The sequence below is a fragment of the Desulfacinum hydrothermale DSM 13146 genome (genome assembly GCF_900176285.1).
Taxonomy (GTDB): Bacteria; Desulfobacterota; Syntrophobacteria; order Syntrophobacterales; family DSM-9756; genus Desulfacinum; species Desulfacinum hydrothermale.
Map to the genome: position 1 here is coordinate 1 of NZ_FWXF01000012.1, position 57,112 is coordinate 57,112.

Annotated in this window: 50 protein-coding genes, 4 tRNA genes and 1 pseudogene (1 of these 55 cut by a window edge); 21 read left to right on the plus strand and 34 right to left on the minus strand. The window is 61.7% G+C overall.

The features are described from left to right. The first annotated feature begins 222 nt into the window (after positions 1-222). Complete coding sequence (locus B9A12_RS10920) at positions 223-423, plus strand: hypothetical protein (RefSeq protein ID WP_084057939.1); 201 nt, start codon at positions 223-225, stop codon at positions 421-423. A 233-nt stretch (positions 424-656) separates the two neighbouring features. Here the strand turns inward: B9A12_RS10920 and B9A12_RS10925 are convergent, their stop codons facing one another. The 6 genes from B9A12_RS10925 to B9A12_RS10950 form a co-directional block, all read right to left on the minus strand. Continuing rightward, entirely contained in the window at positions 657-1,025 is a 369-nt protein-coding gene (locus B9A12_RS10925) for a hypothetical protein (protein ID WP_084057940.1), read from the minus strand. A gap of 283 nt (positions 1,026-1,308) precedes the next feature. After that, entirely contained in the window at positions 1,309-2,430 is a 1,122-nt protein-coding gene (locus tag B9A12_RS10930) for a hypothetical protein (RefSeq protein ID WP_084057941.1), read from the minus strand. A gap of 348 nt (positions 2,431-2,778) precedes the next feature. Next, the gene (locus B9A12_RS10935) at positions 2,779-4,215 is read right to left on the minus strand and encodes a TIGR01777 family oxidoreductase (RefSeq protein ID WP_084057942.1); all 1,437 of its coding nucleotides are present in this window, start codon (positions 4,213-4,215) and stop codon (positions 2,779-2,781) included. 64 nt (positions 4,216-4,279) lie between these two features. Beyond that, positions 4,280-4,357, minus strand: a tRNA-Glu gene (locus B9A12_RS10940). Between the two features lie 177 nt (positions 4,358-4,534). After that, positions 4,535-5,155 carry a nitroreductase family protein gene (locus B9A12_RS10945; protein WP_084057943.1) on the minus strand — a complete coding sequence of 207 codons (621 nt, stop codon included), beginning with the start codon at positions 5,153-5,155 and terminating at the stop codon, positions 4,535-4,537. Between the two features lie 583 nt (positions 5,156-5,738). Next, on the minus strand, positions 5,739-6,521 hold the full coding sequence (locus B9A12_RS10950; protein WP_084057944.1) for a DUF4197 domain-containing protein: 783 nt from the start codon (positions 6,519-6,521) through the stop codon (positions 5,739-5,741). A 778-nt stretch (positions 6,522-7,299) separates the two neighbouring features. Here B9A12_RS10950 and B9A12_RS17955 point away from each other — a divergent pair. Then, positions 7,300-8,835 (plus strand): annotated as a pseudogene (locus B9A12_RS17955) (hybrid sensor histidine kinase/response regulator); the annotation flags it as partial. Positions 8,836-8,983: 148 nt separating this feature from the next. Here the strand turns inward: B9A12_RS17955 and B9A12_RS10970 are convergent. The 13 genes from B9A12_RS10970 to rpsB form a co-directional block, all read right to left on the minus strand. Further along, positions 8,984-9,059, minus strand: a tRNA-Lys gene (locus tag B9A12_RS10970). 110 nt (positions 9,060-9,169) lie between these two features. Then, positions 9,170-10,414, minus strand: a complete 1,245-nt coding sequence (locus tag B9A12_RS10975; RefSeq protein ID WP_084057945.1) for an ABC transporter substrate-binding protein — start codon at positions 10,412-10,414, stop codon at positions 9,170-9,172. Continuing rightward, the gene (gene der, locus B9A12_RS10980) at positions 10,411-11,745 is read right to left on the minus strand and encodes a ribosome biogenesis GTPase Der (protein ID WP_084057946.1); all 1,335 of its coding nucleotides are present in this window, start codon (positions 11,743-11,745) and stop codon (positions 10,411-10,413) included. The genes B9A12_RS10975 and der overlap by 4 nt, the downstream gene beginning before the upstream one ends. After that, positions 11,736-12,410, minus strand: a complete 675-nt coding sequence (locus B9A12_RS10985) for a YkgJ family cysteine cluster protein (protein WP_139796597.1) — start codon at positions 12,408-12,410, stop codon at positions 11,736-11,738. The genes der and B9A12_RS10985 overlap by 10 nt, the downstream gene beginning before the upstream one ends. A 40-nt stretch (positions 12,411-12,450) precedes the next feature. Next, the gene (gene tsaB / locus B9A12_RS10990; RefSeq protein ID WP_084057948.1) at positions 12,451-13,155 is read right to left on the minus strand and encodes a tRNA (adenosine(37)-N6)-threonylcarbamoyltransferase complex dimerization subunit type 1 TsaB; all 705 of its coding nucleotides are present in this window, start codon (positions 13,153-13,155) and stop codon (positions 12,451-12,453) included. Between the two features lie 84 nt (positions 13,156-13,239). Next, positions 13,240-14,334, minus strand: coding sequence for an RIP metalloprotease RseP (gene rseP / locus B9A12_RS10995; protein WP_212636913.1), 1,095 nt, complete (start codon positions 14,332-14,334; stop codon positions 13,240-13,242). A gap of 39 nt (positions 14,335-14,373) precedes the next feature. Then, positions 14,374-15,561 (minus strand): 1-deoxy-D-xylulose-5-phosphate reductoisomerase, encoded by a 1,188-nt coding sequence (locus B9A12_RS11000; protein WP_084057949.1) that lies wholly within the window; start codon positions 15,559-15,561, stop codon positions 14,374-14,376. Between the two features lie 132 nt (positions 15,562-15,693). Next, entirely contained in the window at positions 15,694-16,518 is an 825-nt protein-coding gene (locus B9A12_RS11005) for a phosphatidate cytidylyltransferase (RefSeq protein ID WP_084057950.1), read from the minus strand. A gap of 27 nt (positions 16,519-16,545) precedes the next feature. Further along, the gene (gene uppS, locus B9A12_RS11010; protein ID WP_084057951.1) at positions 16,546-17,283 is read right to left on the minus strand and encodes a polyprenyl diphosphate synthase; all 738 of its coding nucleotides are present in this window, start codon (positions 17,281-17,283) and stop codon (positions 16,546-16,548) included. A 9-nt stretch (positions 17,284-17,292) separates the two neighbouring features. After that, entirely contained in the window at positions 17,293-17,850 is a 558-nt protein-coding gene (frr, locus tag B9A12_RS11015) for a ribosome recycling factor (RefSeq protein WP_084057952.1), read from the minus strand. Further along, entirely contained in the window at positions 17,840-18,577 is a 738-nt protein-coding gene (gene pyrH / locus B9A12_RS11020; protein ID WP_084057953.1) for a UMP kinase, read from the minus strand. The genes frr and pyrH overlap by 11 nt, the downstream gene beginning before the upstream one ends. A gap of 69 nt (positions 18,578-18,646) precedes the next feature. Further along, on the minus strand, positions 18,647-19,240 hold the full coding sequence (gene tsf, locus B9A12_RS11025) for a translation elongation factor Ts (RefSeq protein ID WP_245802428.1): 594 nt from the start codon (positions 19,238-19,240) through the stop codon (positions 18,647-18,649). Between the two features lie 88 nt (positions 19,241-19,328). After that, positions 19,329-20,174, minus strand: coding sequence for a 30S ribosomal protein S2 (gene rpsB, locus B9A12_RS11030; RefSeq protein WP_084057954.1), 846 nt, complete (start codon positions 20,172-20,174; stop codon positions 19,329-19,331). A 165-nt stretch (positions 20,175-20,339) separates the two neighbouring features. Between rpsB and cysQ the strand changes: the two genes are divergently transcribed. The 4 genes from cysQ to B9A12_RS11050 all read left to right on the plus strand — a co-directional run bounded on the left by cysQ (position 20,340) and on the right by B9A12_RS11050 (position 24,374). After that, positions 20,340-21,155, plus strand: a complete 816-nt coding sequence (gene cysQ, locus B9A12_RS11035; RefSeq protein ID WP_084057955.1) for a 3'(2'),5'-bisphosphate nucleotidase CysQ — start codon at positions 20,340-20,342, stop codon at positions 21,153-21,155. A 407-nt stretch (positions 21,156-21,562) separates the two neighbouring features. Further along, positions 21,563-22,924 (plus strand): TrpB-like pyridoxal phosphate-dependent enzyme, encoded by a 1,362-nt coding sequence (locus tag B9A12_RS11040; RefSeq protein ID WP_084057956.1) that lies wholly within the window; start codon positions 21,563-21,565, stop codon positions 22,922-22,924. A gap of 155 nt (positions 22,925-23,079) precedes the next feature. Beyond that, a complete protein-coding gene (locus tag B9A12_RS11045; RefSeq protein WP_084057957.1) occupies positions 23,080-23,367 on the plus strand; it encodes a hypothetical protein in 288 nt (95 codons plus the stop codon). Between the two features lie 29 nt (positions 23,368-23,396). After that, positions 23,397-24,374: a SphA family protein gene (locus tag B9A12_RS11050; RefSeq protein ID WP_084057958.1), complete on the plus strand. Its 978-nt coding sequence runs from the start codon at positions 23,397-23,399 to the stop codon at positions 24,372-24,374. Positions 24,375-24,422: 48 nt separating this feature from the next. On the opposite strand, the gene B9A12_RS11055 is transcribed toward B9A12_RS11050, so the two are convergent. From B9A12_RS11055 to prmA, 5 genes are all read right to left on the minus strand, one after another. Then, complete coding sequence (locus tag B9A12_RS11055; RefSeq protein ID WP_084057959.1) at positions 24,423-25,280, minus strand: DMT family transporter; 858 nt, start codon at positions 25,278-25,280, stop codon at positions 24,423-24,425. 45 nt (positions 25,281-25,325) lie between these two features. Further along, complete coding sequence (locus B9A12_RS11060; protein WP_084057960.1) at positions 25,326-26,522, minus strand: citrate synthase; 1,197 nt, start codon at positions 26,520-26,522, stop codon at positions 25,326-25,328. Between the two features lie 68 nt (positions 26,523-26,590). Beyond that, entirely contained in the window at positions 26,591-27,352 is a 762-nt protein-coding gene (locus tag B9A12_RS11065) for an alpha/beta hydrolase family protein (protein WP_084057961.1), read from the minus strand. 16 nt (positions 27,353-27,368) lie between these two features. After that, positions 27,369-28,106, minus strand: a complete 738-nt coding sequence (locus B9A12_RS11070) for a ComF family protein (RefSeq protein WP_170920544.1) — start codon at positions 28,104-28,106, stop codon at positions 27,369-27,371. Positions 28,107-28,162: 56 nt separating this feature from the next. Next, positions 28,163-29,038, minus strand: a complete 876-nt coding sequence (gene prmA, locus B9A12_RS11075) for a 50S ribosomal protein L11 methyltransferase (RefSeq protein WP_170920545.1) — start codon at positions 29,036-29,038, stop codon at positions 28,163-28,165. A 123-nt stretch (positions 29,039-29,161) separates the two neighbouring features. On the opposite strand from prmA, the gene kdsB reads away from it, so the two are divergent. The 7 genes from kdsB to B9A12_RS11110 all read left to right on the plus strand — a co-directional run bounded on the left by kdsB (position 29,162) and on the right by B9A12_RS11110 (position 39,801). After that, complete coding sequence (gene kdsB, locus B9A12_RS11080; RefSeq protein WP_084057964.1) at positions 29,162-29,899, plus strand: 3-deoxy-manno-octulosonate cytidylyltransferase; 738 nt, start codon at positions 29,162-29,164, stop codon at positions 29,897-29,899. 203 nt (positions 29,900-30,102) lie between these two features. Next, on the plus strand, positions 30,103-31,254 hold the full coding sequence (gene carA / locus B9A12_RS11085; protein ID WP_084057965.1) for a glutamine-hydrolyzing carbamoyl-phosphate synthase small subunit: 1,152 nt from the start codon (positions 30,103-30,105) through the stop codon (positions 31,252-31,254). Positions 31,255-31,281: 27 nt separating this feature from the next. Then, entirely contained in the window at positions 31,282-34,503 is a 3,222-nt protein-coding gene (carB, locus tag B9A12_RS11090; protein ID WP_084057966.1) for a carbamoyl-phosphate synthase large subunit, read from the plus strand. Further along, positions 34,500-35,933, plus strand: coding sequence for an amidophosphoribosyltransferase (gene purF, locus B9A12_RS11095; RefSeq protein ID WP_084057967.1), 1,434 nt, complete (start codon positions 34,500-34,502; stop codon positions 35,931-35,933). Before carB ends, purF begins: the two co-directional genes overlap by 4 nt. 62 nt (positions 35,934-35,995) lie before the next feature. Next, the gene (locus tag B9A12_RS11100; protein ID WP_245802429.1) at positions 35,996-37,030 is read left to right on the plus strand and encodes a KpsF/GutQ family sugar-phosphate isomerase; all 1,035 of its coding nucleotides are present in this window, start codon (positions 35,996-35,998) and stop codon (positions 37,028-37,030) included. 9 nt (positions 37,031-37,039) lie between these two features. Continuing rightward, positions 37,040-37,966 carry a beta/alpha barrel domain-containing protein gene (locus B9A12_RS11105; protein ID WP_084057968.1) on the plus strand — a complete coding sequence of 309 codons (927 nt, stop codon included), beginning with the start codon at positions 37,040-37,042 and terminating at the stop codon, positions 37,964-37,966. Then, positions 37,948-39,801, plus strand: coding sequence for a M48 family metallopeptidase (locus B9A12_RS11110; protein WP_084057969.1), 1,854 nt, complete (start codon positions 37,948-37,950; stop codon positions 39,799-39,801). The genes B9A12_RS11105 and B9A12_RS11110 overlap by 19 nt, the downstream gene beginning before the upstream one ends. 285 nt (positions 39,802-40,086) lie before the next feature. Here B9A12_RS11110 and B9A12_RS11115 read toward each other — a convergent pair whose 3' ends face one another. Both B9A12_RS11115 and queD read right to left on the minus strand, forming a co-directional pair. Continuing rightward, a complete protein-coding gene (locus B9A12_RS11115; RefSeq protein ID WP_170920546.1) occupies positions 40,087-41,322 on the minus strand; it encodes a DUF2333 family protein in 1,236 nt (411 codons plus the stop codon). Positions 41,323-41,344: 22 nt separating this feature from the next. Continuing rightward, positions 41,345-41,722 (minus strand): 6-carboxytetrahydropterin synthase QueD, encoded by a 378-nt coding sequence (queD, locus tag B9A12_RS11120; RefSeq protein WP_084058022.1) that lies wholly within the window; start codon positions 41,720-41,722, stop codon positions 41,345-41,347. Between the two features lie 173 nt (positions 41,723-41,895). Here queD and B9A12_RS11125 point away from each other — a divergent pair. The 6 genes from B9A12_RS11125 to B9A12_RS17010 all read left to right on the plus strand — a co-directional run bounded on the left by B9A12_RS11125 (position 41,896) and on the right by B9A12_RS17010 (position 46,336). Next, positions 41,896-41,972: transfer RNA gene (locus tag B9A12_RS11125), tRNA-Met, on the plus strand. A 166-nt stretch (positions 41,973-42,138) separates the two neighbouring features. Further along, a complete protein-coding gene (locus B9A12_RS11130; RefSeq protein WP_084058023.1) occupies positions 42,139-42,426 on the plus strand; it encodes an integration host factor subunit alpha in 288 nt (95 codons plus the stop codon). Positions 42,427-42,560: 134 nt separating this feature from the next. Continuing rightward, a complete protein-coding gene (locus B9A12_RS11135) occupies positions 42,561-43,691 on the plus strand; it encodes an MlaE family lipid ABC transporter permease subunit (RefSeq protein WP_084057971.1) in 1,131 nt (376 codons plus the stop codon). Positions 43,692-43,801: 110 nt separating this feature from the next. Further along, a complete protein-coding gene (locus B9A12_RS11140) occupies positions 43,802-44,614 on the plus strand; it encodes an ABC transporter ATP-binding protein (protein ID WP_084057972.1) in 813 nt (270 codons plus the stop codon). A 16-nt stretch (positions 44,615-44,630) separates the two neighbouring features. Beyond that, complete coding sequence (locus tag B9A12_RS11145) at positions 44,631-45,689, plus strand: MlaD family protein (RefSeq protein WP_170920547.1); 1,059 nt, start codon at positions 44,631-44,633, stop codon at positions 45,687-45,689. Further along, on the plus strand, positions 45,686-46,336 hold the full coding sequence (locus B9A12_RS17010; RefSeq protein WP_170920548.1) for an ABC-type transport auxiliary lipoprotein family protein: 651 nt from the start codon (positions 45,686-45,688) through the stop codon (positions 46,334-46,336). Before B9A12_RS11145 ends, B9A12_RS17010 begins: the two co-directional genes overlap by 4 nt. A gap of 49 nt (positions 46,337-46,385) precedes the next feature. Here B9A12_RS17010 and dnaA read toward each other — a convergent pair whose 3' ends face one another. Further along, positions 46,386-47,786 (minus strand): chromosomal replication initiator protein DnaA, encoded by a 1,401-nt coding sequence (gene dnaA, locus B9A12_RS11155; RefSeq protein ID WP_084057974.1) that lies wholly within the window; start codon positions 47,784-47,786, stop codon positions 46,386-46,388. 565 nt (positions 47,787-48,351) lie between these two features. Here dnaA and B9A12_RS11160 point away from each other — a divergent pair. Together B9A12_RS11160 and B9A12_RS11165 are read left to right on the plus strand one after the other, a co-directional pair. Further along, the gene (locus B9A12_RS11160; protein ID WP_170920549.1) at positions 48,352-48,981 is read left to right on the plus strand and encodes an HD domain-containing protein; all 630 of its coding nucleotides are present in this window, start codon (positions 48,352-48,354) and stop codon (positions 48,979-48,981) included. A 329-nt stretch (positions 48,982-49,310) separates the two neighbouring features. Continuing rightward, positions 49,311-50,252, plus strand: a complete 942-nt coding sequence (locus tag B9A12_RS11165; protein ID WP_084057976.1) for a D-alanine--D-alanine ligase family protein — start codon at positions 49,311-49,313, stop codon at positions 50,250-50,252. A gap of 23 nt (positions 50,253-50,275) precedes the next feature. Here B9A12_RS11165 and B9A12_RS11170 read toward each other — a convergent pair whose 3' ends face one another. From B9A12_RS11170 to dprA, 7 genes are all read right to left on the minus strand, one after another. Then, the gene (locus tag B9A12_RS11170; RefSeq protein ID WP_084057977.1) at positions 50,276-50,899 is read right to left on the minus strand and encodes a hypothetical protein; all 624 of its coding nucleotides are present in this window, start codon (positions 50,897-50,899) and stop codon (positions 50,276-50,278) included. A gap of 91 nt (positions 50,900-50,990) precedes the next feature. Beyond that, a tRNA-Phe gene (locus tag B9A12_RS11175) sits at positions 50,991-51,066 on the minus strand. Between the two features lie 61 nt (positions 51,067-51,127). Beyond that, positions 51,128-52,048 (minus strand): hypothetical protein, encoded by a 921-nt coding sequence (locus tag B9A12_RS11180; protein WP_084057978.1) that lies wholly within the window; start codon positions 52,046-52,048, stop codon positions 51,128-51,130. Between the two features lie 99 nt (positions 52,049-52,147). Beyond that, positions 52,148-52,909: an RsmE family RNA methyltransferase gene (locus B9A12_RS11185; protein ID WP_084057979.1), complete on the minus strand. Its 762-nt coding sequence runs from the start codon at positions 52,907-52,909 to the stop codon at positions 52,148-52,150. A gap of 106 nt (positions 52,910-53,015) precedes the next feature. Beyond that, the gene (locus B9A12_RS11190) at positions 53,016-53,807 is read right to left on the minus strand and encodes a prepilin peptidase (protein ID WP_245802430.1); all 792 of its coding nucleotides are present in this window, start codon (positions 53,805-53,807) and stop codon (positions 53,016-53,018) included. A 25-nt stretch (positions 53,808-53,832) separates the two neighbouring features. Next, positions 53,833-56,151, minus strand: a complete 2,319-nt coding sequence (topA, locus tag B9A12_RS11195) for a type I DNA topoisomerase (RefSeq protein ID WP_084057981.1) — start codon at positions 56,149-56,151, stop codon at positions 53,833-53,835. Positions 56,152-56,217: 66 nt separating this feature from the next. Continuing rightward, positions 56,218-57,112, minus strand: the 3' portion of a protein-coding gene (gene dprA / locus B9A12_RS11200) for a DNA-processing protein DprA (RefSeq protein WP_212636914.1). 233 nt of this gene lie beyond the right edge of the window; the window shows 895 of its 1,128 coding nt (coding positions 234-1,128); its start codon lies off the right edge, out of view; the stop codon is at positions 56,218-56,220.

A 57,112-nucleotide genomic window follows, 5' to 3' on the forward strand; every position in this document is an offset into this window, starting at 1 on the left:
TGGTCGGCCGACAAGGCGATGCGCGGCATGCGCAAAGCCGCCGCCATGGCCAAGGCCGCGTAGAAACAGGTTGCGGGCGCTCCATGCCCCATTGGAGAAATCCTGACGCGCCGTGAAGGCCCGCAGGCATACTCGAGGTCCCGGACCGCCCGCTTCTCTAGGGTAGCACCCTACCAGCGGCGAGGCAACCTGGAGCCCGGAGCCCCCGCCGGAGGCACCCGTATGCCCATCGCCCGCGCTAATGGCGCCTCGTCGCGCGCAGATCGCGTCAAGGGCGGTAAAGCCGGCGAGCGCAGCGAGCGCACCCTTGACGCGGGCGAGCACGACGAGACGATCCGTACCGCGATGGGCCGGCGGCTCGCAGGCGCGGGCATTCGCCAGCGTAGGAGTCAGCCGACATGGGTGATGTCGCTTCAGGGTTGACATCCCTTATTGCATCTCCTTGGAAAATGAAAAAGGTGTCCGCACCCCCTCGGTGCAAGTCCCGCCCTGGATCGCAGGTGAACGGGGTTCAGTCAAGAACCGAACCCATCGTCTTCCTTTCCCAATCGCGCAGCTCCATGGCCTTCGCGATCCACGGGACAGCGGGGCCAAAGCAGGGAAAGGATCCGTTTTTCCGCAAGGGGCGGCCGAGCAGGCAAGGCGTCATGGAAAGATCAAGCGTCCCGGCGTCTCGAGCGGGTTCGGGCCGGCGGGTAGACGGACACAAGTTGGCGGCGCTCCAGGATCATCCAATCGCAGCGGATTTCGTTTTCGGCGCTCATCAGGTAGGCATCTTCCACGCGCAGCGATTCCTTGTCGAAACCGTCCAAAATCCCTTCCACTTCTTCCCCCGTGGTCAGGTGGAAGATGAGGCGGCGACCCAGCACGTCGTGCAGGAAGGTGCGACGGGATCGCCCGTCCTCGGGCGGATTCGCAGCCTCGGTGCGATCCGACTCCATGGTTTTCTCCTGGGGTTTCTCGTCCTTTTGCACCACGGTAATGACGGTCTTGCCGTCTTTCTTTTCCACAACGATTCCGGACATGATCCGCACCCTCCGCAAAAGGGGAGACGCCCCGGGAGCCCTTCATGAAACGTTTTTTTGACGTTTAGCACAGGTTCGGCTCGTGAGCCAAGGCGCCGCGGGGGCGGGTTTCGAACCCGCCCCTACAAAGTTCAACAAACGTCACATAGCACAGTGGAATTTCAACCACTTAGAAATCTCCCGAAAAGGCTGAAAGGCCATTGTCAGACAGCCTCCTGAGCATCACATCTTCTTATCGGTCGATGGCGGGAAAAACTTGAGATCGGGTCCCTGACACGGCCCTTCAGGCCGCCACGGGGTCGTCGTAACGCCCCGCACCCGGCTCACTGAAGAAGATGGCGTAGAGCACCGCCACGAAGCCGATCCAGGCCACGGGGGCCGCCATCGGCACCGTATAGCCCAGGGGCGCGGCGACCGCCACCGTCAGCCAGTGGCCCGCGATGAGCCGGCGGGAATGGAGGCGGATGGGAAAGTCATGGTAGCGGCACAGCACCGTCAGTCCGCTCAGGTTCCACCCATACAGGGAGACCAGGGCGTGGAGCCGAAGCAGAAAAGCGCCGGTTTCGGGATCGTAGCGGCCGGCATAGTGCAGGGCAATGTAGGCGATGCCCGTAACGGCCGTGAAGAGCAGAAAGCAGATCCCCGAAGTGAGAAAATTCTTTTGCTGTTCGGGAAGCCCCAAACGGGTGTAGAGGCCGAAAATGAGCAGCACGCACAGGGTGAGCACCGAGGAGACCACCAGCTGCAGGCCGAAATAATCGAAGATGATGAAGACGAAAAAGAGGATCACCCCCAGATTGACCGTCCAGAAGGCCACGTTTTTGAGAACGCGCACGGCCGAGGGAAACTGCTCGCGAATGAGGCGGAACATGACGGACATGGTGATGAGCGACAGGGGAAAGGAAAAACCCAGGAAGAAGGATCTCAGTTCCAACCGGGGCCAATGGACCCAGTGGAAAAAGTGGTTGTTCAAAATCACCACCCCCGAGAGGAAGAGGCCGATGGAAAGGCAGAGCAAAGAGGCCTGGTGAAACTTTCGGGCCACCCGAACCCGAAGATCGAAAAAGTCTCTGGGAAAGACCCCGAAGACCCGCCAGCGAAGGGTTTCCACGAGAGCGCTCAAGGCCCAGGCAAGGGGAACGCACAGAGCGTACAGGGAAAAGAAAGCGGCCAAGGCGTAGGCCATCGACATTACCAGAAAGACGGTGCCTCGCCATGTCAGGCGGTCCCGCCCTTCCGAGTGATAGACCAGGATCGTACCGCCCGCGCACAGATTGAAAAGGAAGATATGGAGACGCTCCAAGGGCATGGGAGCGGTCCCCCCGGCCCACCAGCGATCCAGGAATCCAAAGCCCAGAGCCAAGCTCATGAGCACGAAGAAGGTCCATCGAAGCGAACGGGACACGTTTTTTCCTTCTTTTCTTGCGGAAGTTTGCTTGCAGGAGACGGCCCGGTTGCCTGAAAGATTTTCAAAAACCCGCCTGAGAGCGCTTTTTCTCCCGTGGGAACATGCCTCCGCGATTCACGGGCGGTTCACGAACCCCGCCCCTCCAGATGACGCCGCCGCATGGCGAAAACGCCGCAGAACCTGACATAAGGCGAGAACATCTTGTGTCATGGCCGGGCCGGGGACATCCGGTGTTATGTGAACGAACCGTTCTTCGGACTCCTGGCGGAGTGGCCTCCTGGGCCGCAATCCGGATCGTCGGCCGGCCGGCCCTTGGGAAATCGGCCCGTCCCGGGTGCCATCTTTTCATTCCTGCTCTGTTACCGGATTTTTCCCGGCAGTGCGCCCCAAAAGCGCCGCCAGGGCCTGCCCCAGATCTGGATACCGGAAACGGTACCCGGTGGCAAGAAGCCGCCTGGGAAACACCCGAGCGCTCGAAAAGAGGATCTCCCGGCCCTTTTCGCCCATGGCAGTCCCCACGATCCTTTCCGGAATCCGCACCACGACGCAGCCGCCCAGGACCTGTCCCAGCGTCCGCACACATTCTTCCTGGCGCACCGGTTGCGGGGCCGTCACATTGACCGGCCCCTGGACCGATTCCGTGCACAGGGCATGATAGATTGCTCCGACCACGTCGTCCACATGGACCCAACTCCAGAATTGCCGGCCGGAACCGAAGACGGGGACCACTCGGCATCGCGCGGCGGGAAGAAGCTCCGCCAGGGCGCCGCCCCGGGGCGTGAGGGCGATGCCGATGCGCACCCGCACCAACCGGCCGGCTCCCTCAAAGGCTTGCGCCGCTTCTTCCCACCGACGGCAGACCTGGCTCAGAAAGCCCGTCCCCGGGGGATCCTCCTCCATGAGCAGCCGATCGCCTCGGCCACCGTAAATCCCCACCGCCGAAGCGCTCACCAACACCCGCGGCGGCTCTTTCATCCGCGCCATGGTCTCCGCCAGGAACCGGGTGGGACGAGTGCGGCTTTCCAGGATCCGACGCTTTTTCCCCTCCGACCATCGGCCTGAGCCGATGGGATCCCCGGCCAGGTGGATCACCGCATCCACGGAACCCAGGGCGTCCACGTCCAGAACCCCCGCGTAGGGATCCCAGAAAACCTCCCCTTGTCCGGGCTTGGGCCGGCGGCGCACCAGCCGGACCACTTCATGACCGGCTGCGGTAAGAAACGGCACCAGGTGGGATCCAATGACGCCGGCCGATCCCGTCACCACGACCCGAAGGGGCGGGACGCCGTACTGCCGAATGAGCCGTATGTCTTCCACGAGGGTTCGATAGCGATACCGGAAGGTGCCCTCCAGGCGGCGGCGAACGTGCATGTCCAGCCGGTCGCGCAGCCAGCGGGGGCCTCTCAGGCGGTACCGCACCTCATCCGTCAGGAGGGTTTCCCCCGGGTTCAGCGCCTCGAAATGGTGTTCGTGCCGCCAGGAGGCAAAAGGTCCCGACACCTGCTCGTCCACGAAAAGCCGCGGGGGATCGCACACGGTATGGCGCGCGTGCCAGCCCAGGGGAACCGGCCCCAGCCAGACCCGCAGGAAAGCCTCCGCTCCGGGCTCGATTCCCCCGGAGCGTTTCCGCACCTCCACCCTTTCCCACGGCGGCGTGAGCCGTTCCAGGGCGCCGGGCCGTGCGTGCCAGTGAAAGACCTCGTCCCGGGGCGCCGGCACCACGCAGGACGTTTTCAAAAGCCGAACGGACGCCCGCTTGCGCCTTCCAAAGTCCCCTTCCATGTTTCGTCCCTGTGTTCCCAACGAAAAAGGGCCCGGGATTTCTCCCGAGCCCTCGGATTGTCGGTGGCGTCCCCAGCCGGATTTGAACCGGCGTTGCCGGCGTGAAAGGCCGGTGTCCTGGACCGGGCTAGACGATGGGGACACGCAACGTTCGGCGTCTATACCAGGACCCCTCGGGCGTGTCAAGCCCTTTTTCTCGCTACGGTCCATCTCTTGGGCACCTTTGCCGCGGCATCGCAGGGAGCCTCGTATCCAGCATGAGCTGGATCATCGCCCTGGGGGATCCACCGGGCGGCCGAAGCAAGGCCGCACACGGTGCCTACAGGGTTTCAAAGGCTACCACCTGGTCGAAGCCGTAACGCTGCTGGCGGGGAAAGGAGGGCCAGCCGGGCGCCGGTGTGCCGATGGAGAGGAGGAAGGAGAGAATCCAGGGCGGTTTCACACCAATAAGTTCGCTCACGGCCTTTTTGTCGAAGCCGATCATGGGAGACGTGCCATAGCCCAGGCCCCAGGCGGCCAGCATCAGGGTCATGGCAGCGAAGCTGGAATTTCGGATGGCAAACTCGTGCTTTTCGTAGTCCGTGGGATAAACCTCGCCCACCGCTTTCATCCACCGCTCATGGGTGGCCCGATCAATGATCCCGTTGGCTTCCCACTGGTCGAAGACTTCCTTCTTGTTGGCGTGCGGATCGGTATTTCCCAGGACGCAGATCAAGGCCGACGCATCCGTGATCTTCGGCTGGTCCCACGCCAGTTTCCGGATGGCGGCCCGTTTCTCCTCATCTTCGATGACCAGAAACTTCCAGGGCTGCAGGTTCCAGGAGGACGGAGCCTGGACGGTCAAGGCGAAAATCTTTTCCCAATCGGCCCGGGGAATGCGCAGCCCGGGTTGGTACTCCTGTACACTCCGGCGGGTTTCGATCGCTTCGAACAAATCCATGTTTCCGACTCCTTTCCGTTGGCTGATGTTTCCACCTTGAACAAGGGGCCATGCATGCCGGCGTGGCGGCGTATGCCACCCTTCCGGCGCTCGGCTTCATGTCGCCTTCCCGCCGGCAGGGCTTTGGCCGCCGCCGTCCGCCGGACCAAGGAACTCAACGCCGGGCTTTCGGCCAGCGACACCCGGCGGCCGATTTTCCCGGCCTTCCGGCATCAGGCCCAGTCCCACCCAATCATTGACGATGGTAACCATCATGACCGATCAAGGACACAGCGCCCGATACAAAAAGGCAAATCCACCGCAACCTGGGATCCAATCCCCCGGCCGCCTGTCTGTTCAAAGAAGACGGCCCAGGTGACATGGGCAAGCGGTTTTTTCTCAAGAAGGTCGGAGGAAACAAGGAGGGGGAACTTGTGGCACAGCTTGGCCGGAAGGTCTAAGCGATCCGATGGGAAGAACCGGAAGCCAAGGAATAGGTGGTCTTTTTTGAAATGGAAAAAGAACCACCCCGGATCGGTTCGGGCACGAAAGAGTAGCAGCGCATGCTATCGGCTGGAGACCCCGGCGGGACGCCCCGGTCGCATCACGATCCGAAGAGTTCTTTCAGCAGATCCGTGGTGCGCTTGGCTGGGTTCCGGCGGATGGCCGCCTCTTCCTTTCCCATGTAGTAGAAGATCCCGTCCATGGCCTTTTCCGTCACGTATTCCGTGAGATTGGCCCGGGCGTCTGGAACGAACGGCACGGACTGATATTCCTTCATGACACGATCGTAGCTTTGGAGCGCATCCACCTCCAGCAGGCTTTCCGACACAATGGGGCTCATCTCCTGAGCCAGGGGCTTGGACATCTTGGAACGGAAATAGCGGGTGGCTGCATCGTCCGGCCCCTCGTAAATCTTTCTCACATCCTCCAGGGTCATCCCGCGAATGGCATCCAAGAAAAGGTCCTTGGCCTTGGGCGCGGCCGCTTCCGCCGCCCTGTTGAGGCGCAGTTCCAAATCGTCCAGCATCTGAGATTTGCCCACCTTGGAAAGCACCGAACGGACCGTGTCGAGCTGTCCGGGAAGGGGGATGTGTACGGCTGGATCCAGATTGAACCCGTCGGGGTGTCCCAGGCGCGCCACCACGTTCTCCGAGGCCACCCGCAGCAGATCTTTCAGACCCGAAGAGATTCTTCCATCCGAGAGCCCCGACGATCCAGGCGGGGTCACGGTCGCTGCGCCGCCGAGAAAGCTCTTGCCCTTTTCAAGCCAGTTGGTGCCGGCCTGGCAGGGACTTTGCCCTAAAGCCGCCAGCAGGACACCGGCCAGGAGACAAAGCCCCCAAAACCTTGCGCATCTGGTTAGAAAAAATGCTTTGTCCCGCATCCGTATCTCCTCTATAAAAAAGGTTACCGTGGTGGGCGGTGACGTCCGTCGATCTGGTTGATTATATGTTGGTATGGTGAGATGGCAATGGATAAATGACTTCGCCAGGCACCCCACGTGATCCCATTGAGCCGCCTGCCCCTGATGCCGCCCGAAAGTTCCCAGGTAAGATAGGCCACGACCTGGCCCCTTGGGATCATTTGGAACACAACCGCCGGCCAACGAGAAAGGAGCTCTCGCGTTGCACGCACCGAGCGGATTTCATACTTTAACCGGTCCCATTCCCCCGACTTACCTGGAGCGGCTCCTCACCGCTTTGCAGGCCGTCAACCAGGCCGTTGCCCTTGAAGACGATCCCCAGGTCCTGGCCCAGGCCGTCTGCCGATGCCTTCGCGAAAAGGGCGTTTTCTCCCGCTGCGCCTTGGTGTTTCTGGACGAGGAAAAGCGCCCCTCGGCCTTGGCGCGAGAGGGCTTCCCCGGTTCTCTGGATCCCCGGACCGAGACGCCGGACGCGCCTTTGGAGTGGCCACCCTGCTTTGTCCAAGCGCAGGAATCCCATCCCTGGAAAACCATCTGTCCCCCCAAAAAGCGCTGCAGCGCCTGCCCCTTTGCGGACGAGGAGTGTGATAGCTGCGATCTGGTCGTGAGCTTGGAACCGGAAGGAGGCGTCACGGGCTTCTTGGCAGCCAACTTCCTTCCGGAAACCCCTTGGGAAACCCCCTTGGCCATGCTTATCGGCGAGCTGGCCCGAAGTCGCCTGACCGCCTTTCATAGCCGGATGGAAAGAAGAAAATCCCAGAAGGCCTGGCAAGAGCTGGATGAGAAGGAGCGTTTCCTGAAGACCCTTTTCCGCGCCCTTCCCGTTGGGGTCGGCGTGATATCCGACCGGCGTTTCACGTTTGTGAACGAACGACTGTGCCGCATGCTCGGATACGGGAAAGAAGAGCTGGTGGGCCAAAGTTCGCTTTGCTGCTATGCGGACGAAGCGGAATTTGAAAGGGCCGGAAAGACCATCTACAAGCACATCCAAGAGAAGGGAACGGGCATGACCCGTACCCGTGGCAAGAGGCGCGACGGCACCATCTTCCACGCCCTGCTGGCCTACGCACCCATGGATAGGCAACATCCGCACCAAAATGTGGTTTTCTCCGTCCTGGACATCACCCGCTACACGGAGGCGCTGGAGAGGGCCCAACAGCTGGAACACAGCCTGCTCCGGGCCCAAAAGATGGAAGCTTTGGGAACCTTGGCGGGCGGCATCGCCCATGACTTCAACAACATCTTGTCCGCCATCATGGGCTATGCCGACCTGGTTCTCCTGGACTGTCCGCCGGAAGGAGAGCTTTGCCGGAACGCGGAACAGATCCGGAAGGCCGGCATGCGGGCCAAGGACCTGGTGCAACAGATTCTATCCATCAGCCGCCAGCACCCGGGAGAAACAGAACGGCTTTGGATCGTCCCTTTGGTGAAGGAAGTCATCAAATTCATGCGCGCGGCCCTTCCGCCCACGATCGCCATCGAGCAAGACCTGCAAGACAGGGACGCTTGCGTGGAAGCCGATCCCACCGAGATCCATCAGGTGCTCCTGAATCTGTGCACCAATGCGGGCCACGCCATGCGCAAAACGGGGGGAAGGCTGCGCCTTTCCGTCCGATCCACCCAGGTGGACCACCAAGTCCCTGTGGCCATCTCCACCTTGAATCCCGGCAGCTATGTGGAAATCCGAGTGGAAGACACCGGTGAAGGGATGACGAAACACGTCCTGGAACGGGCCTTCGATCCCTACTTCACCACCAAGTCCCCCGGAGAAGGAACGGGGCTGGGTCTGGCGAGCGTTCAGACCATCGTGCGAAAGCATGGAGGAGCCATCGACGTGGCCTCCCAGCCCGGAGAGGGAACGGTCTTTACCGTCTATCTGCCCCGAAAAGAAAAGGCGGAACTGGATCGGGACGAAGCGGAAAAACCGGTTCTACCGCACGGCAAGGAGCGGATTGTTTTGGTGGACGACGAGCCGGAGTTCCTGGACATGGCCAGGCAAGTTTTGGAGAAACTAGGCTACGCGGTTCGTGCTTTTGAACTCCCCGAACCTTGCCTCCAAGCGATCCTGGAAGGCCCGGACAACGTGGATCTCCTGGTGACGGACCTCCTGATGCCGGAGATGACGGGGGACCGCTTGGCCCTGGAAGTCAATCAACAATTTCCGGATCTTCCCATTCTTCTCATTACCGGCCATTTGGAGGAGATCAACATGCAGGAGATGCGAAGGATCGGTATTCACTCGGTTCTCAGAAAGCCCTTTACGACCGAAGAACTGGCTTTCGCCGTTCGCAAGACCCTGGACGCCTGCACCAAAGCGCAACTCAAACAAAAAGCTGAAGGGAATGGCCCGCCGGCGCTCTCTCAAAATGGTTCCAAACAAAAAGCCGACCCCAAAGGGATCGGCTTTTTGTTTGATCGTTTTTTGGTGGGCCGTGCAGGACTCGAACCTGCGACTCTCTGCTTAAAAGGCAGATACTCTACCAACTGAGTTAACGGCCCTTTGGTTGCTCTCGGCATCCCGCCTTGGCAAAGACGGGGTTTCCTAACACGATCCCCAGGGCCTGTCAAGGCGCAATTCCATGCCTTGCGGGCATCTCAAGCCCATGGAATCACTGGTCTATGGACACCCAAACACCCTTGGTCAAGGCAGCCAGGCTGTAGGTACGAATCACTTTTCCCGGCCCGTCCAGACGGAAGGGGCCGCCAACGCCCTCCCCGGAAGCGTTCTCCACTTCCCCGGAAAGAAGCCCGGCGCCAAAAGCCTCTCGAGATGCGCCGGCCGCGCCCACCTGGGCGGCGATCCACCGGGCGCAATCGTAGCCCGCGCGGGACAACCATCCGGGTTCCTTCCAGTAGCTGCGGCGATAGGCCTGGCGAAAGGCCGCATCGCTCTCCCCGTTGACCTTCACCGTCAGCGGAAGCACGAAACGGACGCGATCCATCACTCCCGAGAAAAGATCCGCCACGTAATCCATCCCGAAGGTGTGGGGCACGAAGTAGAGACCACGGTAGCCGGCCGATTCAAGGGCCGCCACCACATCCGCCGCCCAGGCGGGCGAACCGGCAAGAAGGATCTTCTGGGACTGTTTCGGCAGGTCTGGGGGCGGCAGCTCTCCCGGATTCAGGACCACGCGATGAACGGAAAGACCCCGCTCTTGCGCCTGCCGTCGAAAGTGGGAGGAAAAGAAGGTCCCATAGGCACTGGGTTCCTCGACGACGGTCATGTCCCCTTTCCCGTAGCGCTCCACGATCAGTCGAGCCGCCTCGCGGGCCTCCGCCTCGTCGGAGCCGAGAAAGGAGAGCAGGTGCTCATCGGCGGCGAGCCGCTGGTGGGTGTTCGCCACGGACACCACCACAACCCCGGCCGAGGCGGCCCGGCGGGTCAAGGCCTCCAGGCGTTCCACCGGCAGGTGCACCAGCAGGGCGTAAAGATCCGGTTCCTTCAGCCGCCGAGCCAGCTTTTCCTCCAAGACTTGGGGCTCCTGCCATCCGTCCAGAAAATCCAGCTGGGGGCCGTCCGGAAGCCATTCCTTCCGAGCCAGTTCCATCCCCTGGCGAATCCTTTCCCCTTGCCCGGCAAACGGCCCGCTCAAGGGCAAGACGGCAAGGATCCTTCTTCGCTCGGGCACGGGTGCGCGCTTTTGTTCCGGACCTTGGGAGCCCCCCGATCCAGAGTCCGGACCTTCACCGGGGATCGACTCCACCGACGCCGGCTTGGGGGACCCGTCCGGGGGCGGAGGGGCATGGGAACCCAGCCACCACCAGCCCAGGCCCACGACAAGGATCAGGAGCAGAACCCGGCGTCCCCAGCGCCGTTTCTTCGGCCGCCACAAAGGGGTGCCACGGCCCGTCATGAGCGGTTCTCCCCACGCCGGGCGCGCTCCCGGAAGAGAAGACGAATGGGGGTCTTGTCCATCCCGAAGGCCTCCCGAAACTGGTTGGTGAGAAATCTTTGGTAGGAAAAGTGGACCCGATCCGGGTAGTTGCAAAAGAGCACGAAGGTGGGCGGACGGGTGGAGGGCTGGGTGGCGTAATAGAACTTGAGGCGCCTGCCGGACACCAACGGCGGTTCATGCTTTTCCAGGGCGTCCGCAAGGACCCGATTGACCATTCCCGTGTTCACACGAAGGTTGTACTGGTCGAAGACTTCCAGGATCGAGGGAAGCACACGGGACACGCGTTTGCCCTTGAGAGCGCTGATGGTGAGGATAGGGGCAAAGGGCAGGAAGCGGAAGCGGTCCCGCAGATCCTGCATGAACATCCGGATGCGTTTGAGGTCCTTTTCAAAGGCGTCCCACTTGTTGACCGCGATGACGCACCCGCGCCCCCTTTCCTGAATGGTGCCGCCGATGTGCAGGTCCTGGTCGGTCACCCCCTCCACGGCGTCCACCATCAGCACCGCCACATGACTCCGATCGATACTATCCAACGCCTTGATGACACTCAGCTTTTCCAGCTTTTCCCGGGTTTTCCCCTTGCGTCGGATCCCCGCCGTGTCGATGAGCACGAAACGGCGCCCCTCCCACTCCAGAGGGGTATCCACGGCATCCCGGGTCGTTCCCGGCACGGGGCTGACGATCACCCGCTGTTCGCCCAAAAGGGCGTTCACCAGTGTGGATTTTCCCGCGTTGGGCCGCCCCACCACGGAAACCCGCACCGGCGGATCGGGGTCCTGGGGATCGTCGGCCCATTCTTCCGGCAGAGCCGCAATCACATCTTCCAGGAGCTCCCGAACTCCATAGCCATGGGCCGCGCTCACACTGTAGAGCCGATCGGTACCCAGGCCGAAGAATTCCGCGGCGTGGATCTCCTGTTCCCGCCCGTCCACCTTGTTGACGGCGTAGAAGACCGGCTTATCAGAGCGGCGAAGGATGTTCACCAGTTCTTCGTCTCCAGGATGCAGCCCCGCTTTGGCATCGGCCAAAAAGATAATCGCGTCCGCCTCGTCCAGGGCCAGCAGCACCTGGCGGCGGGTTTGCTCAGCAAAGTCGGTGGGATCTCCGCTCAAGAACCCCCCCGTGTCCATGAGCACAAAGCGGCGCCCTTCCACTTCCACGGAAGTGGTCAGGCGGTCCCGGGTCACACCGGGGAAGTCGTCCACCAGGGCCTGGCGTCTCCGGCAGATTCTATTGAAAAGAGTGGATTTGCCCACGTTGGGGCGTCCCACGATGGCCACTACGGACATGGTCTGATTCTCCGTATCCACCGGGACATGACCGCATCTCGGTGTCGTTTCGGTCTTATGAAAGCCGGCATGGTTTCCACCAGCCGGCGGATCGTTCGTCGGGTCACGGGCGGAACCGCGCGGTTCGAAGCCCGTTCCACTGCCACCTCGGCCTTGAGCGCCCGGCATTCGTCGGCCTCGAAGATACGGCAGGGATTGGGGCGCCTGGGATGAATGGCGCAGGCGCTCCGCCCTCGAGCCCTGTCCTCCAGGAGGAACGGGCAGAAACGGTGTCCCGGCCCCAGCCCCTCCCGAAAAAGTCTTTTCCAGGCATCCGAAAGGCCGGGAGCGCTGGAAAAATCCGGATATCCGCTGGCGATCTCGCAACACATGCCGCAACGATCGCAATAGGCTTCGATCGGTTCCTCGCGGGCGCCGGCACGGCCGGCAGCGTCGTTTCCCTCGCCGTTCTGCCCCTCGGCGTTCACATCCTGCGTCAACTCCACGAACCAGCACGCCCTCTGCCCCACCACGCTCGCCCAAAGGGCCCGCCGGTATCGCACCGGTCGTCGGGCGTCCTGGCCTTCCTGGATCAGCCGGGCCAGGTTCCTTTCCAGATAGGTGAGGGGAAAGGCGCGGTGGCGCAGAATACGGTGCCATCCCCGCGCCGACCTTCGCGTTTTCATGCCTGGACGTGGTCTGGAATGCATGAAAGGCACCGATCTGTCAAGCAAGGGAGCGGGCCAGATGGGGGTGGTTGATTTCCGCTTCGGACGGACGGATGTAGGTGGGCACAATTTCCGCTGGATTCGTTGGAACCCCCGCCGCCAGTTTTTTCAAGGCGATCCGACCCACATGGGCCGCCCGAATCCCGTGGTAGGCGGGCCCGGGATCCAGCAGTCGATCGCCCAGGCGCTTTCGCAACATCGATCCATATTCCAGCCACCCGTCCCCGCAGACCCAGACGGGTTCCTGCACCCATTCGAGCACCGCCTCCGGAGACAGCGCCGACGGGGGGCGTTCCTCGATCAGCTCCTCCGGAGCCTTGGGCCGATACAAGGCTGCGTAGATTTCCTTTTTCCGGGCGTCCACCATGGGACAGACCGGGAGCGAGGACACCGCCAACGGAGCGGCCAGCGCTTCCAAGGTGGTAACACCGCAAAGGGGCTTACCCAGGGCCCACGCCATGGCCTTCAGGGTGCTCAACCCGATGCGTATGCCGGTGAAGCTTCCCGGGCCCACCGTGACGGCGAAGGCGTCCACCTCCTCCAGATCCCAGCCGGCATCGCCCAGGATGCGATCCACGCCGGCAAGCAGTCGCCGGTTGTGGGTTTGGGCCGACACCAGCGACCACTCGGCCACCACGCGTTCTTCCGTGCAGAGGGCCACGCTGCCCGAAAGGGTTGAAGTGTCCACCGCTAGAATCTTCATCTGTCCATATTCCGTCGTATCTCGCCGGCCCAAAGGTGTTTTCGGTACGCTTCGGCTAGGAGCTTGTCCGAGAAGGCCCAGCTCCTAAGGAGCCGGAACACCGGGGCCTTTGGGCAGCAGCCGCATGATGTCGTTGTAGAAGACGAACACCATGAGCACGATGAGCACGAAGAGCCCCACTTTTTGAGCCAACTCCACCTTGCGCACGCTGATGGGGCGGCCCAGCATCGCTTCCAACAAGAAGAAGAAGATGTGTCCTCCGTCCAGAACCGGGATGGGAAGCAGGTTCAGGATCGCCAGGTTGATGCTGATGAGCCCCATGAAGTGCAGGAAGTTCATGAGCCCTTCCTGGGCCTGCTGTCCCGCCATCTGGGCGATCAGGATGGGCCCGCCCAGCGTTTCCATGGGCAACACCCGCTCAATCAGCTTCACGATGGTCAGGAAGAAGAGCTTGCTCAAGGTCCAGGTCTGTTCCAGGCTGTAGTAGAGGGCCTTGAAGGGATTGATCCGTTCCACTCGGTAAGATCCCGCCGCCGTGATCCCGATGACGGGCCTTTGAATCGGCTCTCCGAAGATGTTTTTCACTTCCTGGACCTGGGGAGTGACCCTAAAGTGCAACACCTCGCCGTTTCGTTCCACCATCACGTCCAGAGGCCGGGTGCCCTCCTGCTGGATCGTTTCGGACAGGGCGTCCCAGTCCTCCAGCTCCTTTCCGTTGATGGAAAGGACCTTATCGCCGGGCTGCAGCCCGGCCTGGGCGGCGGGAGAGGCTTTCGTCACGGTACCGATTTCCGTGGTCAGATGCGGCAGGCCGAAGACGCCGAAAACCACGGCAAAGAGGACAATCGCCAGGACCACGTTGGAAAGGGGACCGGCCAAAACGATGGCCAATCGCTTCTTGACCGGCTGATGGGAAAAGCTCCGTTCCCTATCGGCCTCCTCCACTTCTTCTTCCGGATCCTCGCCCAGCATCTTCACATAGCCGCCCAGGGGCACCGCAGACACGCAGTAGTCCGTCTCTCCCCGTTGAATGCCGAAGACCCTGGGCCCGAAACCAAGGGAGAAGCGGAGCACGGTCACGCCGGCCCAGCGCGCCACCAGAAAGTGCCCCAATTCATGCACGAAGATCAAAACCCCCAGCACCACGGCTGTGGATAGGATCGTTGTCAGCAATTCCATGTCCTCCTTCCCGCGTGAGTCCGTCGCCCTCCCGGGCTCTTAGAGCGCCTGGGCGCTTGGGGCATAGCCCCTGTGGAGCACGAAATCCCGCGCCTTTTCCCGCGCCCACCGATCGGCATCCAGGATCCGCTCCACGCTGTCGGCCGGCTCCACCGGATGGGCGGCCATCACTTCTTCAATGAGACGCGGGATGTCCATGAATCCCAGAGCCCCGTCCAGAAAGGCCTGAACGGCCACCTCGTTGGCTGCATTGAGCACGGCCGGCAGGGTTCCGCCCGCCTCGGCCGCTTCATAGGCCAAGCGAAGACAAGGAAAGGCCTCCATATCCGGTGGATGAAAGGTCAGGGTCCCCAGGTCGAAGAGATCCAGGGTGGGAGCCGACACCGGCAGGCGATCGGGATAAGACAGGGCGTAAGCGATGGGAATCTTCATGTCCGGCACGCCCATCTGGGCGATGACCGATCCGTCCACATATTCCACCATGGAATGGATGATGCTCTCCGGGTGAATGTGCACGTGGATGGTCTCCACAGGCACCTGGAACAGCCAGTGCGCCTCGATGACCTCCAGGCCCTTGTTCATGAGGGTGGCCGAATCGATGGTGATCTTGGGGCCCATGGCCCAGTTGGGATGACGCAGCGCCGCTTGGGGGGTCACCGATTCCAGCCGCTCCGCCGTGCTGCCGAAAAAGGGACCTCCGGAGGCTGTGAGCAGGATCCGCTTGAGCGCTTTTTTGGGATTTCCCTGCAGGGCCTGGAAGATGGCACTGTGCTCGCTGTCCACGGGAAAAAGCCGCACGCCCCGGCGCCCCACCCGCTCCATGACCACCTGACCGGCGATGACCAGGGTTTCCTTGTTGGCCAGGGCGATATCCTTGCCCGCGTCGATGGCCGCCAGGGTGGGCAACAAGCCGGCCGCCCCCACGATCGCGGACACCACCATGTGAGCGGAGTCCAGGGTGGCCACACGCCGGTAACCTTCCGGGCCCCACAGGATCTCCGGGTGCGGATCGTCGGGCCCCAAAAGCCCGGCCAGCTCGCCGGCCGCCGTTTCATCCAGAACGGCCACACACAGGGGGCGAACGGCGCGGATTTGGTCCGCCAGGAGGCGCACATTGCGCCCGGCGCCCAAGCCCACCACCTGGAACGCGTCCGGAAACTGGCCGACCACCTCCAGGGTACTGACCCCGATGGAGCCGGTGCTGCCAAGGATTGTGAGTCGTTTCATGTCACCCGTATCTTCAAAAGATGTTCGCGGCGCCCAGACCGCCGCGTTCTGGCTGAACCCATCCGCTCTCCGGCCCGCCCAGCAGAACCTCAAGGCCGCCGCAACGGCCCCTGGAGTGCAGATCGTTTCACGCTAATGATAAAGCCTTTCGGCGAAAAACCAAGTGAGCGGGAAGGCAAAAAGCAGGCTGTCCAAGCGGTCAAGCAGCCCTCCATGACCGGGCAGCAGGTTGCTGGAATCCTTGGCACCCGCCATGCGCTTGAGAAGGGACTCCATCAGGTCCCCAACCTGACCCACCAGTTCCACCACCGCTGAGAGAAGCAGGAAATGGAGCGCACCGGCCCCGCTTTCGTGCAGGAACGCCAGGCCAAAGGCGGTTCCCACCGCCATGCTGGCCGCCAGCCCTCCCGCGGACCCTTCCATGGTCTTCTTCGGGCTCACCGCCTCGTAGAGCTTGCGCCGGCCGAACCGTCGCCCGGTATAGAAGGCCCCCGTATCTCCGGCCACGATAATAACCAACACATAAAAGACCCAGGCCCGGCCGTGGGGCAGCGTTCCCAGGAGCAGAACGAAACTCAAGGGGAGACAGACGTACATCCACCCGCCCAGGCTGGACAGGCCCCGGGCCAAAGCGGGACGGGTCAGGGGAGCTTGGGCCAGTTGGACCAGGAGCATGACAAAGACCGACCCCACCGCCGCGGCCAGGAGCCCCACGGGCCCCAGGAAATAGGCCGCCGGGGGAAAGAGAGCTCCCGTGCCCAGGCAGAAAATCCACCACGGCCTGGGCGGCACCCGCTCCTGAACCATGTTTTCATATTCCCAAAGGCCCATACAGGCTGCCGCCGTCACCACCGCGGCCCACAGCCACAAGGGTCCCCACGCCAGCAAGGCGATGAGCGGCAACGCCAATCCCAGCCCCGTCACCCATCGCTTGGCATGTGAACTCCACCGTTCCATCCTCACCCCAATGCGGTGTTCAGGGGGTCAGCCCCGGCTCACTTGTTCGCTGATCTTGCCGAAACGCCGTTCCCGCCTTTGGTAATCGATCAGGGCTTCCACAAATTGCGGTTCCCGAAAATCCGGCCACAGGGTTTCGGTGATGTGGATTTCCGCATAGGCCAGTTGCCACAGCAGGAAGTTACTCACCCGGCACTCTCCGCTGGTGCGGATGAGCAGATCCAATTCCGGGGTGTCCGCCGTAAAGAGATAGCCCTGGAACACCTCCTGGGACAGCTCGGATGCCTTTCGCCGGCCGGAACGCACGTCTTCGGCAAAGAGGGCGGCGGCCCGCAGGATTTCCTGCCGCCCTCCGTAGTTCAGGGCCAGATTGACGGTGAGTTTGTCGAATCCGGCCGTTTCCTGGATCAGGGACGAAAACTCCGCATACACCTCTTCCGGGATCCCTTCCGGGTCACCGAAATGGCGGACGCGGATTTGCTTTTCCAGCAACTGGGGCCGTTCGGAACGGATGAACCGGTGCAGCAGCCGCCATAGCGCCTGCACTTCGTGCGCGGGCCGCTGCCAGTTCTCCTTGGAAAAGGCATAGAGGGTCAGGTAGGGGATGCCCACTCGGCGGGCGGTTTCGATGACAGCCCGGACGGACTCCGTCCCTTCTTCATGGCCCGCCACTCGGTTGAGCAACCGTTTCTTGGCCCAGCGGCCGTTGCCATCCATGATGATGGCCACGTGGCGCGGCAGTCGGTTCGGGTCCAGACGATCCATGACGCCTTCTTAGATCTCCAGGATCTCTTTTTCCTTGGCCGCGCTCAGCTCATCGATCTTCTTGATGAACTCGTCTGTGATCTTCTGAACTTCCTCTTGGCCCTTGAACTGATCGTCCTCGGAGATCTCTTTTTCCTTCTTCAGGTCCTTGATCATTTCGTTGGCGTCGCGGCGGATGTTGCGCACGGCCACCTTGGCCTCTTCGGCCATTCTTTTGACCAGCTTGACCAGCTCCTTGCGACGCTCCTCGGTCAGCGGCGGCACGTTGATGCGGATCACCTTGCCGTCGTTCATGGGAGTCAGGCCCAATTCCGACTTGAGGATGGCCTTTTCCACGTCCCCAATGCAACTCTGGTCCCACGGCTGGACCATGATGGTGCGCGGCTCAGGGATGGTGAGCGTGGCCAGTTGGTTCAGGGGCGTGGGTGTGCCGTAGTATTCCACCTTGATACCATCCACCAAGGCCACGGAGGCCCGCCCTGTGCGCAGGCGCTTGTATTCCCGATCCAGGTTGCCGAGGGCTTTCTGCATCCGGTCTCTTGCGTCGGCATAGACATCATTCAGCATCGGCACCTCCCTCCACCAACGTTCCAACGGTTTGTCCCACAACCACCTTGTGGATATTGCCCCTCTTTCTCAAACTGAAAACGATCACCGGCAGATTGTGATCCCGGGCCATGGAGATGGCGGTGGCGTCCATGACCTTGAGATTTTTCTGCAGCACCTCGCTGAAGGTCACCCGATCGTACTTACGAGCGCCGGCATCCTTCATGGGGTCCGAGTCGTAGACCCCGTCCACCTTGGTGGCTTTGAGCAGCACCGACGCCCCAATCTCCACCGCCCGGAGCGCGGCCGCCGTATCCGTGGTGAAAAACGGCAGGCCGGTCCCTGCAGCGAAGATGACGATCCGCCCCTTTTCCAGATGGCGGATGGCGCGACGCCGGATGTAGGGTTCAGCCACCTCCTTCATATCGATGGCCGACTGGACGCGGGTGGTCACACCGCGCCTTTCCAGGGCCTGCTGCAGGGCCAGGGCGTTCATCACCGTGGCCAGCATCCCCATGTAGTCGGCGGTGGCCCGATCCATGCCCTGGGAAGCGGCGGACACTCCGCGAAAGATGTTACCGCCCCCGATCACCAGGGCCATCTCCACACCCAGACGGTGTACCTGGGCGATCTCTTCCGCAATCTCTTCGATGACGCGGGGTTCGATCCCGTAGTTGCCGTCGCCCATGAGGGCCTCGCCGCTCAACTTGAGCAACACTCGGCGATAAATCGGGGCATCCTTGGCCACAGCGAAACATCCTTCCTTCAAACAGGATCGGGGGGCATCTCCGGCCCCCCGATGGCATGTCTTGTCGTCTCAGGCTCCCAGCTGATACCGGGTGAAACGGCGGATCACAATGCGCTCTCCCGTCTTGGCCACCAGCTCGTTCAGGTATTCTTCGATGGTCTTGTCGGGATCCTTGACGAAGGCCTGCTCCATCAGCACGTTCTCTTCATAGAACTTGCGCATGCGGCCTTCCACCATCTTCTCCACGATGTTCTCCGGCTTGCCCGACTCCTTGGCCTGCTCCACCAGGATGGCCCGCTCGCGCTCCACCACATCCTGGGGCACGTCCTCGCGCGTGACCCCCAGTGGGCTGGTGGCGGCGATTTGCATGGCCACGTCCTTGACAAAGGTCTGGAAGTCCTCGCTTCGGGCTGCAAAGTCCGTTTCGCAATTCACTTCCACCAGCACACCGATCTTGCCGCCCGCGTGGATGTAAGCCTGGACGGCCCCCTCGGTGGCTTCCTTACCGGCACGCTTCATGGCCGTGGCCAGTCCCTTCTTGCGAAGCAGATCGACGGCCTTTTCCAGATCCCCGCCGGTTTCCTGCAAGGCCTTCTTGCAGTCCATCATGCCGGAGTTGGTCTTTTCACGCAGTTCCCGAACCATGGCAGCTGTGATTTCCAACGGTCTCCTCCTTGTCCCTTTTCACACCAACGGCGGATGGTCCATCCGCCGTTGGGCATGTTCCTTCGCTTGTTGTCTGTGTCGAAGATTACTCGGTTGCCTGGGGGGCCGGCGCCGCGGCCGGAGTCTCCTCCGCCGGATTGACGATCTCCACCTCGGGACCGCCTTCTTCTTCCTGGAGCAGCTTGCCCGCAGGCACCTCTTGCTGATCTTTCTCTTCCTTGTCGCCTTCGGCCTGGCGGGATTCTTCGAACTGCTGACGCCCTTCCGCGCACGCATCGGCGATGCGCGTGGTGATGAGCTTGATGGCCCGAATGGCGTCGTCATTACCGGGAATGAGATAGTCGATCACGTCCGGATCGCAGTTGGTATCCACAATGGCCACCACGGGGATGCCCAGCCGATTGGCCTCGGCCACGGCGATCTTCTCTTTGTGCGGGTCCACCACGTAGACCGCCCCGGGAAGCCGGGTCATGTTCTTGATGCCGCCCAGATTCCTTTCCAGCTTTTCCCGTTCGCGGGCCAGGCGGAGCACTTCCTTTTTGGGAAAACGGTTGACACTTCCGTCTTCAAACATGGCGTCCAGCTCTTTGAGCCGGTCGATACGCAGCTTGATGGTCTTGAAGTTGGTGAGCATGCCGCCCAGCCAGCGGTGATTGACGTAGAACATGCCGCACCGCTGGGCCTGCTCCCGGATCGTGTCCTGGGCCTGGCGCTTGGTGCCCACGAAAAGCACGTTTTCACCGGCTGCGGTCACATCCACCATAAACTTGTAGGCCGTGCGGAAAAGCTTGACCGTGCGCTGCAGGTCGATAATGTAGATACCGTTGCGGGCCCCGAAGATGTAGGGTTTCATCTTGGGGTTCCAGCGGCGGGTCTGGTGCCCGAAATGGACACCCGATTCGAGAAGCTGCTTCATGGTAACGACCGACATTCACAAACCTCCTTCTGGTTGGGCCTCCATCCCGCGACGGACCCGGCCCCACCGGCTCAGGCACCAAAAGGCTCGCGGGATGTGCGTTTTGTGTTGAACCGAGGTTCCATATCATAGGGCACCGCACCAGTGCAACAGGGAAATGAGAAAGAGAGGAAATCTGGAATGCAGCCATTTGCCACCGAGTTGGAAGCCCTGGTCAGGGAAGCCGGACGGGCCATCCTGGACGTGTACCGATCGGATTTCGCCGTCACCACCAAAGAAGACCGCACGCCCCTGACCCTGGCGGACCGCAAGTCCCACGAGATTCTCAGCGCAGGCCTGGGCCGGATCACGCCCCACATCCCCGTACTCTCCGAAGAGGGCAAAACCATCGACTACCAGGTTCGGAGCCGGTGGCAGCGGTTCTGGCTGGTGGACCCCTTGGACGGCACCAAGGAATTCATCAAGCGCAATGGAGAGTTCACCATCAACGTGGCCTTGATCGAGGAAGGGGCCCCCCGATTCGGCATGGTCTACGTGCCGGAGGCGGACCGGCTCTTCGTGGGAGACGTGCAAGACGGTGCCTGGGAAAAGACAGCCCACGGAACCCGTCCCTTGAAGATCGCCCCACCCAAGGCGGGCGACAAGCTGGTCATCGTGGCCACCCGGTCCCATCCCACTCCAGCCATGGAGACTTTTTTCAGCCTCTTACCGCCCCATGAGCGCCTGCCCCGGGGAAGCGCCCTCAAGTTCTGCGCCGTGGCGGCCGGCGAAGCGGACTTCTACCCCCGATTCGGTCCCACCTGGGAATGGGACACGGGGGCCGGCCATGCCGTGGTGCTGGCGGCGGGCGGCGTGGTGGTGGACCCGTTGGGCAAGCCGCTGGCCTACAACAAGAAGGATCTCATCAATGGCTACTTTCTGGTGGCGCCCAGCCTGGAATGGCTGGCCGAAACGGGAATCCTGGAAGCGGCAGGCCGTGTGGCCCGGGAAGGGTAAGGAATCCCAGGCATCTAAACCCATTGGAGACCCGGGGTAAGACCCCGGCCGGAATCGGCGGGCCGCCCAGGAAGAAACGCCGACCGTGTCCCCGTGGAATTGCATTTGACAGGCTGCTGCCGGGCGTGGTACCAGGGTTGCGTTGGCGTGCGAAACGGCTCTAGAGAGGTCACGATGATTTTGCATTTCGACAGGACAAACGCAAGGCGCATCCCGCACGGGATGTGGTGGTGGCAGGCTTGGACATGAGCCTGCCCACCGGTCGGTCCTTTCCATAAGGCATGGAAACCGTGGGTGAGGCCACTCCCCCACGGTTTGTTTTTTTTAAGAAGACAAGGCCGCGGGGTGAAAGCCCCGCGGCCTTCTTCGTTGGGGCGAATCAACACCAATGAATCCAAGGAGGAGACATGGAACAGATCAAAGTTTTTCTGGACGAATCGGAGATGCCCCGCCAGTGGTATAACATTCTGGCCGATCTTCCCACCCCCATGCGCCCGCCGCTTCATCCGGCCACGGGACAACCCGTGAAGCCCGAAGATCTGGCGCCGGTCTTTCCCATGAATCTCATCGAACAGGAAATGGCCACGGAGCGCTGGATTCAAATCCCCGAACCCGTGTTGGAAAAGTACGCCATTTGGCGGCCCACGCCGCTCTATCGAGCCCGAAACCTGGAGAAGGCGCTGGGAACCCCCGCCAAGATCTTCTACAAGAACGAGGGCGTGAGCCCACCGGGTTCCCACAAGCCCAACACCGCCGTGGCTCAGGCCTACTACAACAAGGAGTTTGGCATCAAACGGCTGGCCACGGAAACCGGCGCCGGCCAGTGGGGTAGCGCTCTCAGCATGGCCTGCCAGATGTTCGGTCTGGAATGCCGCGTGTACATGGTGAAGGTGAGCTACAATCAGAAGCCCTACCGTCGTCTGATGATGCAGACCTGGGGCGCCGAGTGCATCCCCAGCCCCAGCGACCGAACGGAAGCGGGCCGAAAGATCCTGGCCCAAAATCCCGATTCCCCCGGCAGCCTGGGAATCGCCATCAGCGAAGCCATCGAAGACGCGGTGGGCGACCCGAAGGCCCGTTATTCGCTGGGAAGCGTACTGAACCACGTGCTGCTCCACCAGACCATCATCGGCCTGGAAACTCAGAAACAGATGGAAAAGCTGGGACTTTACCCGGACGTGGTCCTGGGATGCGCCGGGGGCGGGTCCAACTTCGCCGGCCTCTGCCTGCCCTTCGTTCGCGACAAGATCCACGGCAAGGACGTGACCGTGGTGGCCGCTGAACCCACCAGCTGCCCCACGCTCACTCGGGGGCCCTTCCGCTACGACTTCGGCGACACCGCCATGACCACCCCCCTGTTGCCCATGCACACCCTGGGCCACGATTTCATACCGGCCCCCATCCACGCCGGCGGCCTCCGCTACCACGGCATGGCCCCCATCGTGAGCCATCTCCTGGAAGAAAAGCTCATCGAAGCCCGGGCGTTCGACCAGATCGAAACCTTCACCTCGGGAATCCAGTGGGCTCGAACGGAAGGCTTCATCCCGGCACCCGAAACGACCCACGCCATCGCCGCCGTGGTGCAGGAAGCTCTACGGGCCAAAGAAGAAGGAAAGGAAAAGGTGATCCTCTTCAATTGGAGCGGTCATGGGTTTGTGGATATGGCCAGTTACGACGCCTTCTTGTCGGGGAAGCTCACCCGCTATGAGCTCCCGGACGAGGAGATCCAGCGGGCCCTGGCCACCACGGATGCCTTCCCCAAGCCGTAACCACCATGCGTGAGGAGCCGTGGGGGCGGACGGCCAGCCCCCTCTGATCGCCCCCCACGGCCCCACCGGCACAAGACGGACAGGCGCTTGAACGGGGCCGGCGCCCCTCAGCCCGCAGGGGACAGACTCCGCGCCACCTCCCATGGGAGCATAAGATGACATTGGATCAACTCCTGGAAAAGATAGACGCATTGGAAGGGCGATGCCCCAAGCTGGGACATCAGGTTGCCTTCGGCTACTGCCGCCGGGAGACCGGAACGCTTCCCTGCCCCCGAACCCTGGCCTGCTGGCAGCATCGATTCAATGCCGAATTGATTCTGCGCCACCTCCTCACCCCGGAACAGTGGGATGCCGTCTTTTCCACGGCGCCCAAGACCCGGGTGGATTCTCTTCTGGAAGCCATCGAGGCGGCCAAAACACGCCGTGAGCCCTCCGCCCAGTGACCTCCATCCCATTGAAGGAGCCTTCGACCATGAAGACAACGAAAGCCAAATCCTTTCAGGTCCCTTGGGTAGGCCTCGTGGTGTTGCTGACCCTCCTGGCGGGACTTTTCCCGCAGGCGGCACGCGCCTATGATCTTCCGCCGGTCAACTTGGGCTTTACTACCTTTCTGGACGGCGGCCCACCGGCGGGCCCCGGTTTCTACTTCACCCAATACCTCCAGTACTGGACAGCCGACACGCTCACCGACCGGGACGGCAAAAGGATTCTTCCCGCCGCCGCAGGTGAAGATCTGAGCGTGTGGATCAGCCTCAGCCAATTCATCTACCAGAGCGATCAACCCGTCGTGTTGGGCGGCAAGTGGGGTCTGGACGTGATCGTTCCCTATGTTTCCCCCGACCTGGAATACGATGTGGCAGGCCCCTTCCCCCGGGCCAACAGCGCCGGGCTGGGGGACATCCTGGTGGGTCCCTTCCTCCAGTGGGATCCGATCATGGGCCCCAACGGACCCCGTTTCATGCACCGGATCGAATTGCAGCTCATCTTCCCCACCGGCAAGTACGACTCGGACCGGCAGATCAACCCGGGCAGCAACTTCTTCAGCTTCGATCCCTATTGGGCGGGAACCCTTTTCATCACGCCGCGCTGGACCGTCAGCACCCGCATCCACTACCTGTGGAACGCCACCAACCACGACCCCAGCGTACCGGGGGCGGACGACACCCAGGCCGGGCAGGCGGTGCATCTGAACTTCGCATCGGCCTACGAGGTTCTGCCGGGAAAGCTCCGTGTGGGGATCAACGGTTACTTCCTGAAGCAAACGACGGACAGTGAAATCGACGGCCGAGACCAGCCCGGAAGCAAGGAACGGGTCTTTGCCGTCGGCCCCGGCCTGTTGTGCCACTTTTCCCGGAACACGCACCTGTTCGTGAACGCCTATTTTGAAAGCGGAGCGGAAAACAGACCGGAAGGCGAGCGGTTCAACTTCCGAATCGTTCACCATTTCTAGCGGAAGGCAGGTGGGGAGAACCGGGGAAGGTGCCGGCGCGCTCCCCCATCACGACGCGATGAGCGAGACGGCCCCCAGGCACAGCACCACCCCCAGCCACTGGAACCCGGCCACCCGCTCCTTGAGGATCACGGCGGCCAGCACCACCGTGGCCGCCGGGTACATGGACGTGAGCACGGCCGCCACATCCATACGGGCATTTTGCTGGGCCAGCATGTAGAAGACGTTGCCGCCCGCATCCAGAACTCCCGCCAGGAGGGCGGCCGGGCTTTGGGCCGGCGACGGAACACCCTGACGGAGCAGCGCCACCATTCCAAGGGCCACCACGAAAGAGGCGGCCTTGGCCACCACCAGGGGGGCAAAGATTCCCGAGGAAGCCGCCTGGGCGATACACACGAAGTAGCTTCCAAATCCCAGCCCGGCGGTGAGCCCGGCCCCCAGGCCCTTCAGACCCAGCCCCCGGCCGTTGGCGGCCGATCGGGCCACCAGCCAGATCCCCAGCCCTCCCAACACAAAACCCGCATAGGTTCTACCGCCAGGCGGTCCCTCCAAAAAGGTCCCGACCACGACCGGAAAAAGGGCCCCGACCACGGCGCTGCTGGGAGCCACCACGGCGGCACTGCCCACGGCCAGACCGTGGTAGAGGGCGGCGATGCCGAGGGCTCCCAGGGAACCGGCGGCAAGGGCCCACAGGGTATCCTCGACTTGGGGAAAGGATTCCCGGTAGAACCAGGCACACAACGTGAGGACGGCCACAGCCGTCAGGCTTCCCAGAATCAGGGCCTGAAAGGAGCTGATCCTTTTGGAAGCCACCCCGCCGCTGAAATCCGAACTTCCCCAGCTCAAGGCCGCCAGTAATCCGCATCCCACTCCCAAAGACGAAAAGGCTTCCAACGAGTCCTTCACTCCTTCCGGGGCATCAGGCCCCGGCGCCCCCCAGACCGGAACGCCTCAATCTCGGCCCCGCTTTTCCGGCGGGACGTATTCGCAGTCCATGCGTCCGCAATAGTCACCCACGTATTCGGCCTTGGGCCGGTAGAGGGCCGGCTTCCCCTGCGCCTCTGCGAACTTTTCCTCGATGATGTGCGCGCACCAACCGGCGATGCGCGATACCGCGAAGATGCAGGTCATGAGATCGCCCGGAAAGCCCAGAATGTGATACACGGAGGCGCTGTAAAAGTCCACATTGGGCTGGATGCCCTTCTTGCCCCGCTTTTCCAATTCCGCCATGGCCGCCTCTTCAATGGCCGCCGTCATCTCAGGCCACTTTGTCTGGCCCGTCTTTTCGCCCAACTGAAACGCCAGTTCCTTCAGGATCCGGGCGCGGGGATCCAGCGTTTTGTAGACGGCATGGCCCATGCCCATGATCCGTTCCTTCCGGTCCAGCCGGTCCCGCACCCAGGCGGCGATGTCCGTCACGCCGTCGCGGTCGATCTTTTGAAGCATCTCCATGACCCGGGCATTGGCCCCGCCGTGCAATTCCCCGGAAAGCGCCCCCACGCCTGCCGCCACCCCGGCATACATGTGCGCCCGGGTGGACACCACTTCCCGGCACGCGAAAGTGGAGGCATTGAAGGTGTGGTCCGCATGGAGGATGAGACACACGTCCATGATGCGGGCTGTTTCCTCATCGGGCTTCTTGCCCAACACCTGCCACAGGAAGTTACCGGCATGGCTCAAGGCATCGTCGGGCGGCAGCACGTCCAAGCCCTGGCGAATCCGGTGCCAGGCGCCCACCACGGCGGGAAGGCGGGCGATCAGGCGCAGGGCCATGGTCACGTTGGCCTCTCGGCTTTCGTCCCCCAGATCCGGGTCGTCCATGGCCAAAAGGGGTATGGAGGCCTGCAGGGCATCCATGGGATGGGCGCCCCGGGGCCATGCCTTCATGGCCTCGATCACGAAGCCGGGAAGCGCTCGAAACTCCCGGAGCTTTGCCTCGAAGGCTTGCAGCTCCTCCGGGCTGGGCAGAAATTCGTGGAGCAAGAGATAGGCCGTCTCGGGAAAGGTGGATCGGAGGGCCAGATCCTCGATCCGGTATCCCCGGTAGATGAGAACCCCCCGCTCTCCATCGATATAGCTGATCTTGGTGTCGGCCACCGTGATGCCTCGAAGGCCCACATTTTTCGTCCGAACCGTCTGTTCCGCCATCCTAGGCCTCCTTTTTTTAAGGAATGGGGAGTCGATGCCATGCGATCGGGACCCTATGGACTCACCCCTCACTTCACATAACGCTGGGCCCAGGCGGCGATCACCCGCCCCGCATACTGGGCGTCTTCCTTGCTGGAAAGAAGATGATCGGCCGCATCCAGCGAGATGAAGCTCTTGGGGTGCCTTGCCGCCTTGAAGATCCTTTCAGCGTTTGCCATACCCACCACCTGGTCCGCGGGCGAATGAAGGATCAGCAGGGCTCTGCCCAGCCGCGCCAGGTTCGTCGGCATCTCCTCCTCGTTGAATCGTTCGAGAAACGGCCTGCCGATGCGTATCCGCCGGCCGCCCAGGTCGATTTCGGCCACTCCGTTTCGCTCGATGGCCTTCCAAGCCCCGGCGAACAGCCGGGTCACGTGATGGGGGCTGTAGGGCGCGCCGATGACGGCCACTGCCCGGCAGGATGCCACGGACCTGGCCGCCTGAAGCACAGCCGCCCCACCCAGGGAATGCCCCACGAGCAGAGCGGGGGCGTGGCCCTCCCCTTCCATGAAGCGGGCGGCGTCCAGCACGTCCTCCACGTGGGAGATGAAACCGGTGCCCGCGAAATCCCCCCCGCTCTCCCCCAACCCGGTGAAGTCGAAGCGGAACACGCCGTATCCAGCATCCGTCAGGGCCTTGGAAAGATGGACCGCAATGCCCAGGTTCTTGGAACAGGTAAAGCAGTGGGCGAAAAGCACCGCGGCCACCGGCTTTCCCTGGGACGGCAGATCCATGCGTGCCGAAAGCGGCACGCCGTTTCGGTTTTGAAATGTCCGGGGCTCCGTTTTCATGGCTCTTCCCTCCGCGTCACGGCGGGGTGGCCCGGGCCACCGTCACCACTCCCACGCAAGCGGCCCGCGCCGTCTTGAGTGCCCGCGCACATTCGCTCAAGGTGGTCCCCGTGGTAAAAACGTCGTCAATCACCACGATCTTCCTTCCCTTCACGCGGTGGGGGTTCAGAACCTGAAAAGCCCCCCGCACATTCTCCAATCGCTCCCGTCGCGACAGCCGGGTCTGGGGCATGGTCTTGCGCCGCCTTTCCAGCACCTTCTCCACCCTGTGTCCGGTCCGGCGCGCCAGTCTATGGGCCAGCACCGAGGCCTGGTTGAACCCGCGCTGGCGGATCCGGTGCGGATGCAAGGGCACGGGCACCAGAAAATCCGCCGCCGACAGCATGTCCCGGGTGTGGGGATTGCGCAGGATCAGAGCCGCCAACGCCTCGGCCCAATGCAGGCTTCCGTGGAACTTGAGTTCCAGGATTCCTTTTTGAACCGCCTCTTCGTACACGGCCGCCGAACGGGCCCGATCGAAACGAAAGCGTCCCTCCAGGCATTCCCCGCAGCGGTGGTCCGGCATGGCTTCCGTGGCCGGGTAGGGCCTGCCGCACAGGGGGCACAAGGGAGACCCCACGAGCCGGACGCGATCCAGGCATCCGCAGCACCATCCGCTCACGGGTAGATCCAAGCCGGCGGCCCCGCACGCGGCGCACACCGGTGGAAGGATCCAGTCCGAAAGACGTCTGAGAAGATCTCGGACCCTTTCCATCAAGCCAGTCCGCCGTGTCCCCCGAGGAGCAGGCGATCCAGAAAGTGACCGCCGCTTCACGCTTCGGGGGTAAAGTCCAGCAGGCACCATTGCCCATCCTGGTGGCCGTTCAGACACCGCATTCCCAAGGATTCGTAGGCGTCCCGCACCCTGCGTGCATGCTCGATCAGAACCCCGCTCAAGGCCAGACGGCCGCCCTTTTTCACCTTGGGCACCAGTTGGGCTGCCATTTGAAGCAGGGGCTCCGCCTGGATGTTGGCCACCACCCGGTGGAAGTCTCCTTCCACGTTGTCCACCGAGCCGTGCACAAAAACGAGGCTTCCCGCCTCGGGATTGGCCTGCAGGTTTTCCCGGGCCACCTCGATGGCTTCCGGGTCGTTGTCCACGCCCACCACCGGGGTGCATCCCAGAAGCGAGGCCGCGATGGCCAGGATCCCCGAACCGGTGCCCACGTCCAAAAGGCTCAAAGATTCCTCGGCGTCTTGCCCAGGGCACACATCTTCCAACCACCGAAGGCAAAGACGTGTGGTTTCGTGATGGCCCGTGCCGAACGCCCGCCCTGGATCGATCCAAAGGACCCGATCTCCGGGTTCGGGATCGTAGGCTTCCCAGGTAGGGGCCACCACGAACCGGCGCCCCACACGAAGCGGCTTGAAGCCTTCTTTCCATCGGGCATTCCAATCCTGGTCGGGGCAAAAGGAAATCGTGAGAGTCGGCTTTGCAGGAAGCTTCAGGGTGTGGGCCCAGGTGGAAAGGAACCCTTCCAGGTCCCCTTGCCAGCCGGCATCGGGGACCTCCGATGGTACATAGAGAAGGATCCCGTCTTCCTGGATTTCAGCGCCCATGGCATAGCGCTGGGTCAGGGCCCCCGCCAGCTCCTCTGCCCACGACGGATCGGCGGAAATCCGCACGACCCACCAACCCTTTTCCATCGATCGCTCTCCTTTGTCTTCCAATCTCTTCAGGCTCTTTCCAAGCATGTTCCATAATGATAAGGTCCCATCCCGGTGCCTGCAGCACCCTATCAAAAGGAACGGTTTTCGGGGAGGATTTCAATGGCCGTTGTGGCAATTATTCCCGCCCGCTACGCGTCCACGCGCTTTCCAGGCAAGCCCTTGGCTCCGATCCTGGGGCAACCCATGATCCAGTGGGTTTACGAACGGGCCCGGCAATGCCGCCGGTTGGATCGAGTGGTGGTGGCCACCGACGACGGGCGCATCCTGGAAGCGGTCCGATCCTTCGGCGGAGAAGCGGTGATGACCCGCACGGATCACTCCAGCGGCACGGACCGCCTGGCGGAAGCCGCCCACATCCTGGGCCTTCAGGCACACGACCTGGTGGTCAACATCCAGGGGGACGAACCGGGTGTGTCCCCGGAGATGATCGAAGCCCTCATTGCCGAGGCCCTGCGCCCCCCTCTCCTTGCCATGGCCACCTTGGCCTTTCCGTGCCAGTCCGCCGGTGATTACACCGATCCCAACGTGGTCAAGGTGGTTCGGAACGCCCAGGGAAACGCCCTCTACTTTTCCCGATCCCCCATTCCCTGCCGGCGGGACGCCCAGGACGAACCCATGACCTTTCTCAAGCATCTGGGCCTGTACGCCTACCGCAAAGAATTTCTTTGCCGCTTCACCCGACTGGCCCCCACACCCTTGGAACGCATGGAAAGGCTGGAGCAACTGAGAGCCCTGGAGCACGGATACACGATTCGCGTCGGCTTGTCCCCCAGCGAGACGGTGGGGGTGGACACTCCCGAGGATCTGCGGCATGCGGAAAGGCGTCTGAAAAGCTGAGGCACCGCCCCCCTTGGAGAGATCCGTTTCCGGCCCGCCGGATCCCGCCACGCCCGAGTGCCGGCCGTCTTTCATCCCAGCGGAACAGGACCGGGCAACGGCGAAGCGATGGGCGAACCGGCTTGCACTGAAACCAAATATGGGTAGAATTGTTTGATTTTGAAAAGATCAAGGATCGCACCCCTAGAAACCGAGAGGTTCGCATGACAGCTCCTTGGAAACGCCCCCGGGCCCTTCTCGTCCTGGAAGACGGTACGGTTTTCAAAGGCTATGCCTTTGCATCGGCCGAACAGGGCCGCGCCCTGGGAGAGGTGGTCTTCAACACGGCCATGACCGGCTACCAGGAAGTGTTGACCGATCCGTCCTACAAGGGACAGATCGTCACCATGACCTACCCCCTCACGGGCAACTACGGGATCAACGACGAGGACATGGAATCGGCCGCCATCCAGGTGGAGGCCTTCATCATCAAGGAGTACCAGGATTTTCCAAGCAACTGGCGGAGCCGAAAGTCGTTGGCCCAGTTCCTGGAAGAGCACCGCGTCCTGGGCATCGAAGGCATCGACACCCGGCGCCTGACTCGACACATCCGTCTGGCGGGAGCCCTGCGGGGCGTGATCGCCACAGACACGGACGACGTGGGGGCACTCTTGGATCAGGTGCGGGACTTCCCGGGCCTCAAAGGCGTGGACATGGTCCGACGGGTCACCTGCTCGCGGCCCTATCGCTGGGAGAAGGGGCCGCAGCCGGATGCCGCCTGGCGCGAAGACAAGCCCGACTTTCGGGTGGCGGCCCTGGACTTCGGCGTCAAATACAACATCCTTCGCAACCTGGAACGCTGCGGCTGCCAGGTGCTGGTCTTTCCCGCTACGGCGAGCCCGGAGGAGATCCTGGCCACGCAGCCGGACGGCATCTTCCTTTCCAACGGTCCGGGGGACCCGGCTGCGGTGACTTATGGCATCGAAACGGTGCGCAAACTTCTGGGAACGAAGCCCATGTTCGGCATCTGCCTGGGACACCAGCTCATGGGCCTGGCCCTGGGAGGCCGCACCTTCAAGCTCAAATTCGGTCACCGCGGGGCCAATCAGCCGGTCAAGGACCTGAGCACGGGACGCGTGGAGGTCACCTCCCAGAACCACGGGTTCTGCGTGGACCTGGAATCCATGCAAGACATCCCGGTTCGCCTCACCCACATCAACCTGAACGACAACACCCTGGAAGGCATGGAGCATCTGGAGATGCCCGCCTTCAGTGTCCAGTACCATCCGGAAGCGGCGCCCGGTCCCCACGACGCCACCTACCTCTTTGAGCGTTTTGTGAACCTGATCCGAAAGGACAAGGGACTTCAGGACTAGGATCCAACCCAGCGGAGCGAACACTTCATGCCCAAACGCACGGACATCAAGAAAATCCTCGTGATCGGTTCCGGTCCCATCGTGATCGGTCAGGCGTGCGAGTTCGACTATTCCGGCACCCAAGCGTGCAAGGCCCTGCGCGAGGAAGGCTACCAGATCGTTTTGATCAACAGCAACCCGGCCACCATCATGACCGATCCGGAAACGGCGGATCGCACCTACATCGAACCCATCACGGCGGAGGCGGTGGCCAAGGTGATTCGCCGGGAGCGGCCCGACGCGCTGCTTCCCACCCTGGGGGGACAGACGGGGCTGAACACGGCCGTCAAGGTGGCCGAGATGGGGGTGCTGGAAGAATACGGCGTGGAAATGATCGGAGCCCGGGTGGACACCATCCGCAAGGCCGAAGATCGGGCCCTCTTTCGCCAGGCCATGGAACGCATCGGGCTGAAGGTCCCCCGAAGCGGCATCGCCCACAGTGAACAGGAAGCCCTGGCCATCGCCCACGAGATCGGATTTCCCATCATCTCGCGTCCCGCCTTCACCCTGGGCGGCACGGGCGGAGGGGTCGCCTACAACCTGGAGGAACTGGTGGAGCTGGCCCGGACGGGCCTGGACGCCAGCCTGATCGGTCAGGTCATGCTGGAAGAGTCCGTGCTGGGCTGGAAGGAATTCGAACTGGAAGTGATGCGCGACCACATGGACAACGTGGTGATCATCTGTTCCATCGAGAACATGGATCCCATGGGCGTGCATACGGGCGATTCCATCACGGTGGCTCCCGCCCAGACCCTGACCGACGCGGAATACCAGAAGATGCGCGACGCCGCCATAGCGATCCTGAGGGAGATCGGGGTGGAAACGGGAGGCTCCAACGTCCAGTTCGCCATCAACCCGGAAGACGGGGACATGGTGGTGATCGAGATGAATCCCCGGGTGTCGCGATCTTCGGCCCTGGCCTCCAAGGCCACGGGATTTCCCATCGCCAAGATCGCCGCCAAGCTGGCCGTGGGCTTTTCCCTGGACGAGCTGGCCAACGACATCACCCGGGAAACCAAGGCGTCCTTTGAGCCCACCATCGACTACGTGGTGACCAAGGTGCCGCGGTTCACCTTCGAAAAGTTTCCCAACACGGACGATCTGCTCACCACGTCCATGAAGTCGGTGGGCGAGACCATGGCCATCGGCCGCACTTTCAAGGAATCGCTTCAGAAGGCCGTCCGGTCCCTGGAAGTCGGCCGGTACGGCTTCACGGATCCCGATCCGGTGGTCTCCCCGGACCGGATCGAAGAATTGAAGCAGAGCCTGCGGCGCCCCCATTCCAAGCGCCTGTTCCAGATCGCCGAGGCCCTGAAGCTGGGCCTGGATCTGGACGAAATCCACCGGCTCACCTGGATCGACCCCTGGTTTCTCCACCACATTCGGGAAATCGTGCAGATGGAGCAGGCCATCCGGGAAGAAGACTTCCTGAGTGATCCCGAAAAGCTGCGCCTGGCCAAGTCCTGGGGTTTTTCGGACGTGCGCCTGGGCCGGCTGACGGGAACCGACGAGGAGACCATCAGCCGAAAACGGCGCCAATTGGGCATCCGGCCCGTCTACAAGCTGGTGGACACCTGTGCGGCCGAGTTTGAAGCCTACACGCCCTACTTCTATTCCACCTACGAAGAGGAAGACGAGGCGCGCCCGACGGAGCACACCAAGGTGGCCATTCTGGGCGGCGGTCCCAACCGGATCGGGCAGGGCATCGAATTCGACTACTGCTGTGTCCATGCGAGTTTCGCGCTGCGCGAAATGGGCGTCGAATCCATCATGGTCAATTCCAACCCGGAGACGGTTTCCACGGACTACGACACCTCCGACAAGCTCTACTTCGAGCCGCTCACGCGCGAAGACGTGCTGCACATCCTGGAAACCGAAAAACCCCATGGGCTGATTGTCCAGTTTGGAGGCCAGACCCCTCTCAACCTGGCGGTTCCGCTGGAAAAGGCGGGAGCAAGAATCATCGGCACGAGCCCGGACGCCATCGATCTGGCCGAAGACCGCAAGCGTTTCCAGAAGCTCATCCAGAAACTGGGCCTGAAACAGCCTCGAAACGCCACGGCCTTCACAGCCGATGAAGCCGCCCGGGCGGCACGTGAGATCGGATACCCGGTGGTGGTCCGTCCTTCCTACGTGCTGGGAGGCCGGGCCATGGAAATCGTCTACGACGAACACATGCTGCGCGAATTCATGGAGACGGCCGTAAAGGTCTCCCCGGGGCATCCCATCCTGATCGACCACTTCCTGGAGGACGCCATCGAATTGGACGTGGACGCGGTCTGTGACGGGGAACGCACCGTCATCGGTGGGATCATGGAGCACATCGAAGCCGCGGGCATCCACTCCGGAGACAGCGCCTGTGTGCTTCCGCCCATCAGCCTGTCCCGGGAGGTCCAGGAAGAGATCAAGCGCCAGACCCGCCTTCTGGCCCACGGCCTCAACGTGGTGGGCCTGATGAACGTCCAGTTCGCCATCCAGAAGGGCGAAATCTATATCCTGGAGGTCAATCCCCGGGCGTCCCGAACCGTTCCGTTCGTGAGCAAGGCCGTCGGCGTACCGCTGGCCAAGATCGCCACCAAGGTCATGATGGGGCGTAAGTTGAGCGAACTGGGGTTCACCGAGGAGGTGGAACCGAAGCATCTTTCGGTCAAGGAGGCGGTCTTTCCCTTTTCGCGCTTTCCCAACGTGGATATCCTGCTGGGGCCGGAAATGAAATCCACCGGGGAAGTGATGGGCATCGGCCCCACTTTCGGAATCGCCTACGCCAAGGCCCAGGCGGCTTCCGGCTTCGATCTGCCCCGATCGGGAACGGTCTTCGTGAGCGTGCACGACCGGGACAAGCTCAAGGTGGTGAAGGTGGCCCGCAAGTTTTCGGACTTGGGTTTCAAGATCATCGCCACCGCCGGAACGCGACGTTTTTTGGAAGAAAACGGGATCGACGCCACCCTGGTCCATAAGCTCAGCGAGGGACGGCCTCACGTGGTGGATCACATCAAGAACAACCAGGTGCAGATGGTGATCAATACGTCCCTGGGAAAGCGGACCTTTTCGGATGCCTACCTCATCCGACGTGCCACACTGCTGTACAACATCCCTTATGCCACCACCATCGCGGGAGCCATGGCCATGGCCGAAGCCGTGGAGCAGTTGCAACGCGGCGACTGGAACGTGAAGACGATCCAGGAATACCACAAGGAATCCCAAAAATGAGATGCTCCCTTTCCGTTCCACATGCCGGTTACTCACCCAGTAAGCGCGAAGAATGCGGCGTCTTCGGCGTGTACGGACACCCGGAAGCGGCCAAGCTCGCCTACTTCGGCCTGTATGCCCTGCAGCACCGCGGTCAGGAAAGCGCCGGCATCACCAGCTCCGACGGCTGCCAAATCTATGACTACAAGCACATGGGCCTGGTGTACGAGGTCTTCAAGGAAGAAACCCTCAAGGGGCTCAAGGGCGACCTGGCCATCGGCCACGTTCGCTATTCCACCACCGGCGCCTCGCGGCTGGCCAACGCCCAGCCTTTCGTGGTCCTGCACAAGGGCGAATACTATTGCGTCGCCCACAACGGGAACCTGGTCAACGCCACCGCCCTTCGGCGCGAGCTGGAGCGGGAAGGGACCATCTTTCAGTCCACCATGGACACGGAAGTGATCGTCCACCTACTGGCCCGAAACCTGGGGCTGGGCCTGGAGGAAGCCCTGGCCCGGGCCCTGGGCCGCGTGCAGGGGGCCTATTCCATCATTTTGTGCACCCGGGACAAGCTCATCGGCACCCGGGACCCCCGGGGGTTCCGTCCTCTGTGTCTGGGGGAACTGAACGGCGCCTACGTGCTGTCCTCGGAAACCTGCGCCCTGGACCTGATTGAAGCCACCTACATCCGCGACGTGGAACCGGGGGAGATCGTCATCATCGACAAGAACGGCCTGCGTTCCTTCAAGCCCTTCGCGCCTGTCCGCCCGGCCCACTGCATCTTCGAATTCATCTATTTCGCCCGTCCGGACAGCCTCATCTTCGGGCAAAACGTCTACGCGTTCCGAAAGCGCCTGGGCCACCTCATGGCCCGGGAAAACCGGCTGCAGGCCGACCTGGTCATGCCCTTCCCCGATTCCGGCAACTACGCGGCGCTTGGTTTTGCCGAAGAGTCCCGCATTCCGTTGGAGATGGGTGTGATTCGCAACCACTACGTGGGGCGCACCTTCATCCAACCGTCCCAGACCATGCGGGACTTCGGGGTGCGAATCAAACTGAACCCGGTCCGCCAGATCCTCAAAGACAAGCGGGTCATCATCGTCGAGGATTCCATCATTCGGGGGACCACCACCCGCACTCGAATCAAGACACTGCGGGAAGCCGGCGCCCGGGAAGTGCACATGGTGGTGAGCTGCCCGCCCCACAAGCATCCGTGCCCCTACGGTATCGACTTTTCCACCAAGGGCGAGCTGATCGCAGCGCAGCATACGGTGGAGGAAATCCGCGATTTCATCGGCCTGGACTCCCTGTCGTACCTCTCCCTGGAAGGCCTGCTCCAAGGCGCCCAGGCTCCCATGGACGACCATCCTTATTGCCTGGCCTGCTTCACCGGACAGTATCCCGTGACCTTCACGGAAGAGTTTCGAAAAGACTGCTTCGAAAGAACCTAAGTCACCAACCCATCACGATCACCACTGACGGTACCCTTCGAATCAATGGAAGAAATGAAGGAATGATGGATACACAAACCGCTCACAAACAGCGCCCCCGTTGCGACGCCACGCTGAACCGAAAGGACCTGATCCGGATCGCCAAGGACGTGCTCCGGATCGAGGCCGAAGGGGTCCTCACCCTGATGGAACATGTGGACGAATCCTTTGCGCTCGCCGTGGAGATGATCCTGGAGTCCAAGGGGCGGGTGATTGTCACCGGGGTGGGCAAATCGGGAATCGTGGGCCGCAAGATCGTGGCCACCTTGAGCAGCACCGGCACCCCGGCCCTTTTCCTGCACCCGGTGGAAGCCATGCACGGAGACCTGGGTATGGTGCGCCCGGAGGACATCGTGCTGGCCCTTTCCAACAGCGGGGAAACGGACGAGATCAACTTCATCCTGCCCAGTCTGCGGTCCCTGGGCACTCGGATCCTGGCCTTCACGGGCAACCTGCAGTCCACGCTGGCAACCCACAGCGATCTGGCCATCTATACCGGTGTGCCGCGGGAAGCCTGCCCCTTGGGGCTGGCCCCCACCGCCAGCTCCACGGCCATGCTGGCCATGGGCGACGCCCTGGCCGTGGCGCTCATCAAGGTGCGGGACTTCAAGGCCCGGGACTTTCGCCGCTTTCATCCCGGCGGCCAACTGGGCCAGCAGCTGCAGGCGAAGGTCTCGGAACTGATGCGCCGCGGGGAGGCCGTTCCCGTGGTCGCTCCCGACCTGTCGCTCGTGGAGGCGATACGCTATATTTCCCAAAAGGGCCTGGGGGCCACGCTGGTGGCCGACGCATCGGAAACCCTGCTGGGCATCCTCACGGATGGGGACCTGCGGCGGGCCATCGAAAGATGGGGCACCCTGGACGACCGGTCGGTGGCGGATGTGATGACACGATCGCCGCGAACCATCCCGCCCCACAAGAAGGTGGGCGAAGCCATCGAGATCATGGAAAAGCACCTGGTCACCGTCCTGCCGGTCACCGACGCCCGGAACCGCATCCTGGGAATCCTGCACCTGCACGATCTGTTGGGCATGGGCCGCATCCGCTTCGCCATATGAGGGATCGCCATGGCTGGCTGCCGAATACGGGGACTCCTGTGCCGACTCTTCATCCCGCAAGATTGGGAGACGTTCCCCTGGAGCGCCTTTTTGGGCTCTTTGCTTCCGCACGCACAGGGGCTTGTGATCGACCCGCCCTACTGGGACCCCATGCGCCGAGGCCCTTATCTGCAGCCCATGGACCTGAAAGTCATCCAGAAGATCCTGGGGCTGCTCCCGGCGGACCGCCCGCTGCTGGTGCGCATTACGGGCAAGGATCGCCGGAAAACCGCGTCCCATCTGCAGCATCTGGACGAAGCCCTGCGGCCCACCGCCCACTATGGGCAGGTGGTCTGGCTGGACACCCCCCTGATGTACCACAGCAATCGAGGCCTTCCGGACCTGCTCCTCCAACTGGCCACCCTCACCCAACGTCCCTTTGCCTTGGAAAACGATCCGGACCGGGTTCGCCCTTTCAAGAGCTGGTCGAGCCACGTGAACCTGCGGACCCATGTACTCAAACAGCTGGCGCATAATCCGCGCCTGAGCGCCCTCATCCACCACGGCAGCCTTCGACGCTCCCTCAATTACGCCAAGGCCGTGGTCAAGCGCAGGGACTTCTGCCTCCTGGACGGGGACGAGGCCAACTTCCTGGACTATCCCAACACCACCGGCGTCGTGTCCGCTTCGGCCAACGTCCTGGCTCCCCTATGGGCCGCTTTGCTGGCAAGAAAAAGCCTGAGCGGCCGGGCGGAACACATGACCGCCTACATGGAAACCATGTCGATCCTGCAGGAAGGCCTGCGCCTCCTGCGCCCCCATCCCACCGCAGCCCTTGCGGAAATGCTCCATGCCATGGGATACTCCACTACCCGACCGGCCCTGGATGAGGAAGACCGAAAACAGATGCACCGCTTTCTGAATCGTCTGCCAGACGTATGTATTCACAACTACTGACATTCATCGTCGCCCTGCTCCTCTTTTCCATCCGGGAGCCCGGGCGCGAAAGCCTGCGCCCTCCCGCACAGACCCTCTTTTTGGGAGTGGCGGTGTTCGCCGCCTTCGCCGTCCTGTGCGCCTGGTCCTTTGGGTCCCTGAGGCGAAGCCTTCGCCGGGGAGAAGGCACGGCACGCATTTCCCTGCGTTACCACCGGGCCCAGACGCGGCTGAGCATCCTGGCCCTGGGGGCTCTGGCCTTCGACGTCTACATCCTGGATATCAAGTTCTTCCTGCAGCATCTTCCGGGCTTTCAGCGCTTTTTCACCGTCTCAGGCCTGGTGGGATTGGGCCTTTACCTGCTCCACCTTGCGGTGATCTGGTACTGGGCCTACCCGGTGCACCAGGCGCTCTACCGTTCCGAAACCAGCCGCAGCGCCTTTATGAAGGGTCACCTGTCTTTCTACACTTCCCTGCTGGTCCCCTGGTTTCTCATCGCCCTGGCTTCCGACCTGCTGCAGTTTGTGCGGATGCCCCCCCTGTTGCAAACGGAACCGGGCCAAATCTTTCTCTTCGGCTGCGTCTTCTGCCTCTTTCTCTGCTTTTCGCCCTACCTGGTGGTGCGCTTCTGGGGATGCGAACCCCTTCCCCCTTCGTCGGTTCGCCTGGAGCTGGAAGCCTTCTGCCGCCAGCGGGGCTTTCGGCTGGGAGATTTCCTCCTGTGGCCCCTTTACGGCGGTGACCACCTGACGGCGGCCGTCTTGGGGGTCCTGCCCAAGCTGCGCTATATCCTGATCACCCGTGGGCTGCTCGATCTACTCACCGTGGAGGAACTCAAGGCGGTCGTCTCCCACGAGATGGGCCACGTCAAACGCCTGCACGCTTTCTTCTACCTGACCCTGTTCATCGCCTACGCCGTGGTGTCCTCTTCTTTTCAGGACATCATCTTGCTGCTTCTGCTCAAGCACAAAACGATCCTGGCCTGGGCCACCTCCCCCGAGCCATTGGACCACTCGCTCTTTGCCATGACCTACAGCCTCCCGATTCTGACCCTGTTGGTTCTCTACTTCCGCTATCTATTCGGCTACTTCATGCGCAACTGCGAGCGCCAGGCAGACCTCTACGCCCTGCAGGTTCTGGGACATCCCTTCACGCTGGTCTCTTCGCTTCAAAAGATCGCCTTTTACAGCGGCCAGATCGAAGACCTTCCCAGCTGGCACCATTTCAGCATCCGCCAGCGGATCCACACGCTCCTGGCCGCCCATGAAGATCCCGGGCGGATCAAGGCCCACAACCGCAAATTGGCCCGCTCCGCCGGGATCTTCTTCGCCGCCTTGACGCTGCTCACCTTCGCGGGCATCCGGTTTCAGCAGTCCGCCACGGTTCAGGGCTGGCGCCACGAAGTCAGGCTTCGGATCCTGGAAAACGAGCTAAACCTGAAGCCCCAAAACCCCGATCTTTACATGGCCTACAGCGGGGCTCTCATGGAAAAAAGGCGCTTCCAAGAGGCGGCCGTGGTGCTGAAAAGGGCCCTGAAGTTCGCCCCCAACCATCCGGAACTTCTCAACAACCTGGCCTGGCTCTATGCCACGGCGCCGCCCCCTTACCGAAGGCCCCAAGAGGCCCTGGATCTGGCCCTGAAGGCCGCCACGATCCGCCCCGAGCCCCACATCCTGGACACCCTGGCGGAAGCCTACTTCATCAACGGACGCTTTCGCGAAGCGCTTCTCATCATTCGTCAGGCCATCGCTCAGGAGCCGGCCAAGATGGACTACTACCTGGAGCAGGAAAGGAAGTTTTTGGAAGCCCTAGAGAGAACGGAAGAGACAGGATCCCAGGAGCCAGGGCGAAAATAGGCTTCAGCCGGAAAACGGCCAAAGGAGCTGTCCGAGAACGCCCAGATTGCTCCCTTCTTGTAGTGACGGAAGCTTGGGACTTCCAAGCGGGCTTGTGCTGCCAACTTTGCCAAGCCGCACTGGGGGCGGGTTCCGAACCTGCCCCAGAAAGGGCGAAAGCCATTTTCGGACAAGCCCCAAAGGGTTTCGGGTCTCGTCACAGCCATGAAACCGAAGCCCCCTTCCGGGCAGGAAGGGGGCTTCCATAGGGTGGTCAAAGGACTGCAAGAGTTCTTTGGAAACGGATCAGAAGCGGCTGATGATACCCATCAGGTGGGCCGCCTCGGACAGGGGGGCGTTGATATTGGCCCTGTGATTGGCAATGAATCCGTCCAGGTCCCCGTCCAGCACGATCCAAGGATCCATTTCTTCCGCGCGATGGAGCTCGTGGAGGATCTCGTCCATGATGTCCACCGCGTCGATGGTCACCAGCTGGTCCTCAAAGCCCACGCGGGCCACCTTGAGGATTTCGTACATCACGTGGGCCACGCCCTTGGCGTAATAGAAATAATCGTCCACCTCGAAAAAGCTCACCGGGCTGCCGTCCCCGTGCCGGTCGATGATGAGGCTCTTGTTCACATTGCCCAGCAGGTCTCCGTAGGACGTAATGAGCGACATGAAGTTGTCCACCCGGTAGTAAAAGCTCCGTCGGCCCGTCTTCAGTTTCTCAAGGAACTTTTTCAGATGCTCCACGGCTTCCCCGTAGGAGCTTTCAGCCGAAGGAAACCAGAAGAGGGTGGCCTTGTTCATGAAAAGGTTCAGGGCGTTTTCCAAGTCCCGGTCGTAGGTATCCGCTTCCCCCATCCGGGTCAGGCTGTCTTTGAGGCGCAAGGTGGTAAAGCGCATGGCCTCCAGTACGCCCAGCTGGTAATTATTGATATTGTCCGTAAAACGCCCCAAGATCAGATCGTTGGGGCGCCAGCCCAGAAACCGCCCGTGCAGCTCGTGTTCCATGAGATTGATCATGGTTTCCACGAAGGTCACCCCGGGGATGGGGGATATTTCCGGCAGGTGCACCCCTTCGCCCTCTCCGTGCGGGACCTCCCCCGCGGGTTCGTGAGCCAAAGGAACCCCGGGTCGCTCTTCTTGATGACCGGGCAACGGCAAAGCGGGTTCCGGCAGATGGGAGGCCGATTCCCTGCCGGGCGCTTCGTGAGCGGCACTGGTGCCCCCGGCGTGCATCTCGGGGGATTGCCCTGACGAGGTGGGCGCCGCGGTGTGTTCCCGCTGCGTCGGCGCCGCCCCCTGCTCTTCCGCATCCGTCGAATGCGCCGTTTGGGAAGGCGTCTCGTGGGCCTTCCGGGACTGGGCGGACGCCTGGATCTGCTCCGATGGTGTCAGAGTGTGCTTCTGGAGGGCCAGGGCCCATCGGGGTCCGGCGAGAAACAGGCCCCAAAAGACCGCCACCCCAGCCGCCACCAGGGCGGTGCGCCTCAGGTGCGCCCATGGACCAGTCAAGGGCAGTTTCCTCTGTCGGGTCATGTTCTGCTCCTTTTTCCCAAAGCTATCGCGATTCACCATAATACGTGGCACAAGAATCCTTGGATTCCCAAGCAGACACGCTGAACACCCACCGGTGGTCCCCATTGATTCGAGCGGCCAAGCTTTCAAATAAAAACCGGGCGATGTGCTCGGAGGAGGGATTACGTTCCTTGAAATACGGAAGATCATTGAGATACTGGTGATCCACCTGCTGCAAGACCTGGCGGGTCGCCTGCTTCAATTCCCCGAAGTCCAACAAAACCCCCGCTTGGTCCAATCGGTCGCCCCGCACCACCACCTCCACCTTCCAGTTGTGGCCGTGGAGATTTTCGCACCGACCGCGAAAGTTTCTCAGATTGTGAGCAGCGGCAAAATCCGTGACGATCTTCACTTCGTACATGAGCTTTTCATCCCTTGGTGAGGGCCGCACCCCGTGGACGCAGTCAAAATCTTTTTCCTTCGAACAGTTACGCCCATTAAACTCAATGGCCTTTCCTTTGTCAATCGCCATCGCCCAGGCTCATTTTGCCTATTGACAGGAGAGCCAAGATTTTCTAGATATAGCGGCGCCGTGGCGGTGTAGCTCAGTCGGTTAGAGCATGCGGCTCATATCCGCAGTGTCCGGGGTTCAAGTCCCTGCACCGCCACCAAATCTTGCTTCGGAAGATGGGGTCGTCCGAGAAGGCGGCCCCATTTTTTTGTTGAAAACCGAGAGATTATCCATTATTAGCCAAGAAACTGGACCAGGAGACAGGGATCTTCGACCGCCCTCACGCGATGATCGACGATGGACAACGACGAAAGAAAGGACCGATCATGACCCTGACCAAGGCTCACATCGTGGAGAATCTGTTCGCTGAAAACGTCTTCACAAAAGCCGAGTCCGCCCAGATCATCGAGACCCTTTTCGAAATCATCAAACAGACCTTGGAGGAGGGTGAAGACGTTCTCATCAGCGGATTCGGCAAATTCAGCGTCAAGGCCAAGAACCAGAGACGCGGTCGAAATCCCCAGACCGGTGAACCCATTATCCTTCCCCCGCGCCGTGTGGTGACGTTCAAGTGTTCCGGAGTTCTGCGGGAAAAGATCAATCACGGATCATAGTCCCAGAAGACCCGGTCCTTTCAAGGCTCTGTCCTTTCCCGGTGGCAAGCCTTTTCGCCAGGCATCCGCGCGGTAGTGTCTCAATCCCACAGACCGTTGACGGTTCCTGAGGCTGCCGCCCCCCACGAGGTCCCATGAGCGCAGATGTGTTGACCGTCGAAAGGCTCGAGGGTGGTGTTATGCGCTGCACCCCCTCCGCTCCTTTTGTCCTCAGCACGAGCCGCCGCTATCACGAAGCCTTTACCCGCCTTGTTGCCACACCGGGCCTGCGCACCATCGTTTTGGAGATGGCCCCCGTGAGCACCGTGGACAGCGCCGGAGCGGCCGTCCTGAAGACCTGGCAAAAGGAGTGTGGAGCACGGGGAATCAACCTGGAGCTGAGCCAAGCGGCTCCCCAGGTGGAAGCCTTTTTGCGCTTCGCCGGTTTCTTCGAAAAGCCCACGGCGCGACCGGCGCCTTCCAAGAAGCGCTCGCCGCTTCCAGAGCGGCTGGGAGTGGCCGCCGTGCGCCTGTGGAACGACACCCGTGATCTTATCCAGTTCATCGGCGGGGTGACCGTAGCCGTGGGCCCCTGCTGTTTCAATCCCAAGCGATTCCGTCCCCGGGAGATCCTCTACTACATCCAGCAGTCCGGGCCGGAAGCGGTCCCCATCGTCTTTTTGGTCAGCTTTCTCATGGGACTGATCATGGCCTTCCAGGCCGCCGTGCAGCTTCGACAGTTTGGGGCCAACATTTTCGTGGCCGATCTGGTCAGCCTGGCCTTGACCCGAGAACTGGGGCCCCTCATGACCGCCATCATTCTGGCCGGACGTTCCGCCGCGGCCTTCGCCGCCGAAATCGGCACCATGAAGGTGAACGAGGAAGTGGACGCCCTGACCGTCATGGGCTTCGAGATCACGGAATTTCTGGTCATGCCCAAGGTGGTCGCCTTGGCGGTCAGCGGTCCTCTGCTGACCGTGTTCGCCAACGCCTCGGGCATCCTGGGCGGCATCGTGGTGGGGGTGCTCAGCCTGGATCTCACCCCGGCCAGTTTCATCCTGGAAGTCTGGCAGATTCTGACCGTGGGAGACGTGGCCGGGGGCCTGGTGAAGAGTCTGGCCTTCGCTGTGGTGGTGGCTCTGGTGGGATGTTTCCGGGGCCTGCAGACGGAAAGAACCGCCGACAGCGTGGGACGCATGACCACCTCGGCGGTGGTCACCTCCATCTTTCTCATCATCCTGACCGACGCGGTGTTTACCATCATTTTCCACGTCTTTTCGTGGTAGAGATATGAAAGGGGACATGAGGCGCCGGTGCCGAGACGCTCCTTGGAAAGGATAAGACGCCAGACGAACGGCGGCGTCCTGATCCACCCACCATGGGTTGTGGTGAACCGATGAAGCGAAACGAGACTCGTTCGGACGTGGAAGAGGCGGTGATTCGAACGGAAAACCTGACCGTCGGTTACGGTGAGACCGTGGTCTTGCAGGGAGTGACGTTCCATGTGGCCAAAGGGGAGATCGTCACCATCCTGGGCGGGAGCGGTTGCGGCAAAAGCACCCTGCTCAAGGCCCTTATCGGCCTGATCCCGCCCCTGGGCGGTTCCGTGTGGGTGGCCGGTCACCCCATCGTGGGACCGGACAGGCAGGAGGCGCTGGAGGCGGTGCGAAGAAAGATCGGCGTCCTTTTCCAGTCCGGAGCCCTACTGGGATCCTTCACCCTGGCGGACAACGTGGCGCTGCCCTTGGAAGAGTTCACGGATCTGCCCAAGGCCTTGATCGACGAAATCGTTCATACCAAACTGGCGGCGGTGGGACTGGCCGATTACGCCCAGTACATGCCCATGGAATTGAGCGGAGGGATGAGAAAGCGAGCGGCCCTTGCCCGGGCCATGGCCCTGGACCCGGAGATCCTCTTCTGCGACGAGCCCTCGGCCGGCCTGGATCCGGTGACCGCAGCGGAACTGGACACCCTGCTGCTGCAGCTCAATGAAGCCCTGGGCATCACCCTGGTGGTGATCACCCACGAGCTGGCCAGCATCTTGGCCATCAGCCAACGTTCCATCATGCTGGACAGTGAAGCCAAGGGCATCATCGCCCAAGGCTCCCCCCGGGACCTGCAGGAAAAGAGCACCGACCCCAAGGTCCTGGCCTTTTTCCACCGAAATCCGTCTTTGCTGGCGCAGGCAGCGGGGTCGACCACCCCGTGAGAAGAGGAGAGATCCTGTGGCACGGCGCGTGAACACATTCAAAATCGGACTCTTTGTGATCTTGTGCGGCGGCATCGGCCTGGTGGCGCTCATCTGGCTGGGCGCTTCCCACTTTTTCGAGGAAAAGGCCACTTACGTCACCTACTTCGCCGAATCGGTCAAAGGCCTGCAACAGGACGCCATCGTGAACTATCGGGGGGTGGCCATCGGCCGGGTCGCCTCGGTGGAGCTGGCTCCCGACGGGCGTTTGATCCAGGTGGTGATGCATCTGCGCCCCGATTTCAAGGTGGACGAAACCCTGGCCATTCGCCTGCGGGAACAGGGGCTGACGGGCCTCAGGTTCCTGGAAATCGACACGGCTCCCCCGGATGTGGACCGGGCCACGCCGCCGTTGGACTTCGAACCGCCCTACCCGGTGATCCGATCTTATCCCTCGGAGTTTCAACAGTTGAAGGGGGCCTTCGAGAGCCTCTACGCCAAGGTCGTCTCTTTGGACCTCAACGGCCTGACAGAGAGATGGAAACAGGTGGGGGAGACGATCAATCGGATCTTCGGAGGAACGGACCTGGAAACCACCCTGAGAAACGTTCGGGAGGATACGGAACGTCTCAAGGTTTTGCTGGACCGCGCAGACCGAGCGCTCCAAGAAGAAGACCTGAAAGCCATCGTTCAAAACACGCGGGAAGCCACTCAAAGCCTGCGCCTCCTGGCGGGAACCATGGAAAAGTCCGCTTCGGGGGGAAACCTGAGGGCCCGCTTGCAAGACCTGGGAGCGGCCGTCTCCGCCACCCGCCAGGCGGCCGAAACCCTGACCGAACGGCTTTCGGAGATCCCTCCCGGCGCTCTGCGCCAATCCTCCCAAAACATGCAGGAACTCCTCCGGGACGGCCAGGCCGTGGTTTCCCAATGGAGCACGCAAACCAACGAAACCCTGGTCCTGCTCAATCAGAACCTCTATTCCCTGAAGGTCCTCTTGGATCAACTGGTGGTGCTGGCGCGAACCCTAAAGGATGCACCCAACCGGATCCTCTTTTCCACAACCCCCCAGGATCCCTTCGAAGGACAAGGAAAATGACCCAACGATCCAGGCAAAGCGCTGTGGTCTTGGCCGTGGCCCTGATGGTGTCGGCAGTGGGTTGCACACCCCTTTTGCACCCTTCCGCCCCGCCCAATTATTACGCCCTGAGCGTGCCGCCACTGGAAACGTTCGCCTGCCCCCAAAGGGGGATATCCCTTCGTGTCTGGCCCTTTGACGCCACCCAGCCCTATGATCGCAACGAGATGATCATCGCCTCCACCTCCCATGAGCTGACATTCTCGTCGCGACACCGCTGGGTTGCCAGCCCCGGGGAGATGCTGGCGGAACAGATCGCCCAGGCCCTTTCCGCCGGCCACCTCTTCCAAACGGTGGACATGGCGGGAAGCCCGGCGGTCCAATCCCCTTGGAACCTGGCCGGGCACCTGCACCGATTTGCTCTTTCCACGAATTCAAACCGGGTGCAGGCGGAATTGGAGGTGCGGGTGGTTCTGTGGAAGGAGGGCGCTGCCCGCCGGATTTTTTGGCAAAAAACCTACCGATTGGAAGAAGTGGCGGATTCGGTGCGCCCGGAGATCTTCGCCGAGGCCATGAGCCGGGCGGTGGGATGCTTCATGAACCAGCTGGCCCGGGACCTGTGCGCCGCCATGGACGCCGTCACGCCCACGCCCGCACCTCAATCTTAGGAGCCTGCCCGAGAACTCCCAGGTTGCTCCCTGTGGGCCCGTGCGGCCCTCAGCCATCCAAACACCGGGTTTCGATCCGGTGCGCCACGTGCTCCATGCGCTTTCTCAGCTGGCTGTTCTTGCGTGCCAGCTCCCGATCCACCTTTTTCAGCGAGTAAATGACCGTACTATGGCTTCGCCCGAAGGCCTGAGCGATGGCGTTGAGGGATTCGGACGTGTATTTTCGGCACAGATACATGGCCAGTTGCCGAGCTTGTGAGATCTGCTTGTGGCGCGCCCTGGACCGCAGCTCTTCCATGCTCACGCCAAAGTTGGCGCAGACGGCTTCCGCAATGTGGGGAATGCTCAGCGACGGGAGATAATCCAGCATGGCCTGGGTGACTTCTCGAGCCAACTCCAGGGTGATGGGAATGCCCAGGATGCTGCTCTTGGCCAGGATGCCCACCAGGCAGCTCTCCAGCTGGCGCACGTCGGAGGTGATCCGATCCGCCAGAAACTCGGCCACTTCCATGGGAAGTTCCACACCGTCATAAGCCGCCTTGCGCTGGATGATCTCTTTGCGGGTCACAAAGTCGGGCCGTTCGATGGGAGCCACCAGGACCCCCCCCAGGCGGGACCGCAGTTCATGGTTGAGCCGTGGGATGTCCTGGGGAGCCGTCTTGCCGGTACAGATGATCCTTCGGCCCCGATCCAGAAGCTCGTCCAGGGTGTAGACCAGTTCGTCCTGGATTTTTCTCTTGCCACTGAAAAACTCCACCTTTTCCAGCAAGAGAACGTCACAGCCGTCCCGGTATCGGCGCTTGAAATCTTCGATTCGATCCCGTTTGAGCGCTCGAATCATTTCGTTGGCGAACTGCTCCGCCGTCACATACCGCACCCGGGTGTCCGGTTGACTGGTCGTCAAGAGATTTCCCACGGCATGGGTCAGGTGGCTCTTGCCCAAACCTGGGTCCGCCATGAGGTAGATCGACTGGTTGAAAAGGTTTTGTTGACCCGCCATGGCCAGGCAGGTGGCATAGGCGAAATGATTGGACCGGCCCACCACGAACTGGTCGAAGGTGAATCTGGGATTGAAAGGCGATCGCGGCTTTTGGCCCACATCGGCAAAGGACAGCTGCCGGGGGACCTCTTCCGGTGGCTGCCACTCTTGCCCATCGTCCTTTTCCTGGAGCGGATCTTGGCTGATCAGCTCCAAGCGGACCTTTTTCAGCCGGGGAAACCGATCCCGTCCCACGGTCAGAATCCTGGGCACCAGGTGGCTTTGAACCCAATCTCTGTGGAGCGCGTTTCTGCAGCCCAGGACCAACTCGTGCCCATCGAATTGGAGAAAACGGAGTGTGGCCACCCATAGATCGTATTGGCCCCGCGAAAGGCCCTCTTTCAGCCCTTCCTGTACCGCTTCCCACTCTTTGAGCATCCTGTCCATGATCCTCCGAGACGCGTTTTCCATCCCAGTCCAACGCTCCTGAAAAAGCAAGCCACCCCCTTTGACACCTGCGATAACCAGAAACGACCCTCGCGGTGGCGGCACACAACAGGACCGGGAGCCATCGTGCAATGTATTGTGAGCATCTGTGAGAGAAGGGGTCACCGCTGACCAGGCGTCCCTGCCCCAAAAGCTTCGAAACGCCCCCGCGGCAGGTCCATTGATAAAGGGTCGCGGCGGCCACCGTCAACGTCGCTCTGGGTGAATTTGGCGCTCTTGAGCCCTGTTCGTTCCGGGGTGGGTTCTTCCTTTGATGCAAGGATGTTACAATCTCATGACATTCATCTACTTGATTCGCAAGGAACTTCTGACTTCGATGTTTTCCATGGCATTTCGAACTCTTGTGCCGTTCCCGCCCCTAATCGCCACCCCGGCCCTTTGCCATGGACTCTTCTTTTCTCTCTCAAATGCAGATTTTTGACGTCTCCGTGGCGGACCGAGGCGGCCTTTCTCCTCCCTCATTGAATAATCAATCCGTTATGGTAGGCTAGGGAGCAATGAAAATTCCTGAGGAAGGAGGATCACGCCTGTGGATGCGATCCCCTCGGTGGCTCAATGCCGCGAGCTGTGGGAACGGGCACATGTTCCACCACACATAAGGGAGCACAGTCGAAAGGTCGCTTTGGTCGCCCAGGCCCCGGCGTCCCATCTGAACCTGAACAGCCTCCGCGTGAACGTGGATCTGGTACGCGCAGGGGCTCTGTTACACGACATTGCCAAAGGGCTATCGCTCAAGACGGGGGAAAATCACGCTCAGTTGGGCTATGCCCTCCTCTGGCGGTGGGGATGGCACCAGGTGGCGCCCATCGTGCGAGATCACATTTTGATGGATCCCGAAAGAGCGCAAGGGCCCATCACCGAATCCCTCCTGGTCAACTATGCGGACAAGCGGGTCAAACACGATCAGATCGTGGGCTTGGAGGAGCGCTTTGAGGACTTGATCCTGCGCTACGGAAAGACGCCGGCGATCCGTGACGATCTGCGACGCCGCCTGGATCTTTACCGAATAGTGGAGGCAAGGATCTTTTCGCACCTTCCGTGGAATCCGGAAGACGTGGAACGGTTCACCGACCTGCGGGTCCCGAAGGGGCTTTCGTCTGCGGCCTCGGGACCCATGCCGGGCGGCGCCGACCCCATCCCGATCCGCCCGGAATCCTAAGAGGCTGCTTGAGAACGCCCAGGTTGTCCCTTTCCTATGCAGACGGGAGGGACTAGGAAGCACGCTTGTGCTACCGGCCTTGCCATGCCTTGTAGGGACGGGTTCCGAACCCGCCCCCACGAGGCTTTCTGAGAACTCAAAAAGCGCCACCGGCCATTGTGGGACAGGCTCTTGGAAGGCCGGCCTAACATGCCAGCTGGGTGCCGCTTCGTGCCGACCCGTCGGCGTAGGACTTCAATGACGGAGCGTGCTGTTGATGAAGGGGTGAAGGTAAACGGGTGTTTCGGACACGCTCCCAGAGCAAGGACCAGTAACAGGGAAGGAAGGCCATGAACGGGAAGAAGCTTCGAGTCGCCCTCCTTGCGGGAGGCATTTCCGCCGAACGGGACGTCTCCCTCAAGAGCGCCCAGCAGGTTGACGAGGCACTGGACAAGACCAAGTACGACATCCGCCGCTACGACCCACGGGACCAGCTGCCAGAGCTGGTTCGGGATGCGTCCACGATCGACGTGGCCCTGGTGATCCTTCACGGACGTATGGGAGAAGACGGAGCTATCCAAGGTTTTCTGGAATGCCTGGGGATTCCCTACCATGGAAGCGGGGTCTTGGGCAGCGCCGTCGCCATGAACAAGATCGTGAGCAAACAGCTCTATCAGCAAGCCGGTCTTCCCGTGGCTCCTTACGTCATCGTCGACAGAAAGGCCCCCCCGGCCCCGGCGGAGATTGTGGATTCCTTGGGACTGCCCGTGGTGGTCAAGCCGGAACACGAGGGGTCCAGCATCGGTTTGAGTATCGTCAAGGAAGAAAAGGATCTCCAGGGTGCCCTGGAAGAGGCCTGGCGCTACGACCCCAGGTGTCTGGTGGAACAGTTCGTGGCGGGCACGGAAATCACCGGGGGGGTCCTGGGCAACCACAAGTTGGAGGCCCTTCCGCTGGTGGAAATCATCCCCGGAGAAGAGTACGAATTCTTCGACTACACGGCCAAGTACACCCCGGGAGCCACCCGGGAGATTTGTCCGGCCCGGGTTCCCGACGAAGTGGCCCGCAGAGCCCAGGACTACGCTGTGCGCGCTCACAGGGCCCTGTGCTGCCGCGGCTACAGCCGAACGGACATGATCGTCTCCCCCTCCGGGGACATGGTGGTGCTGGAAACCAACACGATTCCCGGAATGACCCAGACAAGCCTCTACCCTCAGGCTGCCGCGGCCGCAGGAATCAGCTTCAGCCAGCTCCTGGATCGGCTCATTGAACTGGCCCTGGAAAGGGATTAGAAGGAGAACCTGGGCCCGGCGGCTCAGGATGCCTTCTTATTGGTGAAATTGCCGCGGGGGGCCCCCACGTTGTCGAAGGCGGAATTGAAATTACGGTACAAGGAATGGTAGTCCCGGATGCGGTGCCACTTCTTGATGTAGCCGGGCGGTAGCTCCTCCACCAGCTCGATGCCGTCCCACTGCCTGGGATTGGGGAACGCGTAGTAGGGCAAGTCCTTGGGAAGACCCCGGACGAAGACCACCTGCGGGGTGGTCCATTCCAGGTATGCCAGATAGAGCCGGTGCATCCCGTCATTGATGATATGGACCACCCGGCCGTTGCGCTCCACGGACTCTTCCACGATGGGCGGCAAGACGTCGATGGGATCCTCGGCCCCCTCCAGCCAGACCTTCACATAGCCGTTCAGCCGGAAGAGATCGTAACCGAAACCTTCCAGCTCCCACTTGAGATGGCGGACCTTTTGAAGCTCTTGGACCAGCACATAGCGCTGAGCCGGGTAGAGATCCTCGGTGGCCATCTCCTCCAGGCTGATGGCCGCGTCTTTATAGACCAGCACCTCGGGGCGTTTGAGGAGCGTCACACGGCGCAGCCGTTCCAAGAGCTCCGGGGCGCCGAAATGTTCGACCTTGACCACACGAACATCCATGGATTTTTTCCACTCCTAAAACAGCAAAGCCCGCGGGTAGCGGGCTTTGCCGAAGCTTGGGGGGGTAACCCCAAAAAAGGATGATGGCTCATGGTGGCGAGGCCCAGAATCGAACTGGGGACACGAGGATTTTCAGTCCACTGCTCTACCGACTGAGCTACCTCGCCGAAACCGAGCGCGACATTACAGGATCGGCCCTGAGTTTGTCAAGCACTTTTAGGGCAATCGTCACTTGTCGGCCTCGTCCTCATCGTCGGGTTCCAGGATGAGCCCATCTTCCAGTTCCAGAATGAGGCCTCCCTCTTCCCATGTCTCATCGCCTTGTTCCTTGGAACGCGCCTCGGCGTCATCTTGATCGGGGAGCTCATCCGCCGGGCTCTCGTCGAATTCTCCCAGATCCAGATCCAATTCCAAGGGCTCCTCTTCCGTCGGGGACGTTTCCTGGTCCTCCATGCTTTCCAGCACGAACTCCTGAACAGCCACCCCCTGATCGTCCTCTTCCAGAACAACCACCGTGTCTTCGTCCTCTTCCGCCTGGGCCGGCTCCTCGATCCGCCCCATGAGGGCGTCCACCGATTCCAGTTCCCGGCGCAGCTGGTCCAGGCTTTCATCGGCCAGCTGCTCTTCCTCTGCCAATTCGTAGACAACCTCGTCTTCGCCCGGGGCCTCGTCCGAGGGCGCCTCTTCCACGGCCAGATCCCCTTGGGGAAGGGCCGGCTCCGCATTCTGGGAAACCTCTTCTTCCTCCAGGGCTCCCAGGTCCAGGACCAGTTCATCGCCTTCCACGTCTTCCAAGGGAGCCGTCGGGACGGATTCCGTCTCCGCTTCCGGGATGGACAACTCCTCCCCATCCTCCTCGTCCAAAAGCTGGAGGGTCAGTTCCCCGTCCTCGGTGGAGGTCTGGGCTGTCAGATCCAGCTCCGGGATCTCGTCCAAAACGATCTCAGACGCCTCTTCGGGAACGGTCTCTTCGGGTTGAGGCACCAAGGGATTCATGAGGGCCTTGATGGCCTTGGCCACAAACGCCGGCACCTCCGGGCGAAAATCGAAGAGATTGAGCTCCTGGCGCACGGAGCTGAGATCCGTGCCGCACTTCTTGCACGCCTCCAGGTAGTCAAAGCTCACAAAGCCGCACTTGGTACATTTCATGACCCTATCCTCGCCTCGATCGATTCCTGTGCAGGTTGCGATCCATCCCACGTGGTCTCCCGGGCCCCGGCGCAAGAAACCAGGTACCGGAAAGGGGTCTTAGGGCATGGAACGCTCGCCCCAAAGCAGTTGCACACCGGCAGCCATGGCCACACACGCCGTTTCGAACCGGAGGACGTGCGCTCCGAGAGACACCGGGATGAACCCCCGTTCCCGGAACATCTCCAACTCTTCATCCGCCCAGCCACCTTCCGGGCCCACCGCGCCGACCAGGCGCCGGGCCGTGGGTCTTTCCCGCCACACGGAAAGCAGGCTCCGCCGGGGTTCCACCTCGGAGGCGACCAGCGCCATGGGTTCGCCCCCTTCCGTCCGTGCCACCCTTTCCAGCAGGTGCTCAAGGCCATCGACCATGTCCAAATCCGGAAGCCACGCTCTGCCGCACTGGCACAGGGCCTCTTGAGCGATTTTCCCGTAGCGGGCCAGCCTCTTTTGCTTCCGGTCCCCTTCCAAATGGTACTGGCTCCTTCGCGCCCGGAAGATCAAAAGGCCCGTCACCCCCAGTTCCACCGCCTGCCGGACAACCAGGTCCATCCGATCCGATTTGGCCAAGGGGACGGCCAGACAGAGGCTCACGGGGTTTGGGGGAACGATCCGGGCCGCTTCCTCAACGGCCACCGCCCGCCCCTTGCGGCCCGCCACGATACGGGCCCGAACGGACAATCCCCTTCCGTTGCAAAGTTCCACCCGGGCCCCGGGACCCATCCGCAGCACGCGCAGCAGATGGTGCGACGTCTTCCCGTCCAGGACAATCTCCCCCTGACCTGGGCTCAAATCCTCATGAAAAAACCGTCTTCGCGTCACCGATACCCGTCATCCGTGTTCCGTGATCCGGGGGTTCGGCCGTGGCCCCCTCAACCGAACGCCCGCCTTCCTGCCCCGGGGCCTTTCCCTTCGGCCGGCGAGCACCTCAACCGGACAAGAAGCCCAGATACCACTGGAACACAGCCTTGCCCCAGAAAAGATAACAGATCGCCCCCAAAGACAAAAAGGGGCCGAAGGGGATCCGAGCGGAGGCCATCTTCTCCCGATGGCGAACCATCATCCCCAGACCGACCGCCGTCCCCAACACGGACGACACAAAGATGGTAAAGACGACCCCCTGCCACCCGGTGAAGGCACCGATCATGGCCAGCAGCTTGATGTCCCCGCCCCCCAAGCCGTCCTGTTTTCTCAACGCCTGATAGGCCCACGCCACGGCATAGAAAAGGCCTCCGCCCAGCAGCGCGCCCAGGAGCGAATCGCTCCACGACAGGTGGGATCCCACCAGGGACGCGATCAATCCCACCACCAGTCCCGAAAGGGACAACACGTCCGGGATCAGGTAGGTGTCCAGGTCGATGAAGGCAATGAGAAGCAAAAGGGCTGAAAAGATAAAGAAGAGGACAAAGGAGAATCCCAGACCGAACTGTCGGTACAAGAGGAGCGCCAAGATGCCGGTCAGAAGTTCCACCAAAGGGTATCGCAGCGATATGCGCGCTTTGCAGCTGCGACACCTTCCCCGCAGCAGCAGGTAGCTCAGCAAGGGAAGGTTGTCGTACCAGGCGATGGGCGACCGGCAGGAAGGACACCTGGATCCGGGAAACACAAGGGACTGGCGGCTCGGGAGCCGGTGGATCACCACGTTGAAGAAGCTGCCCAGACAGCATCCCACCGCCACCAGGAAAATTTCGATCAGGGGTTCCATCTTCCACAGATCCATGGCTTCGTCCCGATTCTGGCCACGCTCACGAGTCGCTGAACTTGTATCCGCACCCGGGTCGAGCGCAGGTGTAGGTCTTATCGCCCTTCTTGTTCACCCTTTCCACCATGGCCGGGGAGCCGCACTGAGGGCACGTGATCTTGACCGGTCTGTTCCACAAGACGAGATCGCAGTCCGGATAGCGATTGCAGCCGTAGAATTTTCGCCCGCGCTTGCTCAACCGCTCCACCAGCTCCCCGTCGCATCCTTCCCGCGGACAGGGAATGCCCAGACCGATGGGCATGGTGTTCTTGCATTTGGGATAGGCGCTGCAAGCCAGGAAGTCCCCGTAACGGCCCCGTTTGACCACCATGGGACTGCCGCACTTGTCGCAGACCTGGTCGGTGGTTTCCTGCTCCACCATGCGGATGGCTCCCTTTTCATCCCTCTCGTAGTTGGAAGAAAAGGTGCAGTCCGGATAGCCCATGCAGGCCAAAAACGGCCCGTTTCGGCTGAATCGGATATGCAGCGGCTTCCCGCACTGGGGACAGGTGAGGCCCGTGGGAAGGCCCTTCACTCGGAGGTTGCGCATCTCCTTTTGAGCCTCCGAAAGGGTCTTCTGAAAATGGCTGTAGAATTCCTCCAGAACCCGAATGTACGGGGACGTGCCCTGCTCCACCTCGTCCAGGGTCTTTTCCATCTTGGCCGTGAACTCCACGTCCACGATGTCCGGGAAGTGTTGGACCAGCAGATCGTTGATGATCAGGCCCAGCTCCGTGGGCCTCAGCTGCCGCCGGTTTTGCTTGACGTAGTCGCGGTCCACGATGGTGGACAGAATGGTGGCGTAGGTGCTGGGTCGGCCCACGCCCCGCTCCTCCAGTTCGCGGATCAGGCTGGCTTCCGTGTACCGGGACGGCGGCTGGGTGAAGTGCTGCTTGGGGATCAGCTTGTTGAGATCCACCAGGTCCCCTTCCTTCAGATCGGGCAGGCGGCGTTGAGCGCCGTCTTCGCTGTCCTTGTCGTCTTCGTCCTTGCTCTCGGTGTAGAGCACCATAAAGCCCGGGAATTCAATCACCGAGCCCACGGCACGAAAGACATAGACGGCAGGCTTTCTCGAAGCGCCATCCTTTCCGCCTTCTTGACGTTCCAGCGCCTCGATGTCCACCGACGTCTGGAAGATCCGAGCCGGCGCCATCTGGCAGGCCACGAACCGCTTCCATATCAGGTTGTAGAGGGCCCATTCATCGCGTCCCAGATAGTCCTTGACGGACTCGGGCGTACGAAACACATCGGTGGGCCGAATGGCTTCGTGAGCGTCCTGAGCCGCTGATTTGGTCTTGTAGACCACCGGGCGGCCCGGCAGATACTCCTTACCGTAGGCCTGTCCGATGTAGTCCCGCACCGCCTTGACCGCCTCATCGGCCAGGCGCGTCGAATCCGTTCGCATATAGGTGATGAGGCCCACGGCCCCTTCTTCACCCAGCTCCACGCCTTCGTAGAGCCTTTGCGCCACGCGCATGGTCTTCTTGGCGGCAAAGCGCAGTTTGCGGGCCGCTTCCTGCTGCAAGGTGCTGGTGATGAAGGGAGCGGGCGCTTTGCGCTGGCGCCTCTTCTTGTCCACCTTTTGGACACGGAAGCACCTACCCTGAACCTCGCCAACGATGGCCGAGGCCTCTTTCTCGGTGGAGATCGCCGCCTTTTTCTTGCCGATCCGCCACAGCTTGGCCAGAAAGTCCTGCGGTCCCCCGGAGGCATCATCGGCGGAGGGCTTGGCCAGATGCGCCGTAATGGACCAATACTCCTGGGGTTCGAAGCGCTGGATCTCGCGCTCCCGTTCGCACACCAACCGCAGGGCCACCGATTGCACCCTGCCGGCACTCAACCCCCGCCGGACCTTCTCCCAGAGCAGAGGAGAAATGAGGTATCCCACCAGACGGTCCAAGATCCGGCGTGCCTGCTGGGCATCGTAGAGGTTCCGATTCAGCTGCCCGGGATGCTGCAACGCCTCCTTGATAGCCCTGTGGGTGAGTTCATAGAAAAGCACCCGGTGAACCGGCTTGCCGTTGGCCTTCAGTTCTTCGGCTATGTGCCACGCGATGGCCTCCCCCTCCCGGTCCGGGTCGGGCCCCAGATAGATGGCGTCCGCTTTGGCCGCAGCTTCGCTCAATTCCTTCAGAACCTTCTTTTTTCCCCGAATGACCTGGTACTGGGGCTTGAACTGGTGCTCCACGTCGATGCCCAGTTTGGTCTTCGGCAGGTCCTTCACATGGCCCACGGAGGCTTTGACAATGAAATCCTTACCAAGATACCGATTGAGTGTTCGCGCCTTGGTCGGACTCTCTACGATCAGCAGTGATTTGGCCATTCATCCCTCGATGAGTTCGTCTCTCAGTAATCTTTTCGGCAACCTCGGCCGTTTTCTTGAAAACAATCAAAGGCGGACAAAATACTTGCCGGGCAGCTGGCGCACAAGCCCTTTCATTTCCAATTCCAAAAGGAGCGCCATGGCTCGAGCCGCCGAGAAGGAACCGTTTCGGCAGATCTGATCCACATGGATTGGCTCCCGGCAAAGAAGGCCCAGAAGCCGCTGCGCCTCCTCGCTCAGTTCCTTGTCATCCCCCCGGCCCTCTCCACCTGGCTGCGATTCCGGCAGGCTCCAGCTCGGTCGCACCATGGGCGAAATCTCTTCCAGGATATCTTCCGCCGATTCCACCAGTTTGGCCCCCTGGCGCAGCAGCCGGTGTGGTCCGGAACTCCGGAAGTGACGCGCCATTCCCGGCACGGCAAACACCTCCCGGCCCTGTTCCAGGGCCAGCCGCGCCGTGATGAGCGATCCGCTGCGATCGGCCGCCTCCACCACCACCACACCCAGACAAAGGCCGCTGATGATGCGGTTTCGCATGGGAAAGTGCCCGGCCAGCGGCGGTGTCCCCAGCGGAAATTCGCTCACCAGAGCGCCCCCCTGGGCGATCCGGGAACGAAGATCCCGGTTGGGCTTGGGATAGATCACGTCCAGGCCGCAGCCCAACACGGCGATGGTGCGTCCCCCCGCCTTGAGGGCCCCGCGATGGGCCGCGGTGTCGATACCCACGGCGAAGCCGCTCACCACGGTCACTCCGCGCCGAGCCAGATCCGCGCAGAGCCTTTCCGTGAAAAGAAGCCCCCCGGGCGAAGCAAAGCGCGATCCCACCACCGCCACCGCCACCAGATCCCGGGGCTCCAGGGGCCCGGTCACATAGAGAACCGGCGGAGGGTCTGGGATCGTCTTGAGGTTCTGCGGGTAGTCGTCATCGTCCAGGCAGACGATTCCCCAACCCCGGCGCCTG

What these genes read in the sequence shown, in the direction of transcription:
- B9A12_RS10920 (WP_084057939.1), top strand. Translation starts at nt 223, where the DNA reads ATGCCCATCGCCCGCGCTAATGGCGCCTCGTCGCGCGCAGATCGCGTC.
- B9A12_RS10925 (WP_084057940.1), bottom strand. Translation starts at nt 1,025, where the DNA reads ATGTCCGGAATCGTTGTGGAAAAGAAAGACGGCAAGACCGTCATTACC.
- B9A12_RS10935 (WP_084057942.1), bottom strand. Translation starts at nt 4,215, where the DNA reads ATGGAAGGGGACTTTGGAAGGCGCAAGCGGGCGTCCGTTCGGCTTTTG.
- B9A12_RS10945 (WP_084057943.1), bottom strand. Translation starts at nt 5,155, where the DNA reads ATGGATTTGTTCGAAGCGATCGAAACCCGCCGGAGTGTACAGGAGTAC.
- B9A12_RS10950 (WP_084057944.1), bottom strand. Translation starts at nt 6,521, where the DNA reads ATGCGGGACAAAGCATTTTTTCTAACCAGATGCGCAAGGTTTTGGGGG.
- B9A12_RS10975 (WP_084057945.1), bottom strand. Translation starts at nt 10,414, where the DNA reads ATGACGGGCCGTGGCACCCCTTTGTGGCGGCCGAAGAAACGGCGCTGG.
- der (WP_084057946.1), bottom strand. Translation starts at nt 11,745, where the DNA reads ATGTCCGTAGTGGCCATCGTGGGACGCCCCAACGTGGGCAAATCCACT.
- B9A12_RS10985 (WP_139796597.1), bottom strand. Translation starts at nt 12,410, where the DNA reads ATGAAAACGCGAAGGTCGGCGCGGGGATGGCACCGTATTCTGCGCCAC.
- tsaB (WP_084057948.1), bottom strand. Translation starts at nt 13,155, where the DNA reads ATGAAGATTCTAGCGGTGGACACTTCAACCCTTTCGGGCAGCGTGGCC.
- rseP (WP_212636913.1), bottom strand. Translation starts at nt 14,334, where the DNA reads ATGGAATTGCTGACAACGATCCTATCCACAGCCGTGGTGCTGGGGGTT.
- B9A12_RS11000 (WP_084057949.1), bottom strand. Translation starts at nt 15,561, where the DNA reads ATGAAACGACTCACAATCCTTGGCAGCACCGGCTCCATCGGGGTCAGT.
- B9A12_RS11005 (WP_084057950.1), bottom strand. Translation starts at nt 16,518, where the DNA reads ATGGAACGGTGGAGTTCACATGCCAAGCGATGGGTGACGGGGCTGGGA.
- uppS (WP_084057951.1), bottom strand. Translation starts at nt 17,283, where the DNA reads ATGGATCGTCTGGACCCGAACCGACTGCCGCGCCACGTGGCCATCATC.
- frr (WP_084057952.1), bottom strand. Translation starts at nt 17,850, where the DNA reads ATGCTGAATGATGTCTATGCCGACGCAAGAGACCGGATGCAGAAAGCC.
- rpsB (WP_084057954.1), bottom strand. Translation starts at nt 20,174, where the DNA reads ATGTCGGTCGTTACCATGAAGCAGCTTCTCGAATCGGGTGTCCATTTC.
- cysQ (WP_084057955.1), top strand. Translation starts at nt 20,340, where the DNA reads ATGCAGCCATTTGCCACCGAGTTGGAAGCCCTGGTCAGGGAAGCCGGA.
- B9A12_RS11040 (WP_084057956.1), top strand. Translation starts at nt 21,563, where the DNA reads ATGGAACAGATCAAAGTTTTTCTGGACGAATCGGAGATGCCCCGCCAG.
- B9A12_RS11045 (WP_084057957.1), top strand. Translation starts at nt 23,080, where the DNA reads ATGACATTGGATCAACTCCTGGAAAAGATAGACGCATTGGAAGGGCGA.
- B9A12_RS11050 (WP_084057958.1), top strand. Translation starts at nt 23,397, where the DNA reads ATGAAGACAACGAAAGCCAAATCCTTTCAGGTCCCTTGGGTAGGCCTC.
- B9A12_RS11060 (WP_084057960.1), bottom strand. Translation starts at nt 26,522, where the DNA reads ATGGCGGAACAGACGGTTCGGACGAAAAATGTGGGCCTTCGAGGCATC.
- B9A12_RS11065 (WP_084057961.1), bottom strand. Translation starts at nt 27,352, where the DNA reads ATGAAAACGGAGCCCCGGACATTTCAAAACCGAAACGGCGTGCCGCTT.
- B9A12_RS11070 (WP_170920544.1), bottom strand. Translation starts at nt 28,106, where the DNA reads ATGGAAAGGGTCCGAGATCTTCTCAGACGTCTTTCGGACTGGATCCTT.
- prmA (WP_170920545.1), bottom strand. Translation starts at nt 29,038, where the DNA reads ATGGAAAAGGGTTGGTGGGTCGTGCGGATTTCCGCCGATCCGTCGTGG.
- kdsB (WP_084057964.1), top strand. Translation starts at nt 29,162, where the DNA reads ATGGCCGTTGTGGCAATTATTCCCGCCCGCTACGCGTCCACGCGCTTT.
- carA (WP_084057965.1), top strand. Translation starts at nt 30,103, where the DNA reads ATGACAGCTCCTTGGAAACGCCCCCGGGCCCTTCTCGTCCTGGAAGAC.
- carB (WP_084057966.1), top strand. Translation starts at nt 31,282, where the DNA reads ATGCCCAAACGCACGGACATCAAGAAAATCCTCGTGATCGGTTCCGGT.
- purF (WP_084057967.1), top strand. Translation starts at nt 34,500, where the DNA reads ATGAGATGCTCCCTTTCCGTTCCACATGCCGGTTACTCACCCAGTAAG.
- B9A12_RS11100 (WP_245802429.1), top strand. Translation starts at nt 35,996, where the DNA reads ATGATGGATACACAAACCGCTCACAAACAGCGCCCCCGTTGCGACGCC.
- B9A12_RS11105 (WP_084057968.1), top strand. Translation starts at nt 37,040, where the DNA reads ATGGCTGGCTGCCGAATACGGGGACTCCTGTGCCGACTCTTCATCCCG.
- B9A12_RS11110 (WP_084057969.1), top strand. Translation starts at nt 37,948, where the DNA reads ATGTATTCACAACTACTGACATTCATCGTCGCCCTGCTCCTCTTTTCC.
- B9A12_RS11115 (WP_170920546.1), bottom strand. Translation starts at nt 41,322, where the DNA reads ATGACCCGACAGAGGAAACTGCCCTTGACTGGTCCATGGGCGCACCTG.
- queD (WP_084058022.1), bottom strand. Translation starts at nt 41,722, where the DNA reads ATGTACGAAGTGAAGATCGTCACGGATTTTGCCGCTGCTCACAATCTG.
- B9A12_RS11130 (WP_084058023.1), top strand. Translation starts at nt 42,139, where the DNA reads ATGACCCTGACCAAGGCTCACATCGTGGAGAATCTGTTCGCTGAAAAC.
- B9A12_RS11135 (WP_084057971.1), top strand. Translation starts at nt 42,561, where the DNA reads ATGAGCGCAGATGTGTTGACCGTCGAAAGGCTCGAGGGTGGTGTTATG.
- B9A12_RS11140 (WP_084057972.1), top strand. Translation starts at nt 43,802, where the DNA reads ATGAAGCGAAACGAGACTCGTTCGGACGTGGAAGAGGCGGTGATTCGA.
- B9A12_RS17010 (WP_170920548.1), top strand. Translation starts at nt 45,686, where the DNA reads ATGACCCAACGATCCAGGCAAAGCGCTGTGGTCTTGGCCGTGGCCCTG.
- dnaA (WP_084057974.1), bottom strand. Translation starts at nt 47,786, where the DNA reads ATGGAAAACGCGTCTCGGAGGATCATGGACAGGATGCTCAAAGAGTGG.
- B9A12_RS11165 (WP_084057976.1), top strand. Translation starts at nt 49,311, where the DNA reads ATGAACGGGAAGAAGCTTCGAGTCGCCCTCCTTGCGGGAGGCATTTCC.
- B9A12_RS11170 (WP_084057977.1), bottom strand. Translation starts at nt 50,899, where the DNA reads ATGGATGTTCGTGTGGTCAAGGTCGAACATTTCGGCGCCCCGGAGCTC.
- B9A12_RS11180 (WP_084057978.1), bottom strand. Translation starts at nt 52,048, where the DNA reads ATGAAATGTACCAAGTGCGGCTTTGTGAGCTTTGACTACCTGGAGGCG.
- B9A12_RS11190 (WP_245802430.1), bottom strand. Translation starts at nt 53,807, where the DNA reads ATGGATCTGTGGAAGATGGAACCCCTGATCGAAATTTTCCTGGTGGCG.
- topA (WP_084057981.1), bottom strand. Translation starts at nt 56,151, where the DNA reads ATGGCCAAATCACTGCTGATCGTAGAGAGTCCGACCAAGGCGCGAACA.